We start from the raw sequence: 56,246 nt of genomic DNA on the forward strand, positions 1-56,246 counted from the left end.
GTTACCTGCAGCAGGAGCAGGATGAAATGAGCCACTTTATCAACGCCCTGACCACCAACCTCACGGCATTCTTTCGTGAGAAACACCACTTTCACTATTTGCGGGATCATCTGGTGCCAAAATGGCAGCAAAGGCGCAGTCGCAGGTTACGGGTCTGGTCGTCAGCCTGCTCAACGGGAGAGGAACCCTATTCAATAGCCATGACGTTGGAACCCTTTTTCTCGCGAATTCAGTGGGATCTTAAAATATTGGCCACGGATCTCGATACCAATGTATTAACCAAAGCCGAGGCTGGTATCTATCCGCCTGAAACCCTCGAAAACTTGCCTCCGGCGCTGGCGGAACAGTACTTTTCAGCCCAGGGAGGCATGGCCAGAGTGAAGGAATCTGTTCGGGATCTGGTGTTCTTCCGCCAACTCAACCTGCTGGAAAGCTGGCCTATGCAAGGCCCCTTCGATGCCATTTTTTGCCGTAATGTGCTCATTTATTTCGACAATCCAACAAAGAAGAAAATCATTCATAAATTCAGGCAGTTGCTCAGCGATGACGGGTATCTCTTTATCGGCCACTCGGAAACCCTGCACCTGATTTCCGACGATTTTGATCTTATCGGTCAGACCATATACAAACCCAGAGTGGCGGGCAGAACTGAAACGTAAAAGGGAGAGAACATGATAAGAGTGCTTATCGTCGATGACTCTGCCTTGGTCAGGCAGTTACTGAGCCATATGCTGGCTCAGGCCGAAGACATCGATGTGGTGGGCTGTGCAGAAGATCCCTATCAGGCCAGGGACATGATAAAGGAGCTTAACCCGGATGTCCTGACCCTGGACATTGAAATGCCCCGCATGGACGGTATCGCGTTTTTGCGTAATCTGATGAAGCTGCGCCCCATGCCTGTCATCATGATTTCAACGCTCACCGAAAAGGGCGCGGCCGTGACCCTGGAGGCCCTGTCGCTAGGGGCCGTGGACTTTATCAGTAAACCCAAACACGACCTGACCAACAAGCTGCTCGACTATCAGGATGAACTGCTGGAAAAAGTCCGTCAGGCTGCCGTTAGCCGGGTAAGGGCCCTGACCGCCCCGCCACCTGAGTCTGAGTGCCCAGGTAAGCTGAAAAATCGCGTGATTGCCATCGGCGCCTCTACCGGTGGCACAGAGGCCATTCAACGACTTATCTCAAGGCTGCCGGCAAATTTCCCGCCGGTGGTTATCGCCCAACACATACCCGCCGCGTTCAGTGCATCCTTTGCCAAGCGTCTCGACCTGAACTCACAAATGCAAGTGGTTGAGGCTATGGGCAATGAACAATTGAAAGTCGGCACCGTGTATATAGCACCGGGCCACGCCCATCTGATCATTCGCCGGGTGGGCGCCCATTTTCGCACTGCCATTTTGGATACTGACCCTGTGAACCGCCATAAACCCTCAGTGGATGTGCTGTTTCACAGTGTCGCCGAGGTCGCCGGCAGGGCGGCAGTGGGGGTCATTCTCACCGGCATGGGACGAGACGGCGCCCAGGGGCTGCTGCACATGCGGGAGCAAGGCGCCTACACCATAGCCCAGGATGAAGACAGCAGTGTCGTATGGGGTATGCCGGGGAGTTCTGTTGAACTTGGCGCGGTATGTGAGCAGCTGCATCTGGATAAGATTGCACCCAAGCTGCTCAACTTGCTCAAGTCAGATTAGGGCTCTTTTGGCCAGCTGCCATCTTTGTTGGGCCTGAGCCAGGCCTGGGAAAACCAATAGAATCCTTTTTGCGTTTTAGACGGGGCCGTGCAGTTATAGCGCGAACGCCCCGGCGGCAAGGGTTTGCTCGCCTGCACGTCAAAACTGAACTCCCCCAGCCAGCGTGGTGAAACGGCTTCCTGATTCGGTAAAAAACATCGCATCCCGGCTTTATTGATATCGGCCACTTCCGCCAGGGTGACTCTCAGACGCGGTTGCCAGTCCTGCAATAACAGAGGGTCTTCCGGTGATATGGCCGCCACAGGCATGGGCAGGCTGTACAGCTTTTCTTTCAGTGTCTCCAAACTCGCGTAACGCCCGCCAACGGGAAATCTCGGCATGGCAGTGAGTACGCTGTACTTCCCAAGCGCGCCGGATTGCTGGCCGAATGCCACCATACCAAGTTCCTGAATCAACGACTGCAGCGCAGCGTTATATTCGCCGAAGGGGTAAGCCAGCATGGGTTGTGCTGCTTCGCCACGGATACGGGTCAGTGCAGCCTCGGTTTGCAAGAGTTGAGTCTTGATACGCAAGAGCCAGGCGGCTTCGTCCTCGCCTTCCAACCGGCGCACCAGATGGCTGTGGTCGTAACTGTGATTGGCAATCTCGGCGCCTTCTGCTGCCAACTGTTTAAGCGTCGCCTCACTCATCATCCCCTTGTGGCCTTCCACCATAGGCTCCATAGAGACAAACAATGTGTAGGGAAATCCGTATTCCTTTAAGATAGGGACAGCATTGTCGGCAATGTTCTGATAACCATCATCAAAACTGATAGCCACAGCCCTCAGCGGTGGCATTTCACCGCGCTTGACCTGAGCGACCAAGTCGACCAGGGGCACAACCTCAAAGCCATTTTTCGCCAAAAAGTCCATATGGCTGCGAAACTCGGCGGGCGTCACACTGGTTACCCGGGGGGAAGTATCAGAAACATGATGATACTGGAGCACCACCGCCGCCTGAGCCAGGCTGGAAAACAAACCGCATATAAACAACAACACCTTATGCATGTAGAGGAACTCTCTGATTAAAATTGTGAATTTATTCCCATCGACCTGGTCTGCCCATCAACGCCTGTGGGCGTTGGCGCTGCCTATGATGCTGTCCAATATTACCGTGCCGCTGCTCGGACTGGTCGATACCGCCATCATGGGGCACCTGAGTGAGGCCTATTATTTGGGTGCCGTGGCTCTGGGGTCAACACTGTTCACCTTGATAGTCTGGTTACTGGGGTTTCTGCGGATGGCCACCACGGGCCTGACTGCCCAGGCTTGGGGCAGCGGCCATGGTGAGGCCCAAAAAAGAATTCTGCTGCAAGGGCTTACTCTGGCGCTCGGCGCCGGGGTATTGGTGTTGCTGGTGCAAGATGTCATGCTCGACATCCTGCTTGGCTGGTCCGATGCCAGTGCGGCAGTACTGCTGCATTGCCGGGATTACTTTGCCATCCGTATCTGGTCTCTGCCACTGGCGCTGGCCAATCTGGTCATGCTGGGCTGGCTTCTTGGCAGACAACAACCCAGGGTAGCGATGTGGCAGCTTATCCTGGCCAATCTGGTCAATATCGTGCTGGATTTCCTGTTTGTGTTTGGCTTTGGCTGGGGTGTTAAAGGCGCCGCCCTTGCATCTGTCATGGCCGAACTGTGCGCCTTTTCCATCGCCGTATTTTTTACCGCCAAAGCCTGGCGAGCGCTTGACTGCCCATCCCCGATGCTGCGTGACATTCTGGCCAATCTGGCACAGCTCCTCAGACTGAACCGGGATATCTTTGTGCGCAGCCTCTGCCTGCAAGCTACTTTTGCCTTTATGACCTTCAAGGGCGCCGGTCTGGGTGACAACACAGTGGCCGCCAACGCTGTGCTGCTGAATTTTTTGATGCTCACATCCTACGCACTCGATGGCCTCGCCTACTATGCCGAGGCTGAAACCGGCGCTGCCGTTGGGCGAAGCGACCCTGTGGCTCTCGATAAGGCTGTGGCTCTGGCCTTTGGTTGGTCAGCAATCTTTGCCTGCCTGTTCAGTGGTGGATTTGCCCTGTGGGGCGAGTGGCTGACGACTGTAATGACCGACATTGCGCCTGTCCAGCAGCTCGCCAATAGCTTTCTTCCCTGGCTAATTGCCATGCCGTTACTGGCCTTTGGCTCCTACCTGTTTGATGGGGTGTATATTGGCGCCACCCAGGGAAGGGTGATGAGAAACAGTATGCTGCTTGCAACCCTTGGGGTATTTTTTCCACTCTGGTGGGGATTTGCCGATTGGGGTAACCATGCACTCTGGCTCGCCATGAGTGGCTTTATGCTGTGCCGCAGCCTCAGTCTGGGTTGGCATTTTGTGCGCCATCGCCAAGGCTTTCTTTCCTGAACCAGTTACCGGTGGCTCAACGTGGCGCCACTGATTTACTCATTGAATATAGAATAAAAAACGCGGCCATCAGGCCGCGTTTTTTATTCAGGCATCACTGATAAGAGTGAGAACCGTGTTGGTGCTCTGTGGCGTCGCGCACTTCGGTCAGTTCACCGGGGAACATGTCCAGCAGCTGCTTCTCGATACCATCTTTCAGGGTGACATCCACCATGGAGCAACCATTACAACCACCACCAAACTGGATAACGGCCACGCCATCATCGGTGACTTCCACCAGCAGAATGTTACCGCCGTGACTGGCCAACTGTGGGTTGATTTCCGCCTGAATAACGTATTCGATACGCTCAACCAGAGACGCATCCGCCGACACCTTGCGCATTTTGGCATTGGGCGCCTTGAGCGTGAGCTGTGAGCCCAGCTGATCAGACACCAAGTCTATGCTGGCATCTTCCAGGAAAGGAGCGCTTTTCTCATCAACCATGGCATTGAAACCGTTGAACTCCAGTTCAATGTCATCATCTTCCACGGCATCTGGCGGACAATAGGACACACCGCATTCCGCCTGGGCAGTACCAGGACTAATCACAAATACGCGGATGTTGGTACCTTCTGGTTGATCGGCCAGCAGCTTCACAAAGTGGGCCTGAGCCGCTTCGGAAATGGTAATCATGTAGAGCGCTCCATCAGGGAAACCTGAGTAAATTACTAAGAATTACCGGCTATGATACTCCGTAAAGACACCAGATTGTAGCCCCGGCTCAAATGGCACTCAGGAATTTTGTCGTGTGGATCTCATTGTACGCATCCCAAGATAGGTAAGCCTTGGTGGTCAATGAATCAACAAACTGCTAATTTGTTCAGCAATACAAAAAGATAATAAAGAGTAGAACATGTCATTTCCGTCGGTTTTTGCTTCCCTTGGACGAGCACTGTGTTGCTGTGTATGCCTCTCACTCCCCCCCATCACCCATGCCACCTCGTTGGAGGCCTACCTTGGTTATCCCCTCGGTGAATGGCATGTCAGGCACGACCAGGTGAACGGCTTTCTGGAGAAGTTGGCTGCAGAAAATCCCAGAGTTTCACTGGAAACCACAGGTTACAGCCATGAAAGACGCAGGCAGCTGACAGCGGTGATAACTTCACCCACCAATCAGGCCAGGCTCGATGAGATTCTGGCCGACAGAGCCATGGTCAAACAGGGAAAAGCACAGCCGCTTTTGGTGATATGGCTGGCATATTCGATTCATGGCGATGAAGCCAGCGGGGCCCATGCAGCCCTGGCCCTGGCAGAGCAGTTGGCGCATAGCCAGGAAAGCTGGATTACCGAGCTGCTCGATAGCAGTGTGGTGCTTATCACCCCCAGTCAAAACCCCGATGGGCTCGACCGTTTCGCCAACTGGTCGAACAGCTACCGCGGGATAGCGGTGCCAGTGGCAGATGAAAACCACAAGGAACATAACCAAAACTGGCCTGCCGGGCGCTATAACCATTTTCTGGCCGACCTCAACCGTGACTGGCTTTTTTTGCGCCATCCCGAGAGCCGCGGCCGGGTCGCATTGCTCCATAAATGGCAGCCCCAGTACGTGGGAGATTTCCACGAAATGGGTCACAACCAAAGCTATTTTTTCCAGCCAGGCGTCCCAGAGCGCACCCACCCACTAACAGAGAAACGTAACCAGCAACTTACCGATAAGTTGGCCAATTTTTATCGTCAGGCACTGGATGCCAAACAGCAAGCCTACTTCAGCCGTCAGGGATTTGATGACTTCTTCTATGGCAAAGGCTCCACCTATCCAGACATCAATGGTGCCATTGGGGTATTGTTCGAACAGGCCAGTGCCCGCGGCCAGGTACAGGACTCACAATACGGTGGCATCAGCCTCGCCAAGGCCATCGACAATCAGTTAACCACCTCGCTGGCAGCTCTCAAAGGCGCCTTCCAACTGCGTCAGGAGCTCATCGGTTTTCAAACCGACTTTTACGCCGGCAAGGGAAAACCGGGTAAACAGGGCCGTCTGATCTCAACTCAGGGCGACAGGCAGCGACTGCTCCTATTGGCCGATCTCTTAAGTCAGCACGGGGTGGTTTATCGTTATCTCGCGCAGGATGTGAAAGAAGGCAAACAAATCTTCAGCTCTTCAGACAGTTTGTTTATCCCTACCGAACAATCCCAGTCTGTTTTGGTGGAAGCTCTGTTCGAGCGACGTACCCGTTTTGAAGATCCCACTTTTTACGATGTCAGCGGCTGGGATTTGGGCAGCGCCTTCAATCTGGTCATCGTGGAAAACTTCCGCCCCGGGGCGAACGAGATAAGCCCGGATGCCCCAGTGTTTCAGCAGCAAGCGCCGGCAGAGGATACGGTTGCCCTGCTGGTGGATTGGCAGCAGAGCGGTGCTGCGCCTTTGTTGGCGCAGCTTCACCGGGATGGTATTGCGGTCAGGGCATCGGTCAAACCTTTCACGCCCGTGGCAAGCGACCGCCCCTTTGCAGCCGGCACCCTGATGATAAGCACTGCCCAGAAGCAAATGACACAGGAAACACTGCTGCCTTATCTTACCAACCTCGCCGGGCAATTTGAGGTCAACCTGGTTCCGGTGAGCTCATTCGCTTCCGCCACGGGGATTGATCTTGGCAGTGGTGATTTTGTGCCCCTCAAACCGGTAAAAGCCCTATTGGTGAGCGGCCGTGGTACTGACGCCACCGAGGTGGGAGAAATCTGGCACTATTTGGATATTGAGATTAAGCAGGGAGTGACACTGGTTGACTCAGACAGACTCGCCAGGGTCAATCTCGAACGCTACACCCATTTACTGCTGGCAGACGGTAATTATGACCACCTGGACGACGCACTCGCCCGCAAGCTCAGTGAATTTGTCGAACAGGGAGGCGTGATTGTAGCCCAGAAGCGCGCTCTCACTTGGCTCAACAAACGCACCTTGCTCAGAAACACAGTTTTGGAAGAGGGTTTCTACAAACAACAGTTTGCCACCACAGGGCTTGGTTACGATGAAAAGGATGCCCTGCGCGCTCGCCAGGCCATTGGCGGTGCCATACTCAACTGGCAACTGGATCCGGCCCATCCGCTGGCGTTCGGCATTCCCTCAGCCACAGTGCCCGTGATGAAGAATGAAGTGCTGGGTTTATCGGACACCGGCGAGCCCTTCGTTATCGCCGCACGCTACCCACAAAACCCGCTGGTATCCGGCTACCTCTCCGGGGAATACCAAAGGGCATTCGGCCTGAGCAATGCCCTGTTGGCCGAGCCCAAGGGCAGGGGCGTCGTGGTAGGTGCAACCGATAACCTGCTGTTTCGCAACATCTGGCTCGGAACAGAAAAAATCTATGCCAATGCACTTTACCTGTTACCGGCGGCCATGAGCCGCTAACCGAGTGTATCCAGCAGCCCGGGCGCCTCTGCCCGGGCAAGACACCATACCTGCACGCTCACGCCCTGTTGCTGCAACAAGGCGGCGATTTCATTGGCGGTACTGCCGGTGGTCACCACATCGTCCACCAAGGCCACCGAGCCCTGGCGACAGCTTCCTGTGAGCTCGAAAGCGCCCAACAAGTTTTTACGCCTCGCCTTACCGGTAAGGCCCGCCTGCGGCTGAGTATCACGTCGTCGCTGTAACAGGTCATCGCACAGGGGAATACCACTGAGTTTGGAAAGCAAGAGCGCAATTTCATAGGCCTGATTAAAGCCGCGGGTTTTCAGACGTTTGGGGTGAAGGGGTACAGGCAGGAGTAATGAGACCGGGGGGATTTCGCCTTCCTCTGCCAGTTGAGTCACTCTGGTCATCAGGGCACGGCACAAAACATCCATCGCCGCAAATTGCCCCTGGTATTTGATGGCGGCAATACTCGCTCCCAAGCCCTGATGGTAGCTGCAGGGTGCAATAACCGGCAGTGCCCCCATTACCCGACAGGCGCCACAAAAGGCGCCGTCATTGACCAGACTTCGACCACACCCCAGGCATACCGGACCGCGATACAAACAGCGTTGCAGGCACAGGCTGCATACACCGGTGCCTTCGGTTATCGATTGGTGGCACAGCAGGCAGCGGTTGGGTAAACTCTGCGCCAATGTGGTAACGACATACGTCCATGCACGGCGCCACACGGATACTTCATCCATGGCATCATCCCTGACAAGAGGCTCAAGTGACACAAGGTTCACAGGCACATATCCATATCGACACCCATGGCACGGGTAAAAACCTGGTTATTCTCCATGGCTGGGGCATGAACGCGGCAGTGTTCACGCCCCTCAAGGGTGCCTTTCCGGAGTATAGGCTGCACTGTCCTGACTTGCCGGGATTCGGTCATAGCACGATGGCGGGTGACACACTTGATCATTGGGTCGATACCCTGATGCAGGCGCTGCCAGAGCAGATGGTACTTGCTGGCTGGTCACTCGGCGGCCTGGTGGCGACCAGAGCCGCGCTGCGTTATCCCGACAGGGTAAATGCGCTGATAACGATAGCCTCATCCCCCTGCTTTATGGCCCGGGATGACGAAAGCTGGCCCGGCATTCCACCTCAGGTGCTATCACAATTTGGCGCAGAACTTGGCAAAGATCTGGCCAAAACCATAGAGCGATTTCTCGCTATTCAGGCCATGGGCAGCGATACGGCAAGGGAAGATATCAAACGCCTGCGGGATCTGGTTCTGTCACGCCCCCTGCCGCAACAAGCGGCGCTGGATCAGGGACTGACCATGCTGAAAGACGTGGATTTACGCCCTGAGCTGACCAACCTCAGTCAGCCCTGGTTGAGGGTGTGGGGGCGCCTCGATGGACTTGTGCCCAAACGGGTCATGCCGGCCATGCCAAGCCCGGCCGGCGCCTGCGAGGACCTGATGATCGCCAAAGCGTCCCATGCCCCGTTCTTTTCCCACCCCACAGAATTTGTGACCGGTGTGAAAGACTGGCTCTCCCGGCTTTAATCCGCCTTCACAAGAGGTTATTATTTAACCAGCCTATTTTTGGAGTGCGCCATGCTGGTTGTGACCAACTACCCTCAAGTGCCCTTAGCAACTACCAATGTTGCGACGGACAGCGCTCGGGCAGAAAACCAGCAGCGCCCGCCCATAGTGCCGCCACCCCAGCTGACCAAGGGGCACGAAGAAAGGGCCTTTAATCCGCAAAACGAGCGCACTGCCGACGAGCCTCAGGTTCAGGCCAAGCTGCAAAAACGGGTAGAAGAAAGGCACCAGCAACAACACCAGCAGCAACAGCATAAGGACGCCGAGCAGCAATCACAGCAGGCATTGCCGCGGCCGCTGAAACGTCCCGCCAAAACCGCCGCAGCACTCAGTCGCGGCGACCTCAGGGTAAAAAGCCAGACGCAGGAGCCGAGGCACCCAATGGGGAGCAAGACGGCATATCCTGAGGCCGGGCGACCCGACAGCTTTTATCGCGCCATCGCATCCCACGTTGACAGCTTTTATCATCACACCAGCGAGCCCCAGGCAGACAGCACTCTCTCTGCCTGGGTGTGATCACTCCTGCCTGAATAACCCCTTCTGATAGGCAAGGCTGCCCCACAGTGCCCATGCCAATGCGGTTTTTTGCATACTCTTGGGCTGCGGGCTTGGCAGCAAGCTACCATTCTCAGCCTGGTAGGTAAAACCCTCTGGCTCTCGCTCGGGCTGCAGGATCACCAAATCCTGACCGCGCATATAGGCAAAGTTCTTGTCGTACTGCATCAGCGCCCGCCCCGGCCAGTCATCTGGCATCCGGGTCAGATCTTTCCCCAGCATGGGGTAGCGGCCGGAAGCACCGATAAGCGATAACAGGGTCGGGGCCAGATCGATTTGGCTCACGACTCGCGTGTCGCGCTTCGGCGCGACGCCATCTGCAATGATAAGCCCCGGAATGCGGAAACGATTCACCGGCACCAGATTGGCACCGCCTACACGACTGTCGTGATCCGCCACCACCAAAAATACCGTGTCTTTCCAATACTCGGCATTTTTGGCGAGCTTGAAGAATTCACCAATGGCGAAATCGGCATACTTGGCAGCGTTATTACGGGTTTGCTTTGGCTGCTCATAGAGTTCGATGCGATCGTCGGGAAACTCGAAGGGATCGTGATTGCTCGAGCTGAACACCAGACTGAAGAAAGGCGTACCCTGTTGATGCATGCGCTTGAATTCACTGTCGGCGCGGCGCATCAAATCTTCATCCGAGACTCCCCAGCTGCCCACGAAGGCCGGATCCTGGTAGTCATCCTGGTCGACAATACGGCCAAAGCCATTGCCCAGGAAAAAGCTGCGCATATTGTCAAAGTGGCTCTCGCCGCCGTAGATGAATGAGGTGTCGTAGCCCTTACGGCGTAAGAAGTCTGCGATGGTGAAAAAGCCATGCTGGCTCTTGCCCAGTTTGACCACGGCCCTGGCGGGAGTAGGGGTAAAGCCCGTAGTCACGGCCTCGATGCCACGCACCGAGCGGGTGCCCGTGGCAAAGAGATTATCGAAGTACCAGCCTTCCTCTGAGAGAGCATCAAGATTTGGGGTTAGCGGCAAACCGCCAAGACTGCCCACGAAGCGGGCCCCAAGGCTTTCCTGCAAAATGATCACCAGATTGCGGGGTTTTCCCTGATAAGAGGCCGGATTGTCCGACAGGCTTGGCAAAGTGTCTGAAACGAAACTCTCGGCAGTTCTGCCGCTGTCTTCACGCACAGCGGCGATAATTTCTTCGTCCGTCAATTGACCATACATTTTGGCGGCGTTTTCTTCCTGGCCCATTTGGGTAATGGCAAACACCAGTGAATAGGCCGAATTCACCGTGAGCGAATTCACCAGAGGATCGTCACAAAAGGCCACCATGGCCGGATTCAGTGGCCTGTGTCCCAGGGTAGAACGCGCGCCCATCAGGGTGACTGCAATCACCAGGAGTGCAAACACCGGCCGCCAGTACCAACGCGGATAAACCAGGTGCCGGGAAAGACGCCCGGATAAATGCCAGCCCCCCATCAGAATGCCGGCGGAGGCCAGCAGGCCAAACACCAACTCCAGGGGTCTGCCACTCCAGAGCATGGACAACACTTCTTTGGGATAAATCAGGTATTCCACATAGAGGCGATTGGGGCGAATGCCGTATTCCTCGATGAAAGAAGGTGTGGAAAGTTCAAGGAACAGCATCAGCCACAAACCAAGCACCAGCCAGGCTCTGAGCAGCACCAGCCACACACGACCTATGGCGTGATTACCGGCAAAAATCACTGTGCCCAGGGCGGCAATGCCCCACAGCCAACACAGGGTCGCCAAATCGACCCGCGCCCCCTGCAGCAACATGTGGGTCCATCCCTCAGCCGCTGTAACCCTGTCACTCTGCCACAGACCAAGTCCAATCCGACTTGCCGTCAGGGCAACCATGGCCACCAGGCCAAAAATAGCTATCATCCGCCAGATGCTTTGTGGCGGTTTTGTGCTTGTCATTGTGTTACTCCAAATTCCCGCTCTTATTGGCGGTGTGTCATACGCAGGTTGCATGATACAGTTCGACAACAAAAGCCTGTAAAAGATTCACACAATTTTTCGATTTGATCGCAAAGAACAAAAAACGCGGCCAGAGCCGCGTTTTTTATGGATTGAAGCTAATGCTTACTTTTTCAATTTAGCGAAAGCGTCCGCAAACGCATTGCCCATGGCGGCATTGATGGCCTGCGGCTTCTGGGGTTTGGACTGTGGCTTGGCGCCCTTGGGCTGGGTTGCTCTGGCAGCTGGCGCGCTCTTACCCTTGCCGGCCTGCGCTGGTTGAGGTTTCTCATCGAGTCGCATCGACAGGCCGATGCGCTTGCGCTCAACGTCCACTTCCATCACTTTCACCTTCACCACATCACCGGCTTTCACCACGGTATGGGGGTCGCTGACAAACTTGTCCGACAGCGAAGAGATGTGTACCAGACCGTCCTGATGCACGCCCACATCCACAAAGGCACCGAAGTTGGTCACGTTGGTCACCACGCCTTCGAGGATCATCTCCAATTGGAGGTCACGAATTTCAGTCACCCCCTCTTTAAAATGCGCCGTCTTGAACTCACCACGGGGGTCGCGGCCGGGTTTGTCCAGTTCCGTGAGGATGTCGGTCACCGTGGGTAAACCAAAGGCGTCAGTCACAAAATCTTCAGCTTTCAGGGAGCGGATAAGCTCGGTGTTACCAATCAGATTGGCCAGCGGCACTGCGCGGGTTTGGGCGATACCTTCCACCAGAGAATAGGCCTCGGGGTGCACTGCCGACGCATCGAGTGGGTTATCACCTTCCCGGATACGCAAGAAGCCGGCGGCCTGCTCAAAGGCCTTGGGACCCAGTCTCGGCACCTTGAGCAACTCTTTGCGGCTCTTGAACTGACCATGTTCATCACGGTAGTCCACCAGATTCCTGGCGAGGGTCTTGTTCAGGCCGGACACCTGGCTTAGCAGGGGCACAGAGGCCATGTTCACGTCCACACCCACGCTGTTTACGCAGTCTTCAACCACGGCTTCCAGCGACTGAGACAGTTGGCTCTGGCTAACATCATGTTGATACTGGCCGACACCGATGGACTTGGGCTCAATCTTCACCAGCTCCGCCAGCGGGTCCTGCAAACGGCGGGCTATGGACACGGCGCCGCGAATAGACACATCCAAATCGGGGAATTCATTGGCAGCCAGCTCAGACGCTGAATACACAGACGCGCCCGCTTCGCTCACCATCACCTTGGTCAGTGTTGGGTGATTCTCTTTTACGGCGGCAATCAATTCGGCTGCCAGCTTATCGGTTTCCCGTGAGGCGGTGCCATTGCCCACGGCAATCAGCTCCACCTTGTGCATGCTCACCAGGTTAGCCAGGGTACGCAGGGACTTGTCCCATTGATTTTGAGGCTCGTGAGGGAAAATCGTGGTGTGAGCCACCAGCTTTCCGGTGTCGTTCACCACCGCCACCTTCACGCCGGTTCTCAATCCCGGATCCAGCCCCATGGTTGCCTTGGAGCCCGCCGGTGCCGCCATCAGCAGATCGTGCAGGTTACGGGCAAATACCTTGATGGCATCGTCCTCGGCCTGTTCACGCAAGCGGGAAATAAACTCGGTTTCCATCTGCAGTGCGACCTTGATGCGCCAAGTGCCTGTGACCACTGTCTTAAGCCACTTGTCGGCGTCGCTGTTGCCGAGGGTCAAACCCAGATGGTTGGCGATAATAACCTCGCAGTAACTGCCACTGCCGGGCTCAGAGTCCGGGTCAGCATTCATGCTCAGGCTGAGGATACCCTCATTGCGGCCACGCAACATGGCCAGCGCCCTGTGGGATGGCACCCTGGACAGCAGCTCGCTGTGTTCAAAGTAATCCCGGAATTTGGCACCTTCTTTTTCTTTGCCTTCAATCACCTTGCTTTGCAGCACGGCCACGCCCGACAGGTGTTCACGCACCTTGCGAATAAGCTCGGCATCTTCGGCAAAACGCTCCATCAGAATGTAGCGGGCACCGTCTAGCACGGCGCGGCTGTCGGCAAAGCCGGCCTCGGCGTTGATAAAGGCGGCGGCTTCCGCCTCGGGGCTTGCAGGCCGCTGTTGCAGCAACAGGTTCGCCAGCGGCTCGATACCGGCTTCAATGGCAATCTGTCCCTTGGTGCGACGTTTGGGTTTGTAGGGCAAATAGAGATCTTCAAGGCGGGTTTTGCTGTCAGCACCCAGAATAGCGGCCTTGAGTTCGGGGCTCAGCTTACCCTGAGCGTCGATGGAGGAGAGGATCACGTCCCGGCGGTCGTTCAGCTCACGCAAATAACCAAGACGGCTGTGCAGAGTACGCAGTTGGGTGTCATCCAGCCCCCCTGTCACTTCTTTACGGTAACGGGCCACAAAGGGAACCGTGGCGCCGTCATCCAGCAGGGCGATGGTTGCAGTGACCTGCGCCTCACGAACATTCAGTTCCTCGGCTATGATCCGCGCAATATTCGATGTCATCTGTTTTACTCGTACGTCTTAAGTGTCAATAAACACATGAAAGGATCGGCTGTGGCCAAAGAGTATCACGGCCACCCCTTAGTTTCATGCCGGGTGGTCATTGATGCCTGGAATGGCTGACGACCTAAGCTTCCATGCCATCAAAGGGTTGATAGCGAATCTCGTTGATAAACCATTCTTTTCGTCCCGAAGGGGTTTGCACCACCACCTCATCATCCACCTGTTTGCCGATAAGGGCCCGGGCCATGGGTGAATCTATGGTGATGTAGCCTTTCTTGGTGTCTATCTCGTCTTTACCCACAATCCGATAGCGCACCACAGCACCTTCATCGTTTTCCAGCTCCACCCAGGCACCGAAGAAGACCTTGCCTTCCTGCTGGGGGGAGTAATCAACGATTTTCAGCACTTCAAGACGTTTGATGAGATAGCGCACCCGGCTGTCTATTTGCCGGAGCAGGCGCTTGTTGTAGGTGTAATCGGCGTTCTCGGAACGATCGCCCTGGGCCGCAGCTTCCTGCACCTTGAGGGTGATTTCGGGTCGGTATTCCTTCCACAGGTACTTGAGCTCTTTGTCCAGAGCTTCCCAGCCCTTGCGGGTAATCAGATGGGCTTTTTCTGTCATGGATATCTTGGATGGCCAACAAATCTTGAGACAGGGTTCCAGAACCTTGCCCGGCTTTCAAGCCCTGTATCGCTCAAGCGGGCAAAACCCCCGGATTTGTAGCAAAAGCGTGAATGCCAGCCGCTATCACTGCCCCGCGTCGGTAACAGATTTGGCCGCAGGCAGGCTGGGTACAGCTTCTGCTGATTGTGCCTGGTCTTGCAACGTTACCTGTGCCTCAGACTTTTCCTTCACATCAGGTGTGTCATCGCGCTCTGACAAGGCAGGCAAGCGCTTAAGGGCGGCAATATTGTGCACGGGAACCGTGATGGGGAGGCTCTGGTTATCGGCCAATACGAATGCAAAACGGGAAGATACGCTGATGAGGGCAACAGACTCGAGCCGCACCAGGGCATGGCCTGCCACCGTCAGTGGATAGTTCAAATCCAGCTGGTAGCGCAAAGCCTTGCCGGACTCCAGGCGATTCGCCTCCTGCCATGCTGCGACTGTGGCGTAGATAAACAGCGGTGTGACCAAAAATACCGCTGCGACCTTGTAGAGACGCATGCTGTAGAAGGGCCGCCAGCTGTTATACCAAAGGGGATTATCCACGGCCATAAACCACTGCGGATAGCGCTTGGAGATCCGGGTTACAAGGCCGATAAAAGCGAGAAATCCCGCGAGGGCAATATAGATGCTGGGGTTGGCGATAAAGGCCATCAGAAAATCTGTCAGCTCAAGATAAGCCAGAACCGGAATATCAAACCGGCTGTGCAGCACCGCCATATACACCAGTCCCGCCAGGCTGCAGGCAAAGTAACAGACACTGAAGATCACCCCCGGATTGGCCTTGAAATAGGCCTGCAACGCACGTTTATCCTGGATGAACTCGTCAAAATATTCCCGATCGTTGCCTATCTGTCTTGGTGTCGTCCCTGTGTTCATGGTGCGCAGATTCCTTTGTCCGGGCCAGTAAAATCGCTGAAACCAGCCATACTACACAATTAACTTAAAAATAATTAACGAAAATAACCAGATGCCATTCCCTATTGCCGTAGCCCACCCAGTCACAGGCGTTTATCGAATGTTACAAAGTCCCGGGTGCTTTTTGTGGACAAAGTGGCTAAATTTAGGATATTCGGTCACTTTTTCGGTTAATATTCCGCAAACTTGCGTGCCAATTTGAGGGGAAGGATACATGGGACAGGAAACCTCCAAGATTCTGGTCGTTGATGATGATATGAGACTCAGAGCCCTGCTGGAGCGCTATCTGGTAGAGCAGGGATTTCAGGTCAGAGCAGCCGCCAATGCCGAACAAATGGACCGGCTGCTGGAACGCGAGAATTTTCATTTGCTGGTATTGGACTTGATGCTGCCCGGTGAGGATGGCCTGTCCATTTGCCGGCGCCTGCGCCAGACAGGCAGCCCCTTGCCCATCATCATGCTCACCGCCAAGGGCGATGAAGTCGACCGCATTATCGGCCTGGAACTGGGCGCCGACGACTACCTGCCCAAACCCTTTAACCCACGGGAACTGCTGGCCCGCATCAAAGCCGTGATGCGCCGTCAAACCCAGGAAATTCCCGGCGCGCCTGCCCAACAGGAAGAAGAAGTGGGGTTTGGCGAGTTTCATCTCAATCTGGCCACCCGCGAAATGTACCGGGGTGACGAGTCCATTTCGCTCACCAGCGGTGAATTTGCCGTCCTCAAGGTATTGGTGACTCACCCACGTGAGCCCCTCTCCCGGGATAAACTGATGAATCTGGCCCGTGGCCGCGATTACTCGGCACTGGAGCGCTCCATCGACGTGCAGGTGTCCCGCCTCCGGCGTCTGATTGAAAAAGATCCTGCCAATCCAAGGTATATCCAAACCGTGTGGGGCCTGGGTTATGTGTTTGTCCCCGACGGCAGCGCCCGTCGTTAAGCCCGGGGACTGACCATGAAACTTCGCTGGTGGCAGCGGTTGCTGCCCCGCAGCGCCTTCAGTCAAACCGTGATGCTGATCGGTTGTTTGCTGTTGATTAATCAGCTTTTTTCCTATGTTTCTGTGGCGCTTTACGTCATCAAACCCAGCTATCAGCAAATCAACCAGCTCATTGCCCGGCAAATCAACTTTCTGTTTACCGAAGAAGCGGTCATTGGCCGCGAATACCTCAGTCTGGTGGATGCCCTCAATGCCAAGGTCGGCGACGACAGCATGCATGTCTTCAACCAAAAGCAGGCCAGGGAAGCCGGAATAGACAACGCCACTTACTACGGGTTGCTGTCGAATCAAATGTCTGAGTACCTCGGCGGCAACGCCGAAGTGCGCATTACCCAGGGTGAGACAGTGCAGATCTGGATCCGTCCACCGCAGGCGCCCAGCGTGTGGATCCGGGTTCCCCTGTCGAGTTTCAACGAACTGGAGATGTCGCTGCTGACCCTGTATCTGATGGTCATAGGTGCGCTCAGTGTGGCCGGTGGTTGGCTGTTTGCCCGCCGTCAGAGCAAGCCCCTCAAGGCATTGCAAAAGGCCGCCATCAATGTGTCGCGGGGAGAATACCCCGAAGCCATTCCACCGGCCGGTTCCAGCGAAATTGTGGAAGTGACCCACGCCTTCAACCAGATGGCCCACAGTATGAGGATGCTGGAACAGGACAGGGCATTGATGATGGCAGGGATTTCCCACGACCTGCGCACTCCCCTGACCCGCATTCGTCTTGCCTCTGAAATGATGGTGGATGAAGACGCCTACCTCAGAGATGGCATCATCGCCGACATCGATGACATGAACGCCATCATCAATCAATTCATCGCCTATATACGTCAGGATCAGGAAGCCGTCTGGGAAAAAGCAGATATCAATCAGTTGGTCAGCGAATACGCCCAGGCCGAGTCCAAACGTGATGGGGTGATTGAACTGGCGCTCGGCCCCTGCAAGCCCATTCCGGTTCAGGTCATCGCCATCAAACGGGTACTGGGCAATCTGGTGGAAAACGCCTTCCGCTACGGGCGTGGCTGGATACGCATCTCGACCCGGATGGACAAATCCTCACTGGTGCTGACCGTGGAGGATAACGGCCCCGGCATTCCGGTAGATCAAATTCCCAAACTTTTTCAACCCTTTACCCAGGGCGATATGGCCCGGGGCAGTCTGGGCTCCGGTCTGGGGCTGGCCATTATCAAACGTATTGTCGACAGACATCAGGGTAAGGTGAAGCTCAGCAACCGCACAGAAGGTGGCCTGAAAGCCCAGGTATTTTTACCGCTGGAGTAAGCCGGCTTCATAAAATTGTCATCCAATCGTCATAAGCTGATGAAAATCGGCCATAAACGTGAACCTGGATGAAAATCTCGACCCTGTCTCTGGGCGCATCTGCCCTGCTGTTGGTACTGGCAAGCCTGATGGCAGCCACCCTGTTGTGGACCAGTGATCAGCGTCAGCAATTGGAGTTTCAAACCAGCGAACTCAATCGACTTCAGCAGAGCTTTGTCATCGATGTCAGGCGCTTACTGGAATCATACCTCACCAGTGGCGATGCCAGCCGTTTGGAGGCTGCCCGCCATCAATTGGCCGAAATGAGCTCATCCCTGGCGGTATTTGAACCTTCCCAGGCCGAGTCGCTGGCCAACAGACTAAGCACCTTTGGCAGCGAACTCGACGGCAAATACCGCGCAGCAGGCAAACTGGCCGGTAACCCGCGCCAATTGCTGTCCCACGCCGAGACGGAGCTGCTCGACTTTAACCGCTTATTGGCCGCTTATGCCCGAGAAGGCCTGCCAGGCTCGCCCGACAAGGCAAGCCAACTTCTTGCCCTGACCGCCGAACTGCCTCCTCTGGTTTATGCCCTGTCCCAGCAAACCCAGGGTTATCTTATCGACAGAGACGCCCGTTTGAAGGGTATTCTGGATTCGAGTCTGGACTCCCTTGAGCAATGGCGCGCCACACTCAGCAACGCACCTTTACTGGGGCTGCTTGAGACCATAGATGAAGATTCACTGATGCCCGGCGAAGTGCCTCCGCCTGCACAGGACAGGGCCGAAGCCCTGATTGCCGAGCTCGACAGTCTCAGCGGCCGCTATCGCCGCGAAATCGACAATACCCACCAGCTGCTGACCGACAACCAACAGACCCAGGCGGCACTGCGCTCTGCCATCGCCGATACCGAAAGCCTGTTGTTAACCATGGTTGACGAACAGTATCAGCGCAGCCAACACCTGAAGCAGCAAATGCAGCTCATTCTCTATGCCATGGCAGCGACACTGGCCATCTATGCCTTCTTCTATCTGGTGATACAGCAAAGACGGGTAGTCACGCCCCTCAAACGGCTCAACCAGGCCTTTATGCAGCTCACTGAGACCGGACAGCGGCAGCAGTTGGATGTCCGCAGCCGCTGTGAAACCGGCCAGATAGCCGGCCACTTTAATCGTCTGTTGCAACGCTTCGAGGTGGAAGACGAGGCCCAGCGGCACAGGATCAGCGGAATTTCAGCCACCCTCGACCAGCTCAGACGCCAAATCGCCGACATGGCCAACAGTGCCGAGGCCACGGGTGAGATTGTCACCCAGGCGCGGGAACGCACTGAAGAGTTGAGAATGCTGGCCAGTGAAGTCAGCGACAACTCCACCCGGGTGGCCAGCGACGCCAACACCACGGTGGAGCGCATGACGCAAAGTCAGGCGGGTGCGGAAGAAATGCTGAGCGCCATCAAGGAAACCCGAGGCGCGGTAGAAGACTGCAACGGTTCGCTGCTGAGCCTGAATGGTTCCGTGAGCAAGGTGGCGGGCATCATAGACGTGATTGGCAACATTGCCGAACAAACCAATCTGCTGGCCCTCAATGCTGCCATCGAGGCCGCCCGGGCCGGTGAGCAGGGACGCGGTTTTGCCGTGGTGGCCGATGAGGTACGCAGCCTGTCCCAGCGCACCCAGGTCTCGCTCAAGGAAATCCAGAATATTCTGGGCGAACTCAAGGGCGCCAGCGATCAATTGGCGCTGCGGGTGGATGGCATAGACTCAGCCACGGGAACACAGCAACAAAAAGCCAGTCAGCTTTGGGAAGCGGCCGAGGCCGTGCGGGAACATGCAGGAGTGATGGCGGGCACCGCCGAAGAAGGGTTGAACAATGCCAGAGCCCAGATGCGCTGCCTGGAGGCATTTAACGATGCCATGACGGCCCTGCTGACCCAATCGAGTCAGGCGGTCAACGAGAGCCAGGCCATTGCCGCCGAAGTTGCCACCCAGGTCTCCGCCATTGAGGAGGCGCTGAGCGGCAAGGTACAGGCTTAAGCCAGACCCGGCTTACAGAGCGGCCAATACCACTTCGGCTTTGCTCACCTCGAAGGCTTTGGGCGCTTCAACATTCAGTAGGGTTACCACGCCATTGTCTACCACCATGGCGTAGCGCTGTGAACGCACGCCGCCAAATGCCCCGGTTTCCATGGTCAGGCCCAATGCCTGGGTAAACTGGCCATCACCATCGGCCAGCATCTTAATCTCAGCGGCGTTCTGGGCGTCACCCCAGGCCTTCATCACAAAGGCATCATTCACGGAAATGCAGGCGATAAAGTCGATACCTTTGGCCTTTATCTCGTCGGCCAGCACCACATAACCGGGCAGGTGAGCCGCTGAGCAGGTAGGGGTAAAGGCGCCGGGAACCGCAAATACCACGGCTTTTTTGCCGGCAAACAGGCTTTGCACATCATGGTTAACCATGCCATCGGCGGTGAGTTCAGCCAGTTGGCCTGGGGGCAGGGGTTGACCTGTCGTGATCATATTCGTCTCCAGAGAAGGGTTGTTTACGCCATGCTACTCCCTTTAAGGCATGACAAACACCGAGAAAAAGCAGGGGCAAAAAACACAAACGGCACCCTTGGGTGCCGTTTGTTACCGATAGACCCTCAGGCCATCATTCTCCCTTTTCAGGAGACTTATGCCCTGCCTGGTTACAGGCATAGGGGTCAACACATGTTGCCGTTTCTCGCTCGCTGCGATAAGCCGACAGGCTCTTGGCATCACCCACCTGCTGGGCAACAGCCTGGCGAAGCAGAGGCTGCATGCCTTCAAGGTTAGTGTCCTGCAGTGTGCCGTTGATATCCTGATAAGTAAGCCAGGCGGCATACGCGAGAATGGCATAGCAAATCTGCCGTTTCATGACAATATCCTTCAATTATTCCGATCTGTTACTCAGGAATAGATTCAGCTCTATTCACGGCGAATTTTGTTCAAAAAAATCAGTACTTTCAATAGCAGTTTTTTTGACCAGTCAAAAATATGACGAAATAGATTGTGCGCAATATATTAATGGCTTCTTATACAACCAGTTACAAAATCAGATACGTTAAAGAGCACAAAAAATTTTTTTATATTTTTTTTCAGGCATGCTATTCCTGCTGGTTGTAAAAACACCAGAGGGCCCATTCCAAGCGGGACAGGGCCGCAGGCGAGGCGATTTTTTTACTCGAAAAAGGAAGAAACACGATGACACCGGAGCAATTGGTACAGGGGCAACTGGAGGCCTATAACGCCCATGATCTGGACGCTTTTTTACGCTTCTTCAGTGAAAAGGTGGCCGTTATCCGCCCACCGGCGTCCAAACCTGTATTGCAGGGTAAGGCTGAATTTGCCGAGTTTTATCGCAAGGAACGTTTTTGTGTCCCCTCCATGCAGCAGTCAGCAATCGCATGGTGCTGGGAAATAAAGTGATAGACCATGAACACATCACAGGGCTTGGCCCAGAGCCTTTTGAAGTCGCCGTGGTGTATGAAATTCGCGACGGTCTTATCCAAACCCTGTGGAGTTTCGGCGCCGACAACATTCAGGGGATAGCCGGCAATGACTGATTTCAGGGTTAGCTGGGTGCTTACCGACATGAACATGTCTGTTATCCATGGCTTCTTGCAGCATTCCTATTGGGCGAAAGGGATCCCGGAAGCGACGTTACGCCGCGCCCTTGAAAACAGCCTGTGTTTCGGGCTGTTCTGCGCTGACGAGCAAATCGGCTTTGCGCGTATGATCACCGATAAGGCCACCTTCGCGTATTTGGCCGATGTGTTTGTGCTGGAAAGCCACCGCGGACGCGGCGGCTCGAAAGTGCTGATGCAGGCCGTGATGGCGCATCCTGAACTTGCCGGTCTGAGACGTATGATGCTGGCCACCAGCGATGCCCATGGTCTGTATCGTCAGTTTGGTTTTACCGATTTGGGCAACCCGGGGATCATGATGGAGATACACCGCCCGAACGTATACCAGCTCTGATCCGTTCGACCTCATGACGAATTTCGGCCACGTATCTGTCGTCGTAGCCCAGACGTTCAAATTCTTCGAGGCAGGCCAGGTACATATCCAGCCTGCGCTCGGCGGACAATGTCGGTAAAAAAAGAAAGTCCATTTTCTACATCACATCCATGTGATCACTCGGCATAGGTTGAAGTCGGCAGTTTAGAGCAAAATCTCCACTTTCAGGGGGGAACTCGCTTCAGTCGTGAGTAGGATTGATTTAAAAAGTTAAAATTTACAATGGATTAGACAGAGCTCATTGGATATTGCCTTGCCCTTATGGTCGATATCGCACAGGGATTGGCGCAGGAGCTTACGCAGAGATAAGCTACACGCCACAACGCATTGATTTTAATAAACTTACAACATATCGACCGGTTAAAAACCAAGGACATCCCATGCTCACAGCCCCCCAACTTAAGGCGACGCGCCTGGCGCTGCGCCCACTGTCCCAACAAGATCTGGCTGCGTTCACCCTCTACCGCCAACAGCCAGAGGTGGCACGCTATCAAAGCTGGTCTGACTATGACTTGGGCAAGGCCGAAGCTTTGCTGAACGCACAGCTGGGCGGTACATTCGGCGCAGCCGATTCCTGGTATCAAATGGCCATTGTCGATAAAGACACAGATGCACTGCTGGGAGACCTGGCGCTGCATTTTATTGACGATAGCCAGCTGGAAATCGGTTTTACCCTCGCCCCACAACATCAGGGCCATGGCCTGGCAAAGGAAGCCGTGGCTTGTCTGCTGGATTGGTATTTGCTCCAATGCTCAGGGCACAGGGTTACGGCTGTCTGTGACGTGGAAAATCTGTCCAGTTGGCGGCTACTGGAAGCACTCGGCTTCAGACGTGAGGCCCACTGGATTGAGAATACCTTCTTCAAAGGCGCCTGGGGCTCTGAGTATCAATACGCCATGCTCGCCCGGGAATGGCGTCAGCTCAGACAATGATGGCTTCAAGATTAAGATCCGATTTTGCAATCACGTGATCAAGCCATGCTGAGGATGATGACAGGGGTATTCTGGTTAAGGCGGCCCTGCAGCACGACATCGGCAAGCGACACCTAACCTATTCAGCTAAAGACAAGCAGGCTGGATGAGCTGAAATTGGTCACCATGCAGCAGCACGCGGCCCCTGGACTCATCCTTAAAGAATGGGGCAGCCACTTCGCTCCCGAGTTGATTGATACCTTAATGGAAACAGAGAGCGACCTCAGAGAAATCGCCAAAAAACGCAACGGCGATTGACGACCCGCTTTGCAGCCCCGCCAAGGGCGGTTACCATCAGTCCATGACAGTTTCCGGAACCTCGCCATGGCCAATGTTTTACTGGTAGCCAACCTCAACTGTGACCGCATCTTGCTGCTGGATAAGCCCCTGACCAGCGGCGGGCGCTTTCATTATCACGATGGTGGCCAGCGCCTGGGGGGCGGCGGCGCCAACACCGGCCTCGGGCTGGTATGGGCCGGACACAGGGTAGCCCTGGTCAGTCAGGTAGGCAGAGACAAGGTAGGCGACTGGCTGCTCGCCGAAACCAGCACCGCCGGTATCGATTGCCACCTCATTTCGCGCCGCCCCGGCAATACCTGTGAGATGTTGTTGATGATGACGCCAAACGGCGATCGCACCATCATTCGCCCCCAGAGACCCATTTTTGAGCTGCCGGCTCCGCCTCGGTGGCAGCGCTGGGACGTACTCTATATCAACTCGTCCGCAGAAGGGGCCGTCAGCTGGGCCAAAACGGCGCTGGAGCACTGCCTGGTGGTTGGGCAACTGGCCAAGGACGAGCGCCAGCGACCCTGCCATATCCTCATTACTTCGGCATCGGATCTCGCCGGCAGGGCTTCCGGTGACCTGTGGCAATATGCCAAAGGCATCGCCGGTGACAGCCTGCAACATTTCATCGTGACCGATGGCGCCAAAGGAGCCACGGCCTACAGCGAAACCGGTTTGCTGCATGTGGCTGCCAGACCCGCTAACGTGGTGGATACCACAGGGGCTGGTGATGTGTATGCGGCGGGACTGATCCATGGCCTGGTATCCGGGTTCAACCTGCAACAAGCCATGGAAGAGGCCGCCATTTGGGCGGCGATTGCGGTGGAAAGTGAAAGCTCTACCCCGGGTGAAGCACTCAAAGATCATCTGGCGGAAAAAGAATCAGAATGTCATACAACTGCAACCAAGGCGCCCTAATATAAGCCCCGTGAGATGCATGATTTTGGGTTTGCGCTCCTGAACTTCCCATTTGTCAGTTGTTTGCTCGTTATGTCGCCCCGTCCCCCGAACGGGGCTTTTTTTTGCGCAAAGATTGGCCTATGCCGCACAGGTGTTTTAGGATTCCCCAATATCCATACTCAATCCCGCCGCCGGCACTCTGGAGCCCATGCCCTCTGCATCCTGCCTTGCCCTGACCCCTAGATTGGGATTACGCCGCTTCACAGCCGATGATGCGACGAATTTTTACGCCTTGAACCGGGATGCTGAGGTACTCAAATACACGGGGGATCTGCCCTTTGAGAGCCCCGAGGCGGCCCGGGATTTTATCCTGGGCTATCAACATTACCGTGACCACGGCTTTGGCCGCTGGGCGATACAACTTCATTCAGGCGAGTTCATCGGCTTTTGCGGTTTGAAACAGCATGGGGATGCCAGTGTCGACCTGGGCTTCAGGTTAATGCGCAGGTATTGGGGCCGGGGGTTGGCAACCGAGGCAGCCAGAGCCGCCATGATACTGGCCACTGACAAGTATGCCCTGACTGAGCTGATTGCCCGCGCCATGGCGGGTAACGGCGCCAGTATCACCCTGCTCGGCCGGCTCGGCTTTACGTCGGATCCCACCCTGGATGCCCCACCCTGGCTGGGCTTTGCCGCCAATCTGACTCAAGGCGCCCTTGTGGATGACTTGGCGCTGTGGCGCACCACTGTTACTCTGACGCCCTGAACAGGGATTAGGTCCACAGCACAGGGGAACGCCTCATTGTCCGGCACATTCATCAGCAAATCTGCCCTCTATCGCGGCGCAGACAGTAGCCAACTCGGCCAGATATCCAGTGGTATTGCACACAAACGCCGTGAAGCAATACTGCAGGTTACGTCAGAAGGTATTGTGGGCGATGCCCAGGTGGATACCCGCCACCATGGCGGTCCTGACCGCGCCGTGCATCATTTTCCCCGGGAACATTACGGTGAGTATCGCCGAAGGGATATGTTCAGGGGTTTTGTGGATGCCCCTGCCATGGGCGAGAACGTCAGCACCGTTGGCCTGACGGAAGAAACACTGCACATCGGCGACATACTGAGCTTTGGCAGCACTGTGCTGCAGGTGTCTCAGCCCCGCTCTCCCTGTTTTAAGCTGGATTTACGCTTTGCCTACCCAGGCTTTGCGCTGGTGATGCAAACGCTGGGTAAAAGCGGCTGGTTTTACCGTGTGCTGGAGCCCGGCGAAATCACAGAAACCGACACGCTAAAGCTTAAGGAACGCCTGTCCGACATCAGTGTGGCAAACGCCATGTGTTGGTATTTTGCCGCCGAGTTTACTGAAACGAACTATCGGCGATTGCTGGCTTGCCCGGGCCTCGCTCAAAGCTGGCGAAACAGCCTGGAAAAACGCCTTGCCAGTGGCAAGATTGAAGACTGGCGCCCACGCTTGATGGGCCCGGGAAGTCCAGCCTGACGTCATTGAGCGGCTGAGCGGCACACTCGGCGCAGAGCCCTCGATAATTTTGAAGCACGCGGTTACCCAAAACAAAAAGCCCGGCAATGCCGGGCTTCTTTATCGCGTTAGCGCGATATTAATCCACGTAAGTGGTGTCCCAGTCGCCATAGTTGGCATCGCCGGCGTAAATGGTCAGCGGCAGATCGCCAAACACACTGCGGATGCTCTCGGCTACCGTGTTGGCCACGTCGGCCACACTGCCCTGACCGGAGAAGAAGCTCACAGACACATGGTAGCGATCGTTGTAATAGGCAATCAGCAAATCCCAACCATTTTCGATTTCCTGATTGGCAAGGGCTTCATCCAGCGCTTCGAACTTGTCTTCATCGGCCTGAAAGCGAAATTCGATACAGGTTTCAGCCCAGGGGCCCAGCGCCAGCTTCTTCAGGTGACGAGCCTTGTGGTGGGATTTAACTTGTGGTCTTTCCAGCTCCGGGACGGCGATCACTGACATGGTATTTCCTCTGATTTAGCGCCGCGACAGGGCGCCGATGATTGCATTAGACCCGGGCAGGTTACGCCACTCTGGCCCGGGTCGCAAGCGCTTGTATCCGGCGCTGCGACGCCGGTGCTCAAGGCGACTTGATTACACCTTAAAGCGAGCCACAAGCTGATCGAGGCGAGTAGCAAGGGCGTTGAGGTCTTTGCTCGCACGGGCCGCAGCCTGTGCCGTTGCCGCGGTGCGCTGGGTGATATCGTTAATTTCGGTCACATTGCGGTTGATATCCTCTACCACGGTCGATTGCTCTTCTGTCGCGGCGGCCACCTGAATATTCATGTCGCTGATAAGCCCAATCTGATCCGAAATGCCGCTCAGGGTATTGCTGGCTTCATCCACCGCCGACACCCCTTCCTGGGAGCGGCTGCGGCTCTGGGACATGGCATTGACGGCCCTGGCCGATTCGGATTGCAACTTGTCTATCATCACCTGCACCTCATCGGTAGAGGCTGCCGTGCGGGATGCCAGGTTGCGCACTTCGTCGGCCACCACGGCAAAACCACGACCGGCTTCCCCGGCCCGGGCGGCCTCAATGGCGGCGTTGAGCGCCAGCAGGTTGGTTTGCTCTGAAATGGCGCGGATCACATCCAGAATACTGCCAATGGACTTGGTGTGGGTGGCCAGAGATTCAATCACCTCACCCACCTGAGACACATCTTTGGAGAGCTGATTGATGGTATCCCGGGCCTTGGTCACCACTTGCTGACCCGAACCCGAGGCGCGGTCCGCATCCTTGGCGGCTTCGGCTGCCTGGGCCGCATTGGCGGCAATTTCATTGACTGTGGCGCCCATCTCGTTGATGGCGGTCACCACCTGCATGGTGCGATCTTTCTGATCCTGACTGTCTTCCAGTGTCTGCTGTGCCTGACGAGACACATCGATGGCCGACTTTCCGAGCTGCTCGCTGGTTTGGGCCACTTCAACCACAGAGTCCTGTATTTTACTGATGAAGCTGTTAAAGCCGCTGGCAAGCTGCGCCAGTTCATCTTCACCCTGCACAGGCAAACGCTGGCGCAAGTCCCCCTCGCCTTCGCCTATGTCGCGGAACATACGGGCAACGGCAGCGATGGGCTTACTGACACTGGAGGCCACGAAGCCCGACAACACGACAAAGGCCAGTGCAATTAACAGGGTAGAAAATAGAATTTTCAACGCGGCTTCATCCAGCAGGGCAAACACTTCGGCCTCCGGCACCTGAGCCACCAAATACCAATCGATGGAGGGCAAATAGCTGCTGGCCACCATCATGGGCTGGCCGTCCACTTCCACTTCCATGTAGTTGAAATCGGCCTTGGACAACAAGCTGCCGCTTTTACCATACAAAGAGTTGAGGGTGGCCTTACGGATTTTGCCGGGATCTGAGTGCAGCTGCACTTCGCCCTTGGCATCGACCAGATAGACAAAGCCGGACTCTTCCAGCTTAAAAGACTTGAGCCGCTGCACCATGGCATCCAATGACTTGGCCAGCCCGGCAAGGCCGCGGCCATTGAGCTGCTGATAGTTGATAAACAGCTTCACTTCACCGTTGGCTTCGGTAAACACATTCAGGCTTTGCTGCACACCGCTGCTGCGGTAGTCGAAAAACCAACCGTCCTGCTCAGGGGTTAACACCCGCAAAAAGCCACTTTGGGTATAGTAGGCGCCGGTTTCCCGGTCGGCATAGGAGGCCTGCGCCAGCTGGTATTGACTGGCAACATCCTGCAACTGGGCCACCACTCTGGACTCATCTTCCTCAGGACGGCCCTGCTCCAGCCATTTACCCAACATGCGGCTGTCGGCCAGCTGCTTGGCAGCGTTGAGCAGGCTTACCATGTCTTTTTCGAGCTCGTTACGAATGCTCAGCATTTTGGCCGGCATTTCTGAGCCCAGCATACGCTGCTCCACCACATCCCTGGCGCTGCGCTGTCCCAACACCCCAACCGCGACGGTGGAAAGGATGACCGCCAGTGAGACTGTGAGCAAAATCTTTTGTTTGATGGTAAGCATGTTTAAGTTCATTGCCTTACTCTTCCTGAAGATGAGGAAATAGGGATAAATACTCACTATGCAGTATTGACCCTAATAAGCGTTTTTTCCGCTTGGATCAGAAATAAAGCATAAAAAGTAATAACGCCGCGCATTGCTGTGACAAAGGGGCAAACAGTGGGCACTGAAGAAAAGATGTACTTATGATTTTTAGGCGGCGAATTATGGCGAAATATTGGGCACCCCGCAATTGCCTGATGTAAAAAAGCCGGAGAATTTCTTCTCCGGCCAATGAGTTGCTTACTTACATATTGGGATAGTTGGGGCCGCCGGAGCCCTCGGGAGTCACCCAGGTAATGTTCTGGCTGGGATCCTTGATATCACAGGTCTTGCAGTGGATGCAGTTTTGGCCGTTGATGACAAACTTCTTTTCACCCGCTTCTTCGACCACTTCATATACGCCAGCCGGACAGTAACGCTGCGCCGGCTCGTCAAACTTGGGCAGGTTAACCGCCAGCGGAATAGCGGCATCCTTGAGGCGCAGATGACAGGGCTGATCTTCTTCATGGAAGGTGTTGGACAGGTAAACGGAAGAGAGCTTGTCGAAGCTCAATTTGCCATCTGCCTTGGGGTAGTCGATTTTGGGATAATCGCTCGCCAGCCCCATTTGCGCGTGATCCACTTTGTCGTCACGCAGGGTAATGGGCAACTTACCGCCAAAGAGGTTCTGGTCGATAAAGTTGAAGGCGCCGCCCAGGAAGGTACCGAACTTGTGCATGGCCGGACCAAAGTTACGGGAGCGGTGCAGCTCGTCACCGAGCCAGCTGTGCTCAAAGCGCTCCTGGAAGCAATCCAGATCCTTACCCCCTTCAACCCCAACAAACAGGGCTTCCGCCAGGGTTTCCGCCGCGACTATGCCACTCTTCATGGCAGTATGGGTGCCTTTAATCTTGGCAAAGTTCAGGGTGCCGGCGTCACAGCCAATCAAAAGGCCACCGGGGAAACTCATCTTGGGCAGAGAGTTCAGACCACCCTTGGTAATGGCACGGGCGCCGTAAGAAATACGCTCGCCGCCTTCCAGATACTGGGCAATCACAGGATGGGTCTTGTAACGCTGGAACTCATCGAAGGGGCTCAGGTGCGGATTTTGGTAATTCAGGTCGATGATGAGGCCAACCACCACCTGGTTGTCTTCCATATGATAGAGGAAGCCGCCACCGGATGACTTGGACTCGGTCAATGGCCAGCCACCGGTATGCACTACCAGACCCGGCGTGTGCTTGCCTTCGGGTACTTTCCACAGTTCTTTGAAGCCTAAACCGTAGTGTTGCGGGGTCTTGCCGTTGTCCAGATGAAACTTTTCAATCAGTTGCTTACCCAGATGGCCACGACAGCCTTCCGCGAAGACGGTGTATTTGGCGTGCAGCTCCATACCGGGCATAAAGCTGTCTTTGGGCTCGCCATTGGCGCCAATACCCATATCACCGATAAGGATGCCTTTAACGCTGCCATCGTCATTGAACAGGAGTTCGCTGGCGGCAAAGCCCGGGAAGATTTCTACGCCCAACTCTTCGGCGCGACCGCCCAGCCAGCGCACCAGGTTGCCCACACTGATGATGTAGTTGCCTTCATTGTGCATGGTTTTGGGCACTATGGCGTTGGGCATCAGTTTGCCGTCATGGGGGGACTTGAGCAGATGGATTTCATCATGGGTCACGGCGGTGTTAAGCGGTGCGCCCGTTTCGCGCCAGTCAGGAAACAGCTCGTCAAGCACGTTGGGCTCAAACACGGCACCCGATAAAATATGCGCACCAACCTCTGAGCCTTTTTCGACCACGCAAACGGTCAATTCCTTTTCTGCATCACGGCTAATCTGCATTAAGCGGCAGGCTGTTGCCAATCCGGCAGGACCTGCACCCACGATAACAACATCGAACTCCATGAATTCGCGTTCCATCTTTCACCTCATTCCTGTACTTGTGCCCCCGATGTAAACGGGTGTTTTATATTCTGTAACTCAACCACCTTACCCGAAATCCGCTCGCAGGCACAGTAGATAGCTGGTTGGGGCAGTGCAAACCACCACAATATTCCGAGTGAGCGGCGTCACAATTTGTTCACGGCAGCACGATCCAGACCAATAAATACACGTTTAGAGGTATGGTTCGGTCATGCTTTAGGCCTATAATCCCTCAATGACGGTTCTCCGAGCTCCTGCACCTAAGTCATTGGATATGGTGTTTGAGCCGTGGCGCGGTGCCACCGGGGTGGGGTGCAGAAATGGCTTCACCTCCCGATACTTGGAAAGGTGATCATGTCTCAACTTCAAGACAGCTTTGGTCGTAAGTTTCACTATTTGCGGATGTCGGTTACCGACGTTTGCAACTTCAAATGCAGCTATTGTCTGCCCGACGGCTACCACCCAGATGGTAGGCCGAGTTTCCTCACTCTGAGTGAAATAGACAATCTGATCGCGGCCTTTTCCAAGGCCGGAACCCGCAAGGTGCGCATCACCGGCGGTGAGCCAACCCTGCGCAAAGACTTTACCGACATCATCCGGGTCATAGCCGACAACAAGGCCATCACCACCCTGGCAACCACCACCAACGGTTACCGTTTGGAGCAACACGCCAAAGAATGGTTTGATGCGGGATTACGCCGGATCAATGTGTCGGTGGACAGTCTGGATCCCAGAATGTTTTATCAGATCACCGGCGAAAACAAATTCGATACCGTAATGCGGGGCATAGATGCCGCCCTGAACGCCGGCTTCGAGCGGGTAAAGATCAACGCCGTGCTGCTTAAAGGCCTCAACGACAAAGATTTACCCCGCTTCCTCCATTGGATCAAAAACACACCCATCGACCTGCGTTTTATCGAACTGATGGAAACCGGTCTTGGCCGTGACTATTTCCAGGCTCATCACCTGCCCGGCAGCCAGATTCAACAACATCTGCTTGCCAATGGCTGGCAGTTGGACGAACGCGGCGCCGAAGACGGCCCTGCACAAAACTTCAGTCACAGCGATTATCAGGGCCGCATCGGGCTCATCATGCCCTACGAAAAGAACTTCTGCGCCACCTGTAACCGGCTGCGGGTATCGGCCAAGGGCAAGCTGCATCTGTGCCTCTTCACAGAGCAGGGACTGGATCTGAGGGATCTGCTGCAAAGTCCTGAGCAGCAACCCGCGCTGCTGGCAAGGCTCGAAGACCAGCTCAGGCTCAAGAAAGAGACCCATTTCCTGCATCAGGGCATTACCGGCGTAACCCAACATCTTGCGTCCATTGGCGGCTGAGCTCAGCCGCTGACCCTGACATTTTTCAGTTCACCCAGTGCCGAAGGAGACACCATGGGACACTGCCGCGAAACCGAATTCAACCCCCTGAATATTGCCGTGCTGACACTGTCAGATACCCGGGATGAGTCCAACGACACCTCCGGTGCCTTCCTGGCTGATGCCCTGACCGAAGCGGGGCACAGGCTCGTTGCCCGTCGCATTATCAAGGATGACAAATACCTTATCCGCGCCCAAATCTCCGCCTGGATAGCCGACCCCGAGGTTCAGGTGGTTATCAGCACCGGCGGTACCGGCTTTTCGGGCCGCGACAATACACCGGATGCCGTGATGCCACTGTTTGACAAGGCCATTGAAGGTTTCGGTGAGCTGTTCCGTTACCTGAGTTTCCAGGAGCTCGGCACATCCACGGTGCAATCACGCGCCCTTGGCGGCGTCGCCAATGGTACCGCCATTTTTTGCCTGCCCGGCTCCACCGGTGCCTGTCGCACCGCCTGGCGCGGCATTCTCAGCGAGCAACTGGATGCCCGCCATCGCCCCTGTAATTTTGTTGCCCATCTGAAATCCGCCAAGGAGATGCCTTCATCATGAGTGCTTTTACCCATTTGAGTGACAAGGGCACTGCCCACATGGTGGACGTGACGGATAAAACCGTCACCGAGCGTGAAGCCCGCGCCGAAGCCTACATAGAGATGGCGCCGGCCACGCTGGCGATGATCCTTGAAGGCAAACATCACAAGGGTGACGTATTCGCCACCGCCCGTATCGCCGGCATCATGGCGGCCAAGAAAACTTCCGATCTTATCCCCCTCTGCCACCCGCTTGCCCTGACCAAGGTGGAAGTGGAGCTGGAGCCGGAGCCGGAACAGAGCCGGGTCAGAATAACCAGTTTGTGCAAGCTTTCCGGAAAAACCGGGGTGGAAATGGAAGCCCTGACCGCCGCCTCGGTGGCCGCGCTGACCATTTACGACATGTGCAAGGCGGTCCAGAAGGACATGGTGATCTCTCAGGTACGTCTTTTGGAAAAACGTGGCGGAAAATCCGGCCACTTCAAGGTGTAACTCATATGATAAATGTGCTTTTTTTTGCTCAGGTACGTGAGCTCTTGGGTGAATCCTCTCTGACACTCGATGCCGGTGAAGGCACGGCAACCGCCGATGCACTGCGCCAAACCCTGGCAAGTCGCAACGACAAATGGGCCAGGGTGTTGGCCTCTGACAAGCTGCTGGTGGCGGTGAACCAAACCCTGTGCCACTGGCACACGCCCATCAAGGATGGCGACGAAGTGGCCTTTTTCCCGCCAGTCACCGGAGGTTGATATGAGCCAAGACCGCATTCTGGTGCAAACCGCCGATTTCAGCGTGCCCGAAGAATACCAACGCATTGCCGCCGACAATCAGGATGGCGCCGTGGTGACCTTTGTTGGCAAGGTACGCGACTTCAACGAAGGCAATCAGGTGAGCGACCTGACCCTGGAACACTACCCCGGCATGACCGAAAAGGTGCTGGAACAAATCGCCGACCAGGCCCGTGAACGCTGGCCGCTGAATCACCTCACCATCATCCACAGGGTCGGCACCATGCACCTGGGCGAGCAAATCGTGTTTATTGGTGTCAGCAGTGCCCATCGCAAGGCGGCCTTCGCCGCCTGTGAGTTCCTTATCGACTTCCTAAAGACCAAAGCCCCCTTCTGGAAACTGGAAACCAGTGACAAGGGCCAGGGCTGGGTCGAGGCCCGTGATGCAGACGATCAGGCCGCCAAGGCCTGGGAGCAATAAACAACCCGCAAAGGACCAAGGATGATGTTAGTGCGTCTTGTTGTGCTGCTGATACTGCTGGGGACTGGCGCCCTCGGGTTTGCCCGCGCCGATACCGTCACAGTAGCCGCGGCGGCCAACATTAAATTTGCCATGGAAGACATAGCCCGCCAGTTTGAGCAAAGCTCGGGTCACAAGCTGAGGGTGAGCTACGGCTCATCGGGCAACTTTGCCTCACAAATCCGCCATGGCGCGCCCTTTGAGCTGTTTCTGTCCGCCGACGAGCAGTATGTAAACCGCCTGCAAGAGGCCGGTGTGGTACAAAACAATGGCGTTATTTACGCTTATGGCCAGCTGGCTTTGGTGGCAGCCAAATCCTCACCGCTGATGCTGGACAATGAGTTTGAAGGTTTGCGGCAACTGCTGAAAACCGGCGAGCTCAAGCGCTTTGCGCTGGCCAATCCGGATTTAGCCCCCTATGGCGAGCGCGCCAGAGCCCTGCTGCAACAGGCTGGTCTGTGGGACGCCATCAAAGACAAGCTGGTGTTGGGTGAGAACGTCTCACAGGCGGCGCAATTTGCGATTTCCGGCTCGGCCCAGGGCGGCATAGTGGCTCTGTCGCTGGCGGTAGCGCCCCAGTTTCGTGCCAAGGCCAATTACCTTGCCATCCCTGAAGACCAGCATCAGCCGCTGGCACAGCGCATGGTGCTAACGCCAAAAGCTTCCTCAGCAGCCAAGGCGTTTTATGATTATTTACAGGGAGATGCCGCACGCAAAGTCTTCGCAGACTATGGTTTTTCCCTGCCGACCAAGGCCCACGGAGCACCCTGATGGATTGGCAGTCGCTGTGGCTCTCAGGCAAACTCGCGCTGGTGACAGTGCTGATACTCCTGCCCCTGTGTGTGTTTGCCGGGCGTGCCCTTGCCTATCATCAATTTCGCGGAAAGAGCCTGGTTGAGGCCCTCATCATGGTGCCTCTTGTCTTGCCTCCCACGGTGGTGGGCTACTATCTGCTGGTCAGCTTTGGCAGTGAGAGTTGGCTCGGCCAATGGCTCAGGGACAGCTTTGGCATTGAACTGGTGTTCCATTTTTCCGGGCTGGTCGTGGCCTCGATATTGGTCAATATTCCCTTTGCATTGCAGCCAATACAAAGGGCCTTCGAAGCCATTCCCATGGATGTGCGCGACGCCGCGGCCTGCTGCGGTATGAGCACAGGTAAAATCCTTACCCGCATTGAACTGCCGATGATCTGGCCCGGCTTGGTCACGGCTCTGGTGCTCACCTTCTCCCATGTGCTGGGCGAATTTGGCGTCGTGCTGATGATGGGCGGCAATATCAGCGGTGAAACCAAAACCATCTCCATCGCCATTTACGACAGCGTGCAGGCGTTTGATTTCGACTCGGCCGGCGTGATGTCGCTTATTCTGCTGCTTTTTGCCATCAGTGCCCTGGCGCTCACCACCAGCCTTTCACGTCGTATGGGAGGCCAGCATGAGCGGCAGCACTGAGCTTCAGGTCCAGATACGGCAAACCAGGGGAATAAGGATTGAAGCCGATTTTCGCTGCCGTGCCGGTGAGTTTCTAGCGGTGGTGGGGCCATCGGGTGGCGGCAAGACCACACTGCTTCGAATGATTGCAGGGCTCGCGAAACCCGAAAGCGGGACTATTCGCTGTGGCGAGCGCATCTGGTTTGACAGTGATGAGGGTATCCACTGCTCACCCCAGAGCCGCCATATTGGTTTTGTGCCCCAGCATTTTGGCCTGTTTCCCAAACTCAGTGCCCTTGGCAACATCATTGCAGCCCTGGATCATCTGCCCAGCCACGAACGCAGGCCCAGGGCCCTGGCCGTGCTGGAAAAGGTTAACCTCCATGGTTTGACCGATCGCTTGCCTTCCCAGCTTTCCGGCGGTCAAAAGCAGCGGGTCGCGCTGGCAAGAGCGCTGGCACGGGAACCCAAAGTGTTGCTGCTGGACGAACCCTTCTCGGCCGTCGACCGTGAAACCCGGGAACGCCTGTATCTGGAACTGGCCCGGCTCAAGGCCGAACTCAGGATACCGGTGATCATGGTCACCCACGACCTGAATGAAGCCTTACTGCTCGCGGATAGTATGCTGCTGATTAGTCAGGGACACATGCTGCAACACGGCACCCCACAGGACGTTTTTTCCCGTCCACGCAACGAAGCCGTCGCCCGGCAGATGGGGCTGAGAAACATCTTCGACGCCCATGTTGTCGCCCAGGACGGCGCCAAAGGGGTGACCTGGCTGAAGTTCGGTGAACGCCTGATTGCCTCCGACAGCCTGCCCCGCGTAAATATTGGCGACAAGGTGCGCTGGGTTATCCCCAATCAGGGAATACGCTTCAACTCCATTGCCAACGGCCGCTTGTGTCGCAGCTTCAACATCCTGCCTATCCATATCGACAGCCTGTTAACCCTGGGAGAATCGGTGCGGATCGAAGCCAGCGTCGAAGACTCGGGAGAAAGACTCAACGTCGAAATTCCACTTCATCTGGCCCAAAAACTGGCGCTTACGCAGGGCGCGGCCACCGAGGTGGCGCTCAAGTCCGATCAGGTGCACATCCTGGAGATGATCAAAGCTTAATCTTGAGGCCACCCTCATTTCAGTCCCAAGCCGTTAGACTGCTGCCATAGTCTGAAATGAGGAGTGCCCATGCGTATCATAATGCCATTGGTTCTGGCGCTGGGGCTGATTACGGCCACGGCCACTGCCCTCACCCATGCGGCCAATAGCGAACAGGCTGCCCGCCAGGTAAATAACACCCATGAAGCACTCAAGGCCGCCGATGGCGCCCGGGCGATACTGAATGGTCAACTGGTTAAACGCCTGGACAGGGAGCACTTTGTACTGCGGGATGCCAGCGGCGAAATCAAGGTGGAAATCGACCCTGTGTTGCTGCGTACCCTGACCCTGAGCGACCAGACTCAGGTAGAGCTCAGGGGCAAAATCGACAACGGCTGGCGCGGCCCGGAAGTGGAGATAGACAGCATCCGCGTGGTGACATCGCAGGGATAGTCTTTTAGGATACCGACACTGGTTTTTTACGGAGGCATCAATGAGATATTGGTTGCTTGGAGCAATGATGGTGACAGCCGGCGCCTCGGCCAACACCAGTTTGTTCAACTTGCTCAGCACAGGTGACAGGGTTAACCCTGTTGCCATGATGGAAAGGGTGGAGGCAGATCATCCCGGCTATATCGCCGATTTCGAGCTGGATGTGCAGGACGGGGAACTCAGATACGAGTTTGACGTGATCAATGCCGACGAAAATACCCTCACAGAGCTGACCTTTAGCGCCGCCGATGGCACACTGGTTCTACAACGCAACAGCAAGCTGGAAGCCGACGACCACGACGAGCTTGAAGCCGTCAAACTGCTCGAACGCAAGCAACTGCGCTTTTCCGAACTGGTGCGCATGGCCAGTGAGCAGCATGAGGGCAAGCTAATGGGCGCCCAGTTGGAGCACGATCTGGGGATCAGCTACCTGGAATTCAAAATGATGGATGAAAACGGCAAGCGCAAACACGCCTTTGATATCCAAAAGCTCAAGCCCCTGCCAATGCTGCAATGGGAACGCTGAGCCACACTAAGGAGCCACAGTGAAAATCCTTTTGGTTGAAGACGACAACACCACTTCAGAATACATAGTCAAAGGTTTTTCCGAGCAGGGTCACAATATAGAAGCGGCCGCCGATGGTCATCAGGGGCTGTTGCTGGCCACCAGCAACCAGTATGACCTGATCATTCTTGACCGCATGTTACCCGGCCTCGATGGTCTGGCATTGCTGGCGGCACTGCGCGCCAACGCCAATCAAACCCCGGTGCTAATCCTCTCGGCACTGTCCAACGTGGACGAGCGGGTAAAGGGCCTTCGCAGCGGCGGCGACGATTACATGACCAAGCCTTTCGCTTTTTCAGAGCTTCTGGTTCGCGCCGAAATTCTGGTGTCCCGGGGACAATCCGCACCTGTGCAGACGCACCTGCAGGCAGGCCCGCTGGAAATGGAGCTGCTCACCCGCAACGTAACCCTCGACGGCCACGAGCTGTTGCTGCAACCCAAGGAATTTCAACTGCTCAAGTACCTGATGGAACACCCAAACCAGGTCATCAGCCGTACCCTGCTGTTCGAAGCCGTGTGGGATTATCACTTCGATCCGCGCACCAATGTGATTGACGTACATATCGCCAAACTCAGACGCAAGTTTGAAGAGCTGGGCTACGGTGAGCTGATAGAAACAGTCCGGGGAGCGGGTTATCGTCTTCGCCAAAGGCATTAAGCCTCACCAGAGCTCCATTTGGGGCATCACCCTTATCTTTACCGCGCTGGTGACCCTGATCACCGGCGCGCTGCTGTTCACCCTCTACCGCCAATTAATCATCGAGCAGCAGTACCAGATAGAGCAGCATCTGGAAACCGAAAAGCAGCGCTATATTCAGCTGGCACAATCGGTGGACAGGCGCAGCTTTGCCGCCCAGATCCGGGCCGCCGATCCCAAATCGGTGTTGGTGGCCTGGCGCAACAGCTTCGACATCGTGGGTTCCCTGAGCCTGATGCCGGAAGATATTCCGCTGCTGCCGGAAACCGTCGAGTTCCCTATTCTGACCGGCGGCCCCGACAAGCTGCACATACTCACCGGCGGCTTGGTGATAACCCGCTACGGGCCTGTGTTGATTGCCACCCGCACCGACCAGTTGGCAACCCTGATCAAAAAATTCCTGCGGGCCGCAGTCACCACCATGACCCTGACCATAGTGCTGACCATGGCCCTGGGATATCTGTTTTCCAAAGCCATTCTGCGCCGTTTGGTGCAATACAACCGGCTGGCACAGCGCATCGAGCGCGGCCATTACGATACCCGGCTGCCGGTGAGCTGGCGTCAGGATGAGTTCGATATGCTGGCGCGCCAGTTTAACCGGGTGCTGGACACCCTCGAAGCTAACCTGCAGGCGGTGCGCGGCGTGACCGACAACATCGCCCACGACCTGCGCACGCCACTGTCGCATCTGCGCATCGGTCTTGAACAGCTAAGGGATAAGCCCCGGGAAGAACGCGGTGAAAAAGCCGAGCAGTTGATAGAAGAATTGGATTTTTGCCTCGCTACTTTCGATGCCATGCTGTCACTGACCCGTATCGAAGAGGGCCAGCAACAGCTGAATTTGCAACAGGTCAGCCTGTCGGAACTCTGCACCGATTTGGTGGAGATGGCCGAATTGCTGGCTGAAGAGCGCGGCCAAACTCTCAGTTTGGAACTCGGCCGTGAATGCACGCTGCAGGGGGATAAACACTTGTTGTTTCAGGCGCTGTTTAATCTGGTGGACAACGCCATCAAGTACGCCGGTGACGGTGCCGCCATTCGTATCGGCCAAAATGGCCGCGAAGTGGTCATTGCCGATAATGGTCCGGGGATCCCACCTGAAAGCCGCGAGCGGGTGTTCGAGCGCCTGGTGCGGCTCGACCCCAGCCGCCATCATCAGGGCACAGGGCTTGGCCTGTCGATGGTGAAGGCGATATTATCGCGCCATCAGGCCCACATACGCCTCGAAGACAACCAACCGGGTCTGAGAGCCGTCATCGAGTTTCAATAAGCAATGTATCGCATCATCGCCGACGAGGCAGATTTCCTCCTTATCGACAAGGCACCCGGCGTGCACTTTCACAGCCAGGATGGCAGCGCCGGCGTGGTGGCGCAGGCCGAATCGGATTTGGGGATAAAGCTCTACTCAGTGCACAGGCTCGATACCCTCACATCGGGCCTCATCATACTGGCCAAGTCCAGCGCTGCAGCCGCAGAATTTACCGAGCTGTTCAGCCAACATGGGGTGCAGAAATACTATCTGGCGCTGGCCAGAGGCAAGCCAAAGAAGAAGCAAGGCAAGATTGCAGGCGATATGGCCAAGTCACGCCGCAGCCAATACAAATTGCTGCGCACCATGGAAAACCCGGCCGTGACTCAATTTGTTTCCGCCTCTGTGGCCGAGGGGTTAAGGGCCTATCTGCTCAGGCCGCTCACCGGGAAAACCCATCAGCTCAGGGTCGCTCTGGCGAGCCTTGGCACACCCATACTCGGCGACGCCCTCTATGGCGGCGCCCCTTCAGACAGGGGCTATTTGCACGCCTGGCAGCTGGAGTTTCAATTTCGAGGCCAGGAGTATCGCTTCGAAACCAAACCTTCGGTGGGTGAGGAATTCACTTCAGAAGCCTTATCACAACTGCTTGAAAACGACTGGCGAGCCCCATCATCCCTGGACTGGCCCGGCCGTTGAGTCCACCACACAGTTGCGGCCACCGGCCTTGGCCTGGTACATGGCGTGATCGGCAGACGAAATCAGCTGCGAAACACTGAGCCCATCTGCTATCGCGGCGCAGCCGAAACTGGCGCTCAGCGCGACCTCGTCATCGTCCCAGCGCAGCGCGGTCGCCGCAAGGTTTTCTCTCAGCTTTTCCGCCACATGGTGTGCCTGCTTAATGCCCGCGCCGGGCAAGATAACCAAAAACTCTTCGCCGCCAAAACGGCATAACATATCGGTTTCTCTGAGACTATTGCCCAAAATCAGCGCCGCTTGCCGAAGCGCCGCATCCCCAGCCTGGTGCCCGAGCTTATCGTTGATCTTTTTGAAGTGGTCCAAATCCAGCAGCACCAGGGAAAAAGACTCGCGCCCCTTCTGCCAGCGCTGATAAAGCTCCCTGAGCCTCAGTTCAGCGCTGCGGCGATTCCACAGGCCGGTGAGCATGTCCCTGTCCGCCAGCACCCGAATTTTTTGTACCAGTCTTGTAAGGGCATTCCCCATGGCGACCACATTAATGCTCACACTGAGCACCAAATAAAACCACAGCATGGGAACGGCTTCGGCAGTATGGATGGAAATAAAGCGGGCTTCTGCATGATCCTGGGTCAGAATAAGCCCCAGTCGCACTAAAAACAGCACTGCAGCAAGTATCAGAGGCATGACCAGCATCAATGTGATGTTGCGGCCGACACCGGGCAAGAGCCCCCTGTAAGTCGATATCCCCAGGCGAACAAAAAGCACGGCCGCCGCCAGCGAAAAGACGATGCCGAGATAACGCTCGGATGCCACCGAAGGCGGTACCATCAGCATAGAGAAGATCACCACAGCCAGCAGCAACAGCTCAGGCTTGTAGTTCATGGGCAAGCGAAACAGTAATACAGTACCAAAGCGCATCATGATGATGCCGGCAATCAGGCTTAAATCGGCGCCGAACCAGGTAAGGTAACTCGGCTCCTCGGTGCGTAAGGTGTTGAGGATAAGCCCTAACATCAACAAACCATTGGCAACCGCATACTGGCGACATGCCCTTGGTGCTATGCGCAGCGGGCCCGCCAGCAGTGCCCAGGCTGCAGCGCAGGCGGCCGTCAGCAGCACTATGACCTCAATGAGGATCTCAGCTTGGATGTCCATCAAACCCCGATTGTATTTATTCTTTTTTTAGTGGCTTTACTATAGCCCTCACCAGCGGTGAATGTCAGTTTTTTGTCGGACAAGTCTTGCCATTTTCCAGCTCAGTTGCGAAGTTAGCCAAGTAGTCCAAGCAAGGAGATCTCATGGATACCAATAAGCTACTGCTGGTGATCATCGCCATTTTGCTGCCGCCTGTTGCGGTATTCTTAAAAGAAGGTGCGGGAAAGCATCTGCTGATCAATATTATTTTGTGCCTGTTTTTCTGGTTACCCGGCCTGCTGCATGCCCTGTGGGTAGTGACCAAAAGCTGATTCTGGCGCAAACACGCCGTTAAAAGCCCCGTAAAGGGGCTTTTTTATAGATGAATTTATCTAAACCAATTTATAGACTTTCACCGAATTATTGAGCATTATCCAACCCATGGCGTCTTTATATTCATCTATAAATCATGTTTGCCCATCTACCTTCCCTCAATGGTCTGCGGGTTTTTGAAGCAGCGGCCCGTCATCTGAGCTTTAAACTCGCGGCCAAGGAGCTTGAGCTCACACCAACCGCGGTATCACATCAAATCCGTAATCTTGAATCGCAGTTGGATATTCAGCTGTTTATTCGCCATACCCGGGCGGTGGAACTGACAGCTGCGGGGCAAACCCTGTTTGATACCAGTCGTCAGGTACTGCGCCAAATAGACCAAACCCTGACCAGTCTGGGAGTGGGTGACGATACCGAAATACATATCAGTGCACCCCATGGTTTTGCCGCCCTTTGGCTGGCGCAGCGTTTACCCTACTTTCAGCGCCGGTATCCTGAGGTGAGGGTATCTGTCAGCCAGTCGGATACGCCCGATATCCAGGGTGGACACGTGGCCATCATCCAGGCGGATAAGGCCGAGGACGCCACCCTGAGCGAGCACTTTGGCATTTACGCCAGCCCGGCTTATTTGTCACGCAAGCATGCCCAGCAAACACTCATGCACGTGCGACGTCATTCAGATGTCACGCAAATCAACTGGGAGACTTGGCAGCGAGATTACGGCAAGTTCAAAGAGGCCCAGCTTGTTGAGTTTGATCGCGAAGACCAGCTGGTACAGGCCTGCCTTGCCGGACAGGGACTGGCACTGACCAGCTCATTGTTGGTGGCATCTCTGGTGGAAAAAGGCTGGTTGAAACCGTGCCTGCCGGAAAAGACGCTCCCGGGCCTTGGGTATAGCATCAGGTTACCGCAGGAGACCCGCAACAAGCGCCAGATCCAGCAGTTCATTGGCTGGCTGGATGAACAAACCGGCACAGAAGCCGCCCAATAACGACTGTACAAATCACAATCAGGGAAGAGCCCCATCATGTTGAAAGCCATCAAATGGTCACTGCTGTTGGTTTTACTCTTGTGCGCCAGCCTGTATCTCGCCTTGCGCGCCAGTCTGCCAGCGCTGAGTGGCACCACTGTGGCCACAGGTCTAGAGCAAGTCGTCAACATTGAGCGGGATAGCCTGGGTACCGCCATCATACGCGCGCAAAGTCGGCGCGATGCCGCTTTTGCGCTGGGCTTTGCCCATGGACAGGACCGATTTTTCCAAATGGATTTACTGCGGCGCAACTCCGCCGGCGAACTGGCGGAACTCTTTGGTGATGCGGCGCTTAAACTGGATGAACGCCACCGCTTTCACCAATTCCGAAAGCGCGCCCAGGCACTGCTGTCGCACCTGCCTGCAGAAGACAGAGCCGTGCTTGAGGCCTACAGCACGGGGGTGAATCAGGCACTGTCGCAGCAAACGCTGCCAGGTTTTGAATATCTGCTGAGCGGCGGCAAAATCAAGCCCTGGCAGCCCGAAGACAGCCTGCTGACCATCTTCTCCATGTATCTGGATTTACAGGGAAACACCGTTGAGCGCGAGCTGGTGCTGGAGCTTATCAAGCAGCTTTATGGCGACGAGATGCTCGCCTTTGTCAGCCAGAACGACCCCATTCAGGCCGCATTGGACGGCAGCACCCTGCCGACCCAGGCCATGGTAGCACCCACCTTGTCCGCCGCAGCGCTCGACAGAGCGGAGCTCAGCACCATAGGCAGCGAGCTCGATGCCTTCGTCAAGGGCAGCAACAACTGGGCAGTCACGGGGCAGTTAACCAGGAGCGGCCACGCCATGCTGTCCGACGATATGCACCTTGGCCTCGCCGTTCCCATCATTTGGTACAGAGCCCAGCTCAACTACCCCCATCCAGGCGGTGACATGGGGGAGCGCGAGATTCAGGTTACAGGGGTCAGCCTGCCCGGCGCTCCGGTCATTGTGGTCGGCACCAATAGCCATATCGCCTGGGGCTTTACCAACGGCTATATCGACACCGCAGACTGGATTGAACTGGCGGCAGATGAAGCCACCGAAACCGTCACAGAGCGCCTCGACAGCACAGGCACAGGCAAAGACATGGCGCTCACACTGTCCCGCTTCGGGCCGGTAAAACGCCTCGGCGACAAAGACTATGCCCTGTCCTGGGTGGCCCACGGCGACTTTGCCATTAACCTTAATCTGATGCATCTGGAAACCGCCACCGGCGTGGATGAGGGGCTGGAACTCACCCGACATACCGGCATCCCGGTGCAGAACATGCTGATAGTGGATGAGGCCGGCAATGCGGCCTGGCGCCTGACAGGCGCCATATCGGCGCGGGATAACCCGACTCAGACGGCACAGGCGGCCAACAGCTGGCAAGCCGGGGGCTGGGCAACACCGGCTCAAGATGTCCCCATCGTCAGTAACCCCAACAATCAGCGACTCTGGAGCGCCAACAGCCGAGTGCTGTCGGTATCAGACACCCAACGCTTCGGCGACGGCGGTTACGCTATTGCCAGCCGCGCGGCGCAAATTCGCGACAATCTGCAGGCCAAAGACAGCTTCGAAGAAAAGGATTTTCTCGCCATGCAGCTGGACAACAGGGCACTGTTCCTCAGCCGCTGGCATAAGCTATTGACCGAAACGCTGAAGCAGCAACCGGATGAGTTTGCTGACGATCTCAAAGCACTGGCTGACTGGGGCGCCTGTGCCTGCAGTGAATCCGTGGGCTACACCCTGGTAAGCCGCTTTCGCACTCGGGTGATGGACCGCCTCTTTGCACCACTGCAAACCCGCCTTGCTGAAGAAGGCCTCAGCCTGAGTAAAATTAAAGGTAATCTGGAAGTGCCTGTTTGGCAGCTGCTGCGCCAACGGCCAGAGTCCTGGTTACCGGAACAAATGGCCGACTGGAACAGCTACCTGCTTGAGATTTACCGCGCCAATCGCGCCGAGCTGCTGGCAACCCACTCGACCTCCGGCAAGCTGGCCGAGCTGAACTGGGGCAAGGTTAACGCGCTGAAAATCCAGCATCCTTTCAGCAAACAAATTCCGCTGCTGGCACCGCTGTTGGACATGCCTCTGGTACCGGGCTTTGGCGGCCACTTCGAACCTGCGGTACAAAGCCCGGGCTTTGGCGCCTCCCAGCGTCTGATAGTGCAGCCGGGGCGCGAGTCCAATGGCATCCTGATGGTGCCGGGCGGCCAGTCAGGCCATCCGTTATCGCCCTATTACCGCAGCGGCTTTGACGACTATGCCAACCACAGGCCAACCCCCTTGCTGCCGGGAGAGACGCTGCACAGCCTGCGTTTATCGCCGCAGTAAAACTGAGCCTGCAACCCAATCTGACAACTGGCTGGAATTTGCCAAAACCGTGGAAATGTTCGAGTCTGAGTAGAAGACATTCAACAGGGTAATAGCCATGGAAACTCGAGCAAACCAGCCAGTCCCGGAGCGTCTGCACCCCAGACACAGCGATGTCGGCGGTATTCCGGTGGCCAGAGCCATACCCCAAAAGGTCAGGCGCCTGATAGGCCCCTGGTGTTTTTTGGACCACCTTGGCCCCATCTCAGGGCCAGTTACCGTGAATGTGGGAGAACACCCGCACACGGCGCTGCAAACCTTCACCTGGATGATGGCGGGAGAAATACTGCATCGCGACAGCCTGGGCAGTGCTCAGGTGATACGGCCGGGTCAGGTTAATCTGATGACCGCAGGCCACGGCATCGCCCACACCGAAGAGTCCTTGCCAAATCAGACCCACATGCACGCCGCCCAGCTATGGATAGCCCTGCCTGCCGCTCACAAGGACACAGAACCCAGATTCGATCATTATCCCACCCTGCCACGCTGGCAGGATGCCGGGGCAAACTTTACCCTCCTGGTGGGCGACTGGGCCAACCATCACTCGCCGGTGCTGCACTTCTCGCCCATATTGGGGCTGGAGATTTTCCACAGTGCCGACACTGGGGCACCTGTGACCCTGACATTGCCCCTCGAGCCGACATTCGAGCACGGAATGATGCCGCTGGAGGGCTGCTTCCAGTTGGCGGGTGAAAGCTTCAGCGACAACCAGCTGGCCTTTTTGAGCCGGGGCGAGACAGCAGTGACCATCCGCTTGCAGGCGGGATGCCGGGTGCTGCTTATCGGTGGCGAGCCCCTCACCGATGACATTACCATCTGGTGGAACTTCGTCGGCCATAGCAAGGCTGAAATCGCCAAGGCCCAGGCACAGTGGCTGGCACAGGATCCCCGCTTCGGCCCTGTCACCGGATATCAGGGCAAACGCCTGGAACCGCCCCCAATCCCCTGGTGACCAACCTTTGGCTGCGAGATATGAAAAGACCGCCGGATGGCGGTCTTTTTACACTAAGTCATGGCTTATTCCGGTGTATGGCATACCGCCTCGACGTTGTTGCCATCGGGGTCCAGCAGAAACGCACCAAAATAATGTTCATGGTAAATGGGCCTTAAGCCGGGAGCGCCATTGTCTTGGCCGCCTGCAGCCAGGCCTGCATGGTAAAAATCGGCCACCGCATCGCGGTTTGGCGCCACAAAGGCGGTGTGCCGCGGTGAAGCCGCTTCACGGGTTTCAATGACCCAGAAAATGGGTTTGCCCTCAGGACCAAAGGCACACATGCGTCGGGTCGGCCACTGGGCATCCCAGCTGGTCACTTCCTCAAACAGCAGTGGAAAAGCCAGGGGTGCAAAGGCGGCAACATAAAAATCGCGGGTTATAGTCGGTGGCGTAGGTACTGAGGTGATCAATCATCTCCGGGGTTCCTTGCTGAAGGGAGTAATGGCTGGGTCTCAAGCTTAAGGGCTGACACGAGAACAGAAAAAAGCCGCTCATTGAGCGGCTTTTTCAGGTTCAGCGCATAGTAACAAACTCTTCGGCGCCGGTGGGGTGGATAGCCACCACGGCATCGAAGTCGGCCTTGGTGGCCCCCATCTTGATGGCCACACCAAAGCCCTGAAGGATTTCATCCATCCCAAAACCAATACCATGAATACCCACGACCTTCTCATCGGCACCGGCACACACCAGCTTCATTTTGCAGGGTTGGCGATGGGCGGTCACGGCGGTGTACATGGAGGTGAAGGTGGAAGTGTACACCTTCACCTGATCTTCGCCGTATTGCGCCTTGGCATCGGGCTCACTCAGCCCCATGGTGCCTATGGGCGGGTGGCTGAATACCACGGTGGGCACCAGGCTGTAGTCCATTTTGGCATTGGGCTGACCGCCAAAGAGGCGCTCAGACAGGAAGCGTCCGGCTTTTACGGCCACAGGGGTGAGTTCAATCCCGCCAGCCATGATATCGCCCACACAGTAAATACCTTTGGCACTGGTTTGCTGCCATTCATCCACGATGACGTAGCCCTTGTTGTCCAGGGTCACATCTGTGTTTTCCAGGCCGATTTTATCGGTGGCAGGCTCACGGCCAATGGCCCAAATCAGGCAGTCCACTGTGATGGACTCTCCGTTTTCGAGCTGTAATGTCAGACTGCCATCGGCATGTTTCTCCACCGCCTTGGGCACGGCATGGGTGTGCAGCGTAGGGCCATTTTCTGCCATGGCATCAGTGAGCGCCTGACTCAACATGGGGTCGAAACTGCGCAGCGGTGAGTGCTTACGCACACACAGGTGGGTTTCGCTGCCAAGAGCATGCAACACACCGGCAATCTCCACCGCAATATAACCGGCGCCCACCACCACAACCCGCTTGGGCTGCTCGGTCAGGGCAAAAAAGCCGTTGGAGTCGATGCCATATTCGGCGCCCGGGATATTGGGAATGCTTGGGCGACCACCGGTGGCAATCAGAATATGATCGGCTGTGTATTCTTCGCCGTTTACTTCTATGGTGTTGTTATTTTTAAACTTGCCATAGCCTTCCACCAGGGTGACGCCGTTGCTGGCGAAACCACGGCCATAGGCGGCATGTACCCGGTCAATGTAGGCTTCACGGCTGGCCACCAGGGTGTTCCAGTCGAAGTTTTTTACATCTACATCAAAGCCATAATCTTTGGCGTAAAGATGCATGGCTTCGGCAACCTGAGCGCCGTACCACATCACTTTTTTCGGCACACAGCCAACGTTTACGCAGGTACCGCCGACATGCTTGGCTTCAATCAATAAAACCTTGGCGCCACGAATGGCAGCGCGATTGGCGGACGCAATACCGCCACTGCCTGCACCGAGACAGATGTAATCGTAGTGTTGGGCCATGTAACTCTCCGTTGTGAACGACCGGCAAAGGCTCAATTGTAGGGAGCTTTTTGCATAGAGACCAGAGCAAAGACCGGCACGAGACCCAGTTTGTCACAGGATTGGGAGAATGACTTGGATACCGCAGGGCTCAGCGCCGGTATTGGCACAGCGAATGGTCACCTTGTTTTGGTCCGTCGGCGCCACACTTGAGGCATCGCCACTCCCCCATTCTCGCCCTCAGTTCATCCTGATGATGAGCGCCACCGCCGCTGGATGCGAGCAGGCCTTCCAGCTGATCGATTCGGGTATCCAGCCAGCGACAGCTGGGATCGTTGGCCACTTTGCCACGGTCTTTGCCAGCTGACGTTTTGGACTTTGCGCTGCGATGGGCAGACGGGGCGGCTTTGTCGCTCCGGGACTCCTTCAGCCAGGCCCGTGACTCCGGGCCAAGTTCCATGGCAGGTGTGACCTCTGTGGGGATGGCCAGCGGACGGCCTTCACTGTCGAGGGCAGTTTCCCGGTTGTGTTGCCGCGGCCTGAGCAAGCTTTGATTATTCAGCAGCTGAGTGTCGGCAGCAGACTGACCTTGTACCGACTCTTCCGGCGGCGCTGCTGGCGTGGCCTTGATAAGGGATTCATATTCGCCGGCGCTGTCGTCAACGAGGGGGCGGGCGAACAGAGTTGAAGGTACGCCCACCAACAAGGTGACCAGCAGCCATGACAAAAACCGACATGAAAAGAGGTTAAAGTGAGGTGACATTCCCTGTCCTCCTGTTGGTGATGCAACGCCCTGACAGATAACTGCTGCTGGCGGCTGCAACCATGGGGCAATCCGGCCCCAATCTGCGTTTCACAAGTGTAGTTCAGGCCGGTTAAAACGCCCAGGCAAGGCGAACGCCGGCAAAGGTTTCATCCCGTGCCTCTTCGCCTTGGTCTACCTCAATATCCTTGCCGGCGATCACCCGGCTGACCTGGGCCGACACTGACAGATTGTCAGAAAATGCCCAGGTGGCTTCCAGGCCAAATTGCAGGTGATTGGCGCCATTATGGTCTTCGGTGACGTATTGGAAGTCGAATCCCTGCGTAAGATAAGGGCTCAGGATAAATTGCTCGCCAAGATGCCAGTTGCTGTGCAGGCTAAGCTCCACAAAATAGCCACCGGCTTCGGTGCTGTAGGTATACGCAATGGAGGGCACCAGATAGTCCCAGGCGGTCCAGGCAAGTTCGGCAAAGAGTTCATTGTCGCTGCAGCGCACATCCCCATAGTTCTCAATGCGCTGCGCGCCAACAAAGGCCTCCAGCGTATCGTGCAAATGCAGCTGGTATTCCACGCCAAAATTCCACTCGGTGAAATGCGCAGCGTCGGCGCGCCCAACCAGCGCATAAGCTGTAAGGTCACCCACTGTGGCAGAAGCGCCAGCCCAACCTATACCACCATGGGGCAAGTTGTTGCGTCCTTCAGACACATATTTACTGTCCCATCCCACCTCTATGGCAAATTCAGGCTCCGCCGCCATCACCGGCAATGCCACAGAGGCGATTATGGCAATCGCTGTGCGTTTCATACCACCCATCCAGAATCTGTTTTACTCTTGGGCGATGATATTACTGAGCCAAGCATAGTAAATGAGAATTGATAGCATATGAGGGGCGTACAGCAAAGTTGGTAAGGCAAAGGACAAAAGGCTGCAAAACAGGATACAGATCACTGAAAATCTATCCTGTACATAGCAGTAAAGCATGGTGTCCTGCGGCTTTGCCTTGATAAATCCGCTGCCAGCCCTTATGTATGCTCCATGGCCTTGGCCGCAACTGCTTTGCACAAGCTGCTTCGCACGACACTCTTTGCACGACAATAAGGGATCTCCATGACCAATCCACTGCTTGCGGCCAACGCGCTGCCCCCCTTTTCGGCCATCAAGCCAGAGCACATTCAGCCAGCCGTTGAGCAGGCCATCGAACACTGCCGCGCAGAAATTACACGGGTACTGGAACGTGGCGATTTCAGCTGGCAGGGATTGGTTGCGCCGCTGGAAGAAGCAGATGACCGCCTCAGCAAACTCTGGTCACCGGTATCCCACATGAATTCAGTGCTCAGCACAGAAGCCTGGCGCGCCGCCCACGACGCCTGCCTGCCGCTGCTGTCTGAGTATGGCACCTTTGTTGGCCAGCATCAGGGGCTGTACCAAGCCTACAAAACCCTTAAAAATTCCGATGAATTTCAAGGTCTGTCCAAGGCGCAGCAGCAGGTCATTGACCATGCACTGCGTGACTTTGAGCTCTCGGGTATCGGTTTGGATGACGACAAAAAGACCCGCTACGGCGAGATAGTAAAACGCCTGTCGGAACTGTCGAGCAGCTTCTCCAATCAGGTATTGGATGCCACCCACGCCTGGCAGAAAGTCATTACTGATGAGAATGAGCTGCAGGGCCTGCCCGAGTCGGCTCTGGCGGCCGCCCGCGCCATGGCAGACGAAAAAGGCGAGCAGGGGTATCTGTTCACCCTCGACTTCCCATCTTATTTGCCTGTAATGATGTACAGCGAAAACCGTGAACTGCGCCAGGAGTGCTACACCGCCTTCGTTACCCGCGCCTCGGATCAGGGCCCCAATGCCGGCGAGTTTGACAACGGCCCACTGATGGAAGAGCTGCTGGCGCTGCGTCACGAGCTGGCCACCCTGCTCGGCTTTGAAAGCTTTGCCCACAAGTCGCTGGCCACCAAGATGGCCGAAACACCAGCCCAGGTTATCAGCTTCCTGAACGAGCTGGCGCTGCACTCCCGTCCCCAGGCCAAGCAGGAGCTGGATGAGCTCAAGGCCTTTGCCGCGAAAGAGTACGGCCAAACCGACCTCAAGGCCTGGGATTTAAGCTTTTACGCCGAAAAACTCAAACAACACAGATACGAAATTTCCCAGGAAGAGCTGCGACCTTATTTCCCCGAAAACAAGGTGCTGAGCGGCCTCTTCCATACGGTAGAGCGTCTCTTTGGCATGAAGATAGTCGAGCAGCAGGATTTTGATCGCTGGCATAAAGACGTGCGTTTCTTCCACATTATGGACGGCGAAGGCGAGCACAGAGGCAGCTTCTATCTGGATTTATACGCCCGCAGCGGTAAACGTGGCGGCGCCTGGATGGACGAGTGCCGGGTCCGTCGTCAAACGCCTGATGGGCTGCAAAAACCCGTGGCTTACCTCACCTGTAACTTCAATGGTCCCGTGGGCAACAAGCCGGCGCTCTTTACCCATGATGAAGTGGTCACCCTGTTCCATGAGTTTGGCCATGGCATCCACCATATGCTGACCAAGGTCGACGTGGGTGGCGTGTCCGGCATCAATGGTGTGCCATGGGATGCCGTGGAGCTGCCAAGCCAGTTCCTCGAAAACTGGTGTTGGGAAGAAGCAGCCCTCGGCGAAATTTCCGGCCACTATGAAACCGGTGAGCCACTGCCCAAAGCCATGCTGGACAAGATGCTGGCGGCCAAAAACTTCCAGTCCGCCATGATGATGGTGCGCCAGCTGGAGTTTTCGCTGTTCGATTTCCGCCTGCACCTGGAATACAACAGCGAAGACGGCGCCCGCATTCAGGAAACACTGGACGAAGTGCGTCAGCAGGTGGCCGTAGTTATCCCCCCCAGCTTTAACCGCTTCCAGCACAGCTTCTCGCACATTTTTGCCGGGGGTTATGCCGCAGGGTACTACAGCTACAAGTGGGCCGAGGTGCTGTCGGCCGATGCCTTCTCGCGCTTTGAGGCCGAAGGTATCTTTAACCCCGAAACGGGCCGCGACTTCCTGACCCATATCCTCGAGATGGGCGGCAGCGAAGAGCCCATGGAGTTGTTCCGCCGCTTTATGGGTCGCGAGCCCAATACAGATGCGTTGCTGCGCCACAGCGGTATTCAGCACTGAGTTTGACCTCACCTTAAAGGCGCTTCGGCGCCTTTTTTATTCCCCGGAGGAAAGGCCTTGTGGATACACTGACAGTTGCCCGCTGGTAGGACCTCTGTTAGCCTTCTGCTTTACGCAAAAACTCTAAACTACGAATCCATGAACCTGTATTTTCGACTTATCTGGTTGTTTTTATGGCGTGTCCGCCACTGCCGCTCCATTGGTTTTCTCGACACCAGCACCATTGAGTATCGCGCCCTGCCGTCAGACTGCGATATCAATATGCACCTGACCAACAGTCGTTATCCGGCTTTTATGGACCTGGCCCGCACCTACATGCTGGCTGAAATGGGCCTGCTGAAGCGTTTCCTTAAGCTCAAGTGGATGCCCATAGTCAACGCGGCCGAATTCACCTATATCCGCGACATTAAGCCGCTGCAGAAATTCACCATCGAGAGCCGTGTTGTCGGTTGGGACGAAAAATATTTTTATATTGATCAGCGTTTTATCAGCGATCGCGGCCTGCACTGCATAGTGCATGTGCGTGGGGTGTTTGTGTGTAACCGCAAGCAGGTACCCATCAGTGAGCTGGTGCGGGAAGCGGGCTATGAAGGCGAAGCGCCTGAATTGTCGCCCGAAGTGCAAAAATGGAAGGCGTTCCTGCAGCTCAAGAAAGAGCGCAACACCTGAGGGCGCAAGGCCGTCAGGGGATCAGTTTCAGCCCTGTGACATCCTCTGCGGCGGCGAGCGCTGCCTCCTCTGCGACCAGCTCCCAGGCACCTCTGAGCTTGGCCTGCTGGCGGTAACGACAGAGGTTTTCCAAATCCAGCAAGGACAAGAGCTCAAAAGCGGGCTCAAGGCAGGGGACCAGGGCGCAGTCTGCCAGGGTAAAGCCATCCCCCACCAGCCAATGGGAGTCGGCCAGCTCATCATCAATGCCGGCGAGCACCTGCAGCAAGCGCTGCTTAACCTGCGCCATGGCCAGCTCATTGCGATGTTCCGGCGCCATACCCAGCTGCTGCTCCAGCAAAAACAGCTGATTGCTGATGTCATTGTCGATAATTCTGTCCCACAGCCGCACCCGCAGGCACTCGGCTCTGTCTCTTGGCAGCAGCTGCGAGCCCCCCGGTACATGCAGGTCCAGATACTCAATAATGATGGTGGATTCGGGTAACAGGCTGCCGTCGGCACACTTGAGCAGCGGCAGCTTGCAGGGAGGGTAAATCTTGCTGAACGCCTGACGTTGAATCGGGTCCCTGAGCTCTGTTACCCGGGGAAAAAAGTTGACCTGCTTTTCGTACAATCCAAGCAGTACCTTCTGGGAGTATCGCGACAGCGGGTGGTAAAAGAGCTCCATGGAATACGGCTCCCAATCAAACGCCCTTTGTTTAATTTAGTTGGTTTTAGCGGGATTGGATCAACCGCTCCTTCAGAAAGTCGAGAAATACCCTTACCCTCGGGGGCGTATTCTCCTTGTAGGGATGCAGGGCATACACACCGCCCTCACGCAAATGATAATCCGGTAAAAGCAATTCAAGCGCCCCTGACGCCAAATGCTCGGTCACCAGATTATCGGGCAGAATTGCCACGCCCAGCCCCTGCAACGCCATGGCAATCAGGCCATTGGTGCTGTTGCAACTGATAAAAGGGGTGATCCTCACCCGAAACTCTTCACCCTGACCATTGTGCAGCGTCCAGCTTTTGGGAAGATGGCTTGAGGCATGTGCCAGCCACTGATGATGCTGCAGGTTGTCGGGATGCAAAGGTTTTCCATGAGCTGCCACATACTCCGGACTGGCCACCAGCTGCTCATCAAAACTGCCAAGTTTAATGGCCCTGAACTCCGAATCCTCTGGCCAACCGGCCTGAATGGCCACATCAATTTGATGCTCAAGCAGGTTCAGCTTGCTGTCCTCCAGCATCAGCGTCAGACGGATATTGGGATATCGGCGATGAAAGTCGCCAATAAGGGGCAGCAGATTGTGCTCACCCAGGCCGACCGGCGCCGTCACCCTAAGGCTTCCATGAAGATGTTCATCCGCTGGACGGGTCACGGCTTCGGCCTGTCTTGCCAGCTGCAGCAACTCGCCGCAGTAATGGAAAAACTCCCGCCCATCTTCGGTCAGACTGATGCGCCTCGTGGTGCGGTGAAGCAGCTCACAGCCCAAACGCTCTTCCAGCTTTTTCAGGTGCTGGCTTACCATGGAGCGGCTGATCCCCAGCACTTCAGCGGCCAGCGTCAGTGAACCCTGCTCAACAACCGAAGCAAACACCAACATGCGATACAACTGAGAAGCGTCCATGGGCGACCTTTTGTTAAGTTTGAATTACCAAAGATATAAGTAAATCACTCATTATCCGATTTCGCCATGGGAATAAACTGAGCACCTCATTCATACCAACCTTGAGGTACTCAAAATGATACTGATACTCGGCGCCAGCGGTGAACTGGCCACCCTTACAGCCAATGCCCTGAAAGCTCTCGGTAATACCGACCCTGTCCGACTGGGCAGCCGCTCTGTAGACAGGCTGAATACCGCGCTCGGCCAGGCCGTGTTTGCCGACTATGACCAGCCCGATTCTCTGGATGCTGCCATGGAGGGGGTCGACAAGGTGCTGTTTATTTCCGGCAACACCGCCAACGATGCCCGTCTGGTTCAGCATCTTAATGTGATTGCCGCCGCCAAAAAGGCCGGTATCTCCCAATTGGTGTACACCAGTTTTCAATCGCCCTCGCTGGACAGCGCCTTCAGTTTTGGCGCAAGCCACGCCGCCACCGAGGCTGCCATCCGCGCCGCAGCTATCCCAGCAACTGTGGTGCGTAACGCCTTTTACGCCGAGCTGCAACTGATGGGCCTGAGCCACACCCTTGAAACCGGCGTACTGACCCATGCCGCGGCAGAGGGACGCTTTGCCCCGGTGAGCAAACAGGATTTAGCCGAGGCGCTGGCGCGAATTTTGATGACCGATGGTCACAGGGGTAAGACCTACGAACTGACCGGCCCGGAGCTCCTGTCCCATGCCGATATCGCCGCCCTGATTGGCAAGCTCAGCGGCAAGGACATCAGCACCAATACCATCTCGGCCGAGGCCCAAGTCGATGCATTGCTGCAAATGGGATTACCGGTATTTTTGGCCAAGGCCCTTGGCGGCGCCAGTCGGGCCATTGCCGCGGGTGAATACGATAAGCAGAGCGATGATTTAGCCCGGTTGCTTGGCCGTGCTCCCACCCGTTTGGCCGCAGTCATCGAAGGGGCATTGAAGCCAAACTGAGTGTGCAAGTACACTGGCGAGGCCATTCACAGTTTCAGGGAAGTCCATGAAAATCGAATCCTTTGCCAGTATTTATCAGCGCGCCGCCGAGCGCAAAGGCGGCGTTGATGCGCTGGAAGCTCTGTTGCCGCAGTCGTTGACGGCCGACGAATATCAGGAGTATTCCGATGACCGCCTGCTGTCGGCCATGAGCAAACAGATTTTTCAGAGTGGCTTTGTGTGGAAGGTGGTGGATGCCAAATGGCCTGCCTATGAAGCGGCTTTCTTTGGTTTCGATCCGCTGAAGATCTTGCTGATGTCGCCGGAGCAACTCAACGCGCGCGCCAGCGATCCCGCCCTTATCCGCCATGGCAAAAAGACCCAGGCCATTTACGACAATGCCTTGATGATAAAAGACATTGCTGCTGAACATGGCAGTCTGGCGCGATATATCGGCCTCTGGCCCGGGGAAGAGATCACCTCACTGTGGCAGGTGCTCAAAAAACGTGGCACACGACTTGGGGGCAACACCGGCCCTTACTTCCTGCGCGCCACAGGGAAAGACACCTTCCTGCTGACCTCAGATGTTGAGGGTTATCTGAGGGCAACAGGCTTGGTGGATGCAGGGATGGCCACCCAAAAAGGCCTGACTCAGGCTCAGGCCGCCTTTAACCACTGGCAGGCTGAATCTGGCCGGACGCTGGCACAGATAAGCCGCATTATTGCCTGTGGCGTGGGTGACAACCGGATTTAAAACGCCTTGCTGATCCCGACCACAAAGCGGTCGTCGAAAATCTCTGTTTGGGTACCATATACCTTGTGGTCTGTGGCTACGGTACTGCCGTGGTAACGCAGATCCAGGGTAAAACCGGCCCATGTCTTGGACACACCCAGATTCCAGTGGCCCCAGCCCTCGGCGCCTTCGCCATCCAGGTCCTGATAACCAACAGAGCCTGACAGCTGAATGCCATTGTCGAAGCTGTAACTTGGATGAATGGCATAGTTGACCCCTTGCCAACCGTCTACGCCAAACCAGTCGTCAAGGGTGGGGGTCACTTCCAGCTGCATGTTCAGCTTGCCGAACTCTTTGCCCACCTTTAGCCATAACTCGGTGTAGTTGCTGTATGACGCGCCGGGATACAGGTAGGAAAACACCATCACATCGTAGGTGAAACCTGAATCGCCAAACTCTCCGGCTTTACCGATAAAGGGCCCCGTCACCACTTCCAGATTGGGATCGGCAAACTTGATGTTGGAGCCGAAGAAACCGGCATACCAACCGGCATCATTGCCCCAGCTCAGGGTGCCCTGAATGGCGGGTACGTCACCGTCCATGGTCTCGGACTCACCACGGAATACGTAATCGCTGGCGATGGTCAACTTGCCGCTCAGGGTGCCACCAAATACCTTGGCTTCTTCTGCCATCACGCCACTGGAACACGCAATGGCGGCCAGGGCCAACAGGGTTTTGTTCAATTTCATCATCACTGCCTCTTAATGTGGGGTTTCCCGCTGAATGCAATGATAAAGAGGGCTTATGAATGGCCTTGATGAGGAGCGTGAACAGCTCGCGACAGTTTATGAAGAAATATGAATAACTGATGACGCAGGTTATCGAAACCCTTTTCGCCGACCTCAAATGTTAACAAATGGCTAAATACATGCAAATAAAAGAGATTTTTGCAATCCTTTACAAATTTAAGCCATTCGCCGACTTGAGCTCCCCCCCCCTGTGTGAGATAACTGGCTGATCATAAATTCAGTATTAAAAATGGGCGATTTGTCTGGGTATCGAGAGCTTTTTATCCGCACATGCCCGTTAGCCCAGACACAAAAAGGAGATTTCAATGCGGCAAATGTTAAAAATTGCCTCGGCCATAGGCATGGTCTTGTGGGTCACCGCCTGCCAGGAAGATGCGCAACAAGCTGCCAATCAGCAGCAAATGCCTCCCATGGAAGTCGGCACTGTGCAGGTTACTGCTGCACCTCAAAACATCATGGTTGAACTGCCCGGCCGCAGCC

At 55.8% G+C, this 56,246-nt stretch carries 59 protein-coding genes and 1 riboswitch (2 of these 60 cut by a window edge); of the genes, 39 read left to right on the plus strand and 20 right to left on the minus strand.

The annotated features are described in order from the left end of the window. Together JQC75_RS17995 and JQC75_RS18000 are read left to right on the plus strand one after the other, a co-directional pair. Nucleotides 1-659: the 3' portion of a CheR family methyltransferase gene (locus JQC75_RS17995; protein WP_203325382.1), read on the plus strand. 148 nt of this gene lie to the left of the window's left edge; the window shows 659 of its 807 coding nt (coding positions 149-807); its start codon lies beyond the left edge, outside the window; it ends in the stop codon at nt 657-659. 12 nt (nt 660-671) lie between these two features. Continuing rightward, entirely contained in the window at nt 672-1,691 is a 1,020-nt protein-coding gene (locus JQC75_RS18000) for a protein-glutamate methylesterase/protein-glutamine glutaminase (protein ID WP_203325383.1), read from the plus strand. Here JQC75_RS18000 and JQC75_RS18005 read toward each other — a convergent pair. Then, entirely contained in the window at nt 1,688-2,737 is a 1,050-nt protein-coding gene (locus tag JQC75_RS18005; RefSeq protein WP_203325384.1) for a polysaccharide deacetylase family protein, read from the minus strand. The two genes, JQC75_RS18000 and JQC75_RS18005, sit on opposite strands and share 4 nt — an antisense overlap. Before the next feature lie 25 nt (nt 2,738-2,762). Between JQC75_RS18005 and JQC75_RS18010 the strand changes: the two genes are divergently transcribed. Continuing rightward, on the plus strand, nt 2,763-4,085 hold the full coding sequence (locus JQC75_RS18010) for an MATE family efflux transporter (protein WP_380796867.1): 1,323 nt from the start codon (nt 2,763-2,765) through the stop codon (nt 4,083-4,085). Nucleotides 4,086-4,179: 94 nt separating this feature from the next. Here the strand turns inward: JQC75_RS18010 and nfuA are convergent, their stop codons facing one another. Further along, on the minus strand, nt 4,180-4,758 hold the full coding sequence (nfuA, locus tag JQC75_RS18015; protein ID WP_203325385.1) for a Fe-S biogenesis protein NfuA: 579 nt from the start codon (nt 4,756-4,758) through the stop codon (nt 4,180-4,182). Between the two features lie 220 nt (nt 4,759-4,978). Here nfuA and JQC75_RS18020 point away from each other — a divergent pair, with 220 nt between their 5' ends. Then, nucleotides 4,979-7,474: a M14 family zinc carboxypeptidase gene (locus JQC75_RS18020; protein WP_203325386.1), complete on the plus strand. Its 2,496-nt coding sequence runs from the start codon at nt 4,979-4,981 to the stop codon at nt 7,472-7,474. Here JQC75_RS18020 and JQC75_RS18025 read toward each other — a convergent pair. Next, on the minus strand, nt 7,471-8,223 hold the full coding sequence (locus JQC75_RS18025) for a ComF family protein (protein WP_203325387.1): 753 nt from the start codon (nt 8,221-8,223) through the stop codon (nt 7,471-7,473). The two genes, JQC75_RS18020 and JQC75_RS18025, sit on opposite strands and share 4 nt — an antisense overlap. Nucleotides 8,224-8,249: 26 nt before the next feature. On the opposite strand from JQC75_RS18025, the gene bioH reads away from it, so the two are divergent. After that, nucleotides 8,250-9,032, plus strand: coding sequence for a pimeloyl-ACP methyl ester esterase BioH (gene bioH / locus JQC75_RS18030; protein WP_203325388.1), 783 nt, complete (start codon nt 8,250-8,252; stop codon nt 9,030-9,032). 51 nt (nt 9,033-9,083) lie between these two features. Then, on the plus strand, nt 9,084-9,587 hold the full coding sequence (locus JQC75_RS18035; protein WP_203325389.1) for a hypothetical protein: 504 nt from the start codon (nt 9,084-9,086) through the stop codon (nt 9,585-9,587). Here JQC75_RS18035 and JQC75_RS18040 read toward each other — a convergent pair whose 3' ends face one another. From JQC75_RS18040 to JQC75_RS18055, 4 genes are all read right to left on the minus strand, one after another. After that, nucleotides 9,588-11,528, minus strand: a complete 1,941-nt coding sequence (locus JQC75_RS18040; protein ID WP_203325390.1) for an LTA synthase family protein — start codon at nt 11,526-11,528, stop codon at nt 9,588-9,590. A 165-nt stretch (nt 11,529-11,693) separates the two neighbouring features. Next, nucleotides 11,694-14,030 (minus strand): Tex family protein, encoded by a 2,337-nt coding sequence (locus tag JQC75_RS18045; RefSeq protein WP_203325391.1) that lies wholly within the window; start codon nt 14,028-14,030, stop codon nt 11,694-11,696. Between the two features lie 124 nt (nt 14,031-14,154). Beyond that, the gene (gene greB / locus JQC75_RS18050; protein WP_011761615.1) at nt 14,155-14,652 is read right to left on the minus strand and encodes a transcription elongation factor GreB; all 498 of its coding nucleotides are present in this window, start codon (nt 14,650-14,652) and stop codon (nt 14,155-14,157) included. Nucleotides 14,653-14,778: 126 nt separating this feature from the next. Next, complete coding sequence (locus tag JQC75_RS18055; RefSeq protein ID WP_203325392.1) at nt 14,779-15,576, minus strand: hypothetical protein; 798 nt, start codon at nt 15,574-15,576, stop codon at nt 14,779-14,781. Nucleotides 15,577-15,829: 253 nt separating this feature from the next. Between JQC75_RS18055 and ompR the strand changes: the two genes are divergently transcribed. The 3 genes from ompR to JQC75_RS18070 all read left to right on the plus strand — a co-directional run bounded on the left by ompR (nt 15,830) and on the right by JQC75_RS18070 (nt 19,899). Beyond that, nucleotides 15,830-16,555 carry an osmolarity response regulator transcription factor OmpR gene (ompR, locus tag JQC75_RS18060; protein WP_203325393.1) on the plus strand — a complete coding sequence of 242 codons (726 nt, stop codon included), beginning with the start codon at nt 15,830-15,832 and terminating at the stop codon, nt 16,553-16,555. 15 nt (nt 16,556-16,570) lie between these two features. Further along, nucleotides 16,571-17,887: a two-component system sensor histidine kinase EnvZ gene (gene envZ, locus JQC75_RS18065; protein WP_203325394.1), complete on the plus strand. Its 1,317-nt coding sequence runs from the start codon at nt 16,571-16,573 to the stop codon at nt 17,885-17,887. Nucleotides 17,888-17,955: 68 nt separating this feature from the next. Then, nucleotides 17,956-19,899 carry a methyl-accepting chemotaxis protein gene (locus tag JQC75_RS18070; protein WP_203325395.1) on the plus strand — a complete coding sequence of 648 codons (1,944 nt, stop codon included), beginning with the start codon at nt 17,956-17,958 and terminating at the stop codon, nt 19,897-19,899. Nucleotides 19,900-19,911: 12 nt separating this feature from the next. Here JQC75_RS18070 and JQC75_RS18075 read toward each other — a convergent pair whose 3' ends face one another. After that, nucleotides 19,912-20,385, minus strand: coding sequence for a peroxiredoxin (locus tag JQC75_RS18075; RefSeq protein ID WP_203325396.1), 474 nt, complete (start codon nt 20,383-20,385; stop codon nt 19,912-19,914). A gap of 133 nt (nt 20,386-20,518) precedes the next feature. After that, complete coding sequence (locus tag JQC75_RS18080) at nt 20,519-20,764, minus strand: hypothetical protein (protein ID WP_203325397.1); 246 nt, start codon at nt 20,762-20,764, stop codon at nt 20,519-20,521. Nucleotides 20,765-21,090: 326 nt separating this feature from the next. Between JQC75_RS18080 and JQC75_RS18955 the strand changes: the two genes are divergently transcribed. The 8 genes from JQC75_RS18955 (at nt 21,091) to JQC75_RS18110 (ending at nt 25,560) form a co-directional block, all read left to right on the plus strand. Next, entirely contained in the window at nt 21,091-21,315 is a 225-nt protein-coding gene (locus tag JQC75_RS18955; RefSeq protein WP_239002045.1) for a nuclear transport factor 2 family protein, read from the plus strand. Further along, nucleotides 21,312-21,452: a hypothetical protein gene (locus tag JQC75_RS18960; RefSeq protein ID WP_239002046.1), complete on the plus strand. Its 141-nt coding sequence runs from the start codon at nt 21,312-21,314 to the stop codon at nt 21,450-21,452. The genes JQC75_RS18955 and JQC75_RS18960 overlap by 4 nt, the downstream gene beginning before the upstream one ends. Further along, nucleotides 21,445-21,867: a GNAT family N-acetyltransferase gene (locus tag JQC75_RS18090; protein ID WP_203325398.1), complete on the plus strand. Its 423-nt coding sequence runs from the start codon at nt 21,445-21,447 to the stop codon at nt 21,865-21,867. Before JQC75_RS18960 ends, JQC75_RS18090 begins: the two co-directional genes overlap by 8 nt. A gap of 419 nt (nt 21,868-22,286) precedes the next feature. Continuing rightward, nucleotides 22,287-22,838 (plus strand): GNAT family N-acetyltransferase, encoded by a 552-nt coding sequence (locus JQC75_RS18095; protein ID WP_203325399.1) that lies wholly within the window; start codon nt 22,287-22,289, stop codon nt 22,836-22,838. A gap of 165 nt (nt 22,839-23,003) precedes the next feature. Further along, nucleotides 23,004-23,135, plus strand: coding sequence for a hypothetical protein (locus JQC75_RS19015; RefSeq protein ID WP_275403199.1), 132 nt, complete (start codon nt 23,004-23,006; stop codon nt 23,133-23,135). 66 nt (nt 23,136-23,201) lie between these two features. Beyond that, nucleotides 23,202-24,080, plus strand: coding sequence for a PfkB family carbohydrate kinase (locus JQC75_RS18100; RefSeq protein ID WP_203325400.1), 879 nt, complete (start codon nt 23,202-23,204; stop codon nt 24,078-24,080). A 190-nt stretch (nt 24,081-24,270) separates the two neighbouring features. Then, the gene (locus JQC75_RS18105) at nt 24,271-24,828 is read left to right on the plus strand and encodes a GNAT family N-acetyltransferase (RefSeq protein WP_203325401.1); all 558 of its coding nucleotides are present in this window, start codon (nt 24,271-24,273) and stop codon (nt 24,826-24,828) included. A gap of 36 nt (nt 24,829-24,864) precedes the next feature. Next, the gene (locus JQC75_RS18110) at nt 24,865-25,560 is read left to right on the plus strand and encodes an MOSC domain-containing protein (RefSeq protein ID WP_203325402.1); all 696 of its coding nucleotides are present in this window, start codon (nt 24,865-24,867) and stop codon (nt 25,558-25,560) included. 118 nt (nt 25,561-25,678) lie between these two features. Here JQC75_RS18110 and JQC75_RS18115 read toward each other — a convergent pair whose 3' ends face one another. From JQC75_RS18115 to JQC75_RS18125, 3 genes are all read right to left on the minus strand, one after another. Further along, the gene (locus JQC75_RS18115; RefSeq protein ID WP_203325403.1) at nt 25,679-26,056 is read right to left on the minus strand and encodes a hypothetical protein; all 378 of its coding nucleotides are present in this window, start codon (nt 26,054-26,056) and stop codon (nt 25,679-25,681) included. 132 nt (nt 26,057-26,188) lie between these two features. Next, the gene (locus tag JQC75_RS18120) at nt 26,189-28,099 is read right to left on the minus strand and encodes a methyl-accepting chemotaxis protein (RefSeq protein WP_203325404.1); all 1,911 of its coding nucleotides are present in this window, start codon (nt 28,097-28,099) and stop codon (nt 26,189-26,191) included. A gap of 271 nt (nt 28,100-28,370) precedes the next feature. Continuing rightward, complete coding sequence (locus JQC75_RS18125; protein ID WP_203325405.1) at nt 28,371-30,023, minus strand: electron transfer flavoprotein-ubiquinone oxidoreductase; 1,653 nt, start codon at nt 30,021-30,023, stop codon at nt 28,371-28,373. A 235-nt stretch (nt 30,024-30,258) separates the two neighbouring features. Then, a riboswitch (molybdenum cofactor riboswitch) is annotated at nt 30,259-30,393 on the plus strand. Between JQC75_RS18125 and moaA the strand changes: the two genes are divergently transcribed. The 13 genes from moaA to JQC75_RS18190 all read left to right on the plus strand — a co-directional run bounded on the left by moaA (nt 30,381) and on the right by JQC75_RS18190 (nt 39,403). Then, the gene (gene moaA / locus JQC75_RS18130) at nt 30,381-31,361 is read left to right on the plus strand and encodes a GTP 3',8-cyclase MoaA (protein WP_203325406.1); all 981 of its coding nucleotides are present in this window, start codon (nt 30,381-30,383) and stop codon (nt 31,359-31,361) included. Its footprint overlaps the riboswitch before it by 13 nt. A 54-nt stretch (nt 31,362-31,415) precedes the next feature. After that, on the plus strand, nt 31,416-31,952 hold the full coding sequence (gene moaB, locus JQC75_RS18135) for a molybdenum cofactor biosynthesis protein B (protein ID WP_203325407.1): 537 nt from the start codon (nt 31,416-31,418) through the stop codon (nt 31,950-31,952). After that, a complete protein-coding gene (moaC, locus tag JQC75_RS18140; protein WP_203327269.1) occupies nt 31,946-32,422 on the plus strand; it encodes a cyclic pyranopterin monophosphate synthase MoaC in 477 nt (158 codons plus the stop codon). Before moaB ends, moaC begins: the two co-directional genes overlap by 7 nt. Before the next feature lie 5 nt (nt 32,423-32,427). Next, the gene (gene moaD, locus JQC75_RS18145) at nt 32,428-32,679 is read left to right on the plus strand and encodes a molybdopterin synthase sulfur carrier subunit (RefSeq protein ID WP_203325408.1); all 252 of its coding nucleotides are present in this window, start codon (nt 32,428-32,430) and stop codon (nt 32,677-32,679) included. Between the two features lies 1 nt (nt 32,680). Further along, on the plus strand, nt 32,681-33,139 hold the full coding sequence (moaE, locus tag JQC75_RS18150) for a molybdopterin synthase catalytic subunit MoaE (RefSeq protein ID WP_203325409.1): 459 nt from the start codon (nt 32,681-32,683) through the stop codon (nt 33,137-33,139). Nucleotides 33,140-33,160: 21 nt separating this feature from the next. Next, a complete protein-coding gene (modA, locus tag JQC75_RS18155) occupies nt 33,161-33,949 on the plus strand; it encodes a molybdate ABC transporter substrate-binding protein (protein WP_203325410.1) in 789 nt (262 codons plus the stop codon). Continuing rightward, nucleotides 33,949-34,626 carry a molybdate ABC transporter permease subunit gene (gene modB / locus JQC75_RS18160; RefSeq protein ID WP_203325411.1) on the plus strand — a complete coding sequence of 226 codons (678 nt, stop codon included), beginning with the start codon at nt 33,949-33,951 and terminating at the stop codon, nt 34,624-34,626. Before modA ends, modB begins: the two co-directional genes overlap by 1 nt. Then, on the plus strand, nt 34,610-35,722 hold the full coding sequence (locus JQC75_RS18165; RefSeq protein ID WP_203325412.1) for an ABC transporter ATP-binding protein: 1,113 nt from the start codon (nt 34,610-34,612) through the stop codon (nt 35,720-35,722). The genes modB and JQC75_RS18165 overlap by 17 nt, the downstream gene beginning before the upstream one ends. A gap of 69 nt (nt 35,723-35,791) precedes the next feature. Then, a complete protein-coding gene (locus JQC75_RS18170) occupies nt 35,792-36,154 on the plus strand; it encodes a YgiW/YdeI family stress tolerance OB fold protein (RefSeq protein ID WP_203325413.1) in 363 nt (120 codons plus the stop codon). A gap of 40 nt (nt 36,155-36,194) precedes the next feature. Further along, nucleotides 36,195-36,719 (plus strand): PepSY domain-containing protein, encoded by a 525-nt coding sequence (locus JQC75_RS18175; protein ID WP_203325414.1) that lies wholly within the window; start codon nt 36,195-36,197, stop codon nt 36,717-36,719. 19 nt (nt 36,720-36,738) lie between these two features. Continuing rightward, on the plus strand, nt 36,739-37,416 hold the full coding sequence (locus tag JQC75_RS18180) for a response regulator transcription factor (protein ID WP_203325415.1): 678 nt from the start codon (nt 36,739-36,741) through the stop codon (nt 37,414-37,416). A gap of 49 nt (nt 37,417-37,465) precedes the next feature. Next, nucleotides 37,466-38,725 carry a sensor histidine kinase gene (locus JQC75_RS18185; protein WP_203325416.1) on the plus strand — a complete coding sequence of 420 codons (1,260 nt, stop codon included), beginning with the start codon at nt 37,466-37,468 and terminating at the stop codon, nt 38,723-38,725. Nucleotides 38,726-38,728: 3 nt separating this feature from the next. Further along, on the plus strand, nt 38,729-39,403 hold the full coding sequence (locus JQC75_RS18190; RefSeq protein ID WP_203325417.1) for a TIGR01621 family pseudouridine synthase: 675 nt from the start codon (nt 38,729-38,731) through the stop codon (nt 39,401-39,403). On the opposite strand, the gene JQC75_RS18195 is transcribed toward JQC75_RS18190, so the two are convergent. Beyond that, nucleotides 39,377-40,558, minus strand: coding sequence for a GGDEF domain-containing protein (locus JQC75_RS18195; protein WP_203325418.1), 1,182 nt, complete (start codon nt 40,556-40,558; stop codon nt 39,377-39,379). The two genes, JQC75_RS18190 and JQC75_RS18195, sit on opposite strands and share 27 nt — an antisense overlap. A 143-nt stretch (nt 40,559-40,701) precedes the next feature. Here JQC75_RS18195 and JQC75_RS18200 point away from each other — a divergent pair, with 143 nt between their 5' ends. The 4 genes from JQC75_RS18200 (at nt 40,702) to JQC75_RS18215 (ending at nt 45,195) form a co-directional block, all read left to right on the plus strand. Beyond that, the gene (locus tag JQC75_RS18200; RefSeq protein ID WP_203325419.1) at nt 40,702-40,869 is read left to right on the plus strand and encodes a YqaE/Pmp3 family membrane protein; all 168 of its coding nucleotides are present in this window, start codon (nt 40,702-40,704) and stop codon (nt 40,867-40,869) included. 137 nt (nt 40,870-41,006) lie between these two features. Then, nucleotides 41,007-41,861 carry a LysR family transcriptional regulator gene (locus JQC75_RS18205; RefSeq protein ID WP_203325420.1) on the plus strand — a complete coding sequence of 285 codons (855 nt, stop codon included), beginning with the start codon at nt 41,007-41,009 and terminating at the stop codon, nt 41,859-41,861. A gap of 36 nt (nt 41,862-41,897) precedes the next feature. After that, nucleotides 41,898-44,204, plus strand: a complete 2,307-nt coding sequence (locus JQC75_RS18210) for a penicillin acylase family protein (protein WP_203325421.1) — start codon at nt 41,898-41,900, stop codon at nt 44,202-44,204. A 97-nt stretch (nt 44,205-44,301) separates the two neighbouring features. Beyond that, on the plus strand, nt 44,302-45,195 hold the full coding sequence (locus JQC75_RS18215; RefSeq protein ID WP_203325422.1) for a pirin family protein: 894 nt from the start codon (nt 44,302-44,304) through the stop codon (nt 45,193-45,195). A gap of 65 nt (nt 45,196-45,260) precedes the next feature. Here the strand turns inward: JQC75_RS18215 and JQC75_RS18220 are convergent, their stop codons facing one another. From JQC75_RS18220 to JQC75_RS18235, 4 genes are all read right to left on the minus strand, one after another. Further along, nucleotides 45,261-45,647, minus strand: coding sequence for a VOC family protein (locus JQC75_RS18220; RefSeq protein WP_203325423.1), 387 nt, complete (start codon nt 45,645-45,647; stop codon nt 45,261-45,263). 103 nt (nt 45,648-45,750) lie between these two features. Continuing rightward, nucleotides 45,751-47,106 carry a glutathione-disulfide reductase gene (gene gorA / locus JQC75_RS18225; protein WP_203325424.1) on the minus strand — a complete coding sequence of 452 codons (1,356 nt, stop codon included), beginning with the start codon at nt 47,104-47,106 and terminating at the stop codon, nt 45,751-45,753. A 130-nt stretch (nt 47,107-47,236) separates the two neighbouring features. After that, complete coding sequence (locus tag JQC75_RS18230; RefSeq protein ID WP_203325425.1) at nt 47,237-47,848, minus strand: hypothetical protein; 612 nt, start codon at nt 47,846-47,848, stop codon at nt 47,237-47,239. A 112-nt stretch (nt 47,849-47,960) separates the two neighbouring features. After that, nucleotides 47,961-48,653, minus strand: a complete 693-nt coding sequence (locus tag JQC75_RS18235) for a hypothetical protein (protein WP_203325426.1) — start codon at nt 48,651-48,653, stop codon at nt 47,961-47,963. 303 nt (nt 48,654-48,956) lie between these two features. Here JQC75_RS18235 and prlC point away from each other — a divergent pair, with 303 nt between their 5' ends. Then, nucleotides 48,957-50,993, plus strand: a complete 2,037-nt coding sequence (gene prlC, locus JQC75_RS18240; RefSeq protein WP_203325427.1) for an oligopeptidase A — start codon at nt 48,957-48,959, stop codon at nt 50,991-50,993. Nucleotides 50,994-51,131: 138 nt separating this feature from the next. After that, a complete protein-coding gene (locus tag JQC75_RS18245; protein ID WP_203325428.1) occupies nt 51,132-51,662 on the plus strand; it encodes a thioesterase family protein in 531 nt (176 codons plus the stop codon). Nucleotides 51,663-51,675: 13 nt separating this feature from the next. On the opposite strand, the gene JQC75_RS18250 is transcribed toward JQC75_RS18245, so the two are convergent. Both JQC75_RS18250 and JQC75_RS18255 read right to left on the minus strand, forming a co-directional pair. Further along, nucleotides 51,676-52,329: a glutathione S-transferase family protein gene (locus JQC75_RS18250; RefSeq protein ID WP_203325429.1), complete on the minus strand. Its 654-nt coding sequence runs from the start codon at nt 52,327-52,329 to the stop codon at nt 51,676-51,678. Nucleotides 52,330-52,375: 46 nt separating this feature from the next. Beyond that, nucleotides 52,376-53,275 carry a LysR family transcriptional regulator gene (locus JQC75_RS18255; RefSeq protein WP_203325430.1) on the minus strand — a complete coding sequence of 300 codons (900 nt, stop codon included), beginning with the start codon at nt 53,273-53,275 and terminating at the stop codon, nt 52,376-52,378. 115 nt (nt 53,276-53,390) lie between these two features. On the opposite strand from JQC75_RS18255, the gene JQC75_RS18260 reads away from it, so the two are divergent. Continuing rightward, entirely contained in the window at nt 53,391-54,245 is an 855-nt protein-coding gene (locus JQC75_RS18260; protein ID WP_203325431.1) for an NmrA family NAD(P)-binding protein, read from the plus strand. A gap of 46 nt (nt 54,246-54,291) precedes the next feature. Beyond that, nucleotides 54,292-54,978, plus strand: a complete 687-nt coding sequence (locus tag JQC75_RS18265) for a DNA-3-methyladenine glycosylase I (protein WP_203325432.1) — start codon at nt 54,292-54,294, stop codon at nt 54,976-54,978. On the opposite strand, the gene JQC75_RS18270 is transcribed toward JQC75_RS18265, so the two are convergent. Beyond that, nucleotides 54,975-55,649: a TorF family putative porin gene (locus JQC75_RS18270; RefSeq protein WP_420832835.1), complete on the minus strand. Its 675-nt coding sequence runs from the start codon at nt 55,647-55,649 to the stop codon at nt 54,975-54,977. The genes JQC75_RS18265 and JQC75_RS18270 overlap by 4 nt on opposite strands. 422 nt (nt 55,650-56,071) lie before the next feature. On the opposite strand from JQC75_RS18270, the gene JQC75_RS18275 reads away from it, so the two are divergent. Next, a protein-coding gene (locus tag JQC75_RS18275) for an efflux RND transporter periplasmic adaptor subunit (protein WP_203325434.1) crosses the window boundary here: on the plus strand, nt 56,072-56,246 show its 5' end (the start). Its footprint extends 971 nt past the window's final position; only the first 175 of its 1,146 coding nucleotides appear in the window; the start codon lies at nt 56,072-56,074; its stop codon lies beyond the right edge, outside the window.

Source organism: Shewanella litorisediminis, assembly GCF_016834455.1.
Lineage (GTDB): Bacteria > Pseudomonadota > Gammaproteobacteria > Enterobacterales > Shewanellaceae > Shewanella > Shewanella litorisediminis.

Bases quoted from the DNA above. Each gene is read 5' to 3' on its own strand.
- JQC75_RS18000 (WP_203325383.1), top strand. From the start codon at position 672: ATGATAAGAGTGCTTATCGTCGATGACTCTGCCTTGGTCAGGCAGTTA.
- JQC75_RS18005 (WP_203325384.1), bottom strand. From the start codon at position 2,737: ATGCATAAGGTGTTGTTGTTTATATGCGGTTTGTTTTCCAGCCTGGCT.
- nfuA (WP_203325385.1), bottom strand. From the start codon at position 4,758: ATGATTACCATTTCCGAAGCGGCTCAGGCCCACTTTGTGAAGCTGCTG.
- JQC75_RS18020 (WP_203325386.1), top strand. From the start codon at position 4,979: ATGTCATTTCCGTCGGTTTTTGCTTCCCTTGGACGAGCACTGTGTTGC.
- JQC75_RS18025 (WP_203325387.1), bottom strand. From the start codon at position 8,223: ATGGATGAAGTATCCGTGTGGCGCCGTGCATGGACGTATGTCGTTACC.
- JQC75_RS18035 (WP_203325389.1), top strand. From the start codon at position 9,084: ATGCTGGTTGTGACCAACTACCCTCAAGTGCCCTTAGCAACTACCAAT.
- JQC75_RS18040 (WP_203325390.1), bottom strand. From the start codon at position 11,528: ATGACAAGCACAAAACCGCCACAAAGCATCTGGCGGATGATAGCTATT.
- JQC75_RS18045 (WP_203325391.1), bottom strand. From the start codon at position 14,030: ATGACATCGAATATTGCGCGGATCATAGCCGAGGAACTGAATGTTCGT.
- greB (WP_011761615.1), bottom strand. From the start codon at position 14,652: ATGACAGAAAAAGCCCATCTGATTACCCGCAAGGGCTGGGAAGCTCTG.
- JQC75_RS18055 (WP_203325392.1), bottom strand. From the start codon at position 15,576: ATGAACACAGGGACGACACCAAGACAGATAGGCAACGATCGGGAATAT.
- ompR (WP_203325393.1), top strand. From the start codon at position 15,830: ATGGGACAGGAAACCTCCAAGATTCTGGTCGTTGATGATGATATGAGA.
- envZ (WP_203325394.1), top strand. From the start codon at position 16,571: ATGAAACTTCGCTGGTGGCAGCGGTTGCTGCCCCGCAGCGCCTTCAGT.
- JQC75_RS18070 (WP_203325395.1), top strand. From the start codon at position 17,956: ATGAAAATCTCGACCCTGTCTCTGGGCGCATCTGCCCTGCTGTTGGTA.
- JQC75_RS18075 (WP_203325396.1), bottom strand. From the start codon at position 20,385: ATGATCACGACAGGTCAACCCCTGCCCCCAGGCCAACTGGCTGAACTC.
- JQC75_RS18080 (WP_203325397.1), bottom strand. From the start codon at position 20,764: ATGAAACGGCAGATTTGCTATGCCATTCTCGCGTATGCCGCCTGGCTT.
- JQC75_RS18955 (WP_239002045.1), top strand. From the start codon at position 21,091: ATGACACCGGAGCAATTGGTACAGGGGCAACTGGAGGCCTATAACGCC.
- JQC75_RS18090 (WP_203325398.1), top strand. From the start codon at position 21,445: ATGACTGATTTCAGGGTTAGCTGGGTGCTTACCGACATGAACATGTCT.
- JQC75_RS18095 (WP_203325399.1), top strand. From the start codon at position 22,287: ATGCTCACAGCCCCCCAACTTAAGGCGACGCGCCTGGCGCTGCGCCCA.
- JQC75_RS19015 (WP_275403199.1), top strand. From the start codon at position 23,004: ATGCAGCAGCACGCGGCCCCTGGACTCATCCTTAAAGAATGGGGCAGC.
- JQC75_RS18100 (WP_203325400.1), top strand. From the start codon at position 23,202: ATGGCCAATGTTTTACTGGTAGCCAACCTCAACTGTGACCGCATCTTG.
- JQC75_RS18105 (WP_203325401.1), top strand. From the start codon at position 24,271: ATGCCCTCTGCATCCTGCCTTGCCCTGACCCCTAGATTGGGATTACGC.
- JQC75_RS18115 (WP_203325403.1), bottom strand. From the start codon at position 26,056: ATGTCAGTGATCGCCGTCCCGGAGCTGGAAAGACCACAAGTTAAATCC.
- JQC75_RS18120 (WP_203325404.1), bottom strand. From the start codon at position 28,099: ATGAACTTAAACATGCTTACCATCAAACAAAAGATTTTGCTCACAGTC.
- JQC75_RS18125 (WP_203325405.1), bottom strand. From the start codon at position 30,023: ATGGAACGCGAATTCATGGAGTTCGATGTTGTTATCGTGGGTGCAGGT.
- moaA (WP_203325406.1), top strand. From the start codon at position 30,381: ATGTCTCAACTTCAAGACAGCTTTGGTCGTAAGTTTCACTATTTGCGG.
- moaB (WP_203325407.1), top strand. From the start codon at position 31,416: ATGGGACACTGCCGCGAAACCGAATTCAACCCCCTGAATATTGCCGTG.
- moaD (WP_203325408.1), top strand. From the start codon at position 32,428: ATGATAAATGTGCTTTTTTTTGCTCAGGTACGTGAGCTCTTGGGTGAA.
- moaE (WP_203325409.1), top strand. From the start codon at position 32,681: ATGAGCCAAGACCGCATTCTGGTGCAAACCGCCGATTTCAGCGTGCCC.
- modA (WP_203325410.1), top strand. From the start codon at position 33,161: ATGATGTTAGTGCGTCTTGTTGTGCTGCTGATACTGCTGGGGACTGGC.
- modB (WP_203325411.1), top strand. From the start codon at position 33,949: ATGGATTGGCAGTCGCTGTGGCTCTCAGGCAAACTCGCGCTGGTGACA.
- JQC75_RS18165 (WP_203325412.1), top strand. From the start codon at position 34,610: ATGAGCGGCAGCACTGAGCTTCAGGTCCAGATACGGCAAACCAGGGGA.
- JQC75_RS18170 (WP_203325413.1), top strand. From the start codon at position 35,792: ATGCGTATCATAATGCCATTGGTTCTGGCGCTGGGGCTGATTACGGCC.
- JQC75_RS18175 (WP_203325414.1), top strand. From the start codon at position 36,195: ATGAGATATTGGTTGCTTGGAGCAATGATGGTGACAGCCGGCGCCTCG.
- JQC75_RS18190 (WP_203325417.1), top strand. From the start codon at position 38,729: ATGTATCGCATCATCGCCGACGAGGCAGATTTCCTCCTTATCGACAAG.
- JQC75_RS18195 (WP_203325418.1), bottom strand. From the start codon at position 40,558: ATGGACATCCAAGCTGAGATCCTCATTGAGGTCATAGTGCTGCTGACG.
- JQC75_RS18200 (WP_203325419.1), top strand. From the start codon at position 40,702: ATGGATACCAATAAGCTACTGCTGGTGATCATCGCCATTTTGCTGCCG.
- JQC75_RS18205 (WP_203325420.1), top strand. From the start codon at position 41,007: ATGTTTGCCCATCTACCTTCCCTCAATGGTCTGCGGGTTTTTGAAGCA.
- JQC75_RS18210 (WP_203325421.1), top strand. From the start codon at position 41,898: ATGTTGAAAGCCATCAAATGGTCACTGCTGTTGGTTTTACTCTTGTGC.
- JQC75_RS18215 (WP_203325422.1), top strand. From the start codon at position 44,302: ATGGAAACTCGAGCAAACCAGCCAGTCCCGGAGCGTCTGCACCCCAGA.
- gorA (WP_203325424.1), bottom strand. From the start codon at position 47,106: ATGGCCCAACACTACGATTACATCTGTCTCGGTGCAGGCAGTGGCGGT.
- JQC75_RS18230 (WP_203325425.1), bottom strand. From the start codon at position 47,848: ATGTCACCTCACTTTAACCTCTTTTCATGTCGGTTTTTGTCATGGCTG.
- JQC75_RS18235 (WP_203325426.1), bottom strand. From the start codon at position 48,653: ATGAAACGCACAGCGATTGCCATAATCGCCTCTGTGGCATTGCCGGTG.
- prlC (WP_203325427.1), top strand. From the start codon at position 48,957: ATGACCAATCCACTGCTTGCGGCCAACGCGCTGCCCCCCTTTTCGGCC.
- JQC75_RS18245 (WP_203325428.1), top strand. From the start codon at position 51,132: ATGAACCTGTATTTTCGACTTATCTGGTTGTTTTTATGGCGTGTCCGC.
- JQC75_RS18250 (WP_203325429.1), bottom strand. From the start codon at position 52,329: ATGGAGCTCTTTTACCACCCGCTGTCGCGATACTCCCAGAAGGTACTG.
- JQC75_RS18255 (WP_203325430.1), bottom strand. From the start codon at position 53,275: ATGGACGCTTCTCAGTTGTATCGCATGTTGGTGTTTGCTTCGGTTGTT.
- JQC75_RS18260 (WP_203325431.1), top strand. From the start codon at position 53,391: ATGATACTGATACTCGGCGCCAGCGGTGAACTGGCCACCCTTACAGCC.
- JQC75_RS18265 (WP_203325432.1), top strand. From the start codon at position 54,292: ATGAAAATCGAATCCTTTGCCAGTATTTATCAGCGCGCCGCCGAGCGC.
- JQC75_RS18270 (WP_420832835.1), bottom strand. From the start codon at position 55,649: ATGGCAGAAGAAGCCAAGGTATTTGGTGGCACCCTGAGCGGCAAGTTG.